Genomic DNA, 57,671 nt, shown 5'->3' with positions numbered 1-57,671 from the left:
GCCGTTTCCTGTTCGAGCTGCTCGTGCCGCCCACGCCCGCGCAGCTCGACGCCGTCGGGGGCGACCTGGGACGGTTCGAGCGGGAACTGCGTCCCGCGCTGGTGCACCGCGCGATGACCGAGCTGCTCGACGAGGTGCCGGTGGACGTCTGGAAGCTGGAGCACCTCGACCGGCAGGAGCACTACCGCACCGCGGCCCGGATCGCGGCCGGGGCCGGCGGCGAGTGCATCCTGCTCGGCGCCAACGCGCCGGCGGCGCGGGTCGAGGGGTGGCTCGCCGACGCCGCCGCCGCCGGATTCACCGGCTTCGCTATCGGGCGTAGCATCTGGTGGGACGCGCTGCGCGGGCTGCTCGCCGGGGACCTGGCCCGCCCTCAGGCGGTGGCGGCGGTCGCCGCGAACTATCGCGGATTCGCCGCCGCGTTCCTCGCCGCGGTGCCGGTCGGGCCCGAGCCGCACGAGTGAGGACACCAGTGACGCCACCTTCCCCGCCCCGGCCCCCCGCCGCGACGCTGCCGGTGCCCGCCACCGCGCCCGCGCAGGAGGCGGACCCGCACACCGGTGAGCGGGTCGGCGAGCTGCTCTACCGGACGCTGCGCGACCGGATCATCTCCGGCGAGCTGCGGCCCGGCACCCGGCTGAGCGTCCCGGCGTTGGCCGAGGAGTTCCGGGTGAGCCGCAGCCCCGTACGCGACGCGGTGATCCGCCTGGTGCAGGACGAGCTGGCGCGCGAGACCCTCAACCGCGGCGCGGTCGTCGCCCGCATCGAGGGCGAGGAGCTGGTCAGCCTCTACGAGGCCCGCGAGGCTCTGGAGTGGGCGGTGGCCCGGCTGGCGGCGCAGCGCTACAGCCCGGCGCTGCGCCGCCGCCTGCTCGCCCTGCTCACCGAGCACCGGCAGGTCGCGGCGGACGGCGACTTCGCCCGCCACATCGAGCTCGACGCCGCGTTCCACCGGGAGATCCGGCAGGCCGCGCAGAGCCCGGTGCTGACCCGGATGCTCGACGGCGTCCAGAGTCGGGTCCTGATCGCGATGCGCTCGACCAGCCTCACCGGCGGCATGGCCCAGGCCGTCGCCGACCACCAGGCCATCTTCGAGGCGCTCTGCTCGGGTGATCCCGACGCCGCGGGTGAGGCCGCCCGGGCGCACATCCGCCGACTCAAGGAGCTGCTTCGTGCCGCTTACTGACGCTCGCACGATCGCCGCCGTCCGGTGCCACGGTCCGGGCGACGTACGCGTCGAGCAGCTGCCCGCGCGTGCCCCGGGCCCCGGCGAGGTGGCCATCGAGCCCCTGGCCGTCGGGGTCTGCGGCACGGACGGCCACATCGTCGGCGGCAGCTTCCCGGCGGCCCGCCCGGTCGTGCTGGGCCACGAGGTCTGCGGACGGGTGCGGGAGGTCGGCCCCCGGGTCGACCGGCTCGCGCCCGGCGACCTCGTGACCGTCGAGCCCCACGACTACTGCACCGCCTGCGCGTACTGCCGACTGGGGCAGGAGCACCTCTGCGACGCCAAGCGCGGCTACGGCGTACGCCTCGACGGCGGGATGACCGAACGCATGGTGGTGCCGGCACGGATCGCCTACCGGCTGCCCCCGGACACCCCACCGTGGATCGGCGCCCTCACCGAGCCGCTCGCGTGCTGCATCCACGGCATGGACCAGCTCGCGCCCCGCTCCGGCCTGCCCGTGCTCGTCTACGGCGCCGGCCCGGCGGGCGCGATGATGGTGGCGCTGGCCCGCTCCCGAGGGCTCGCCCCGGTCGTCGTCATGGATCCCCGCCCGGACCGCCGCGACCTCGCGCTGCGGATGGGAGCCGACGCCGCCCTCGATCCGACCGACCCGGCCAGCGAGGCGGCGGCCCGGGACATGACCGACGGCCTGGGCTTCCCGTACGTGGTCGACGCCGTCGGCTCGGCGCGCCTGCTGGAGTCCGCGATCGGCATGGCCAGCCGCGGCGGCCGGATCCTGGTCTTCGGTGTCGCCCGGCCGGACGAGGAGGCCCGGGTACGCCCCAACGAGGTCTTCGCGCGTGAGCTGACCATCGTGGGGGCGGTCATCAACCCGTACACCCATCACCGGGCTGTGGGCATGCTGCCGACGCTCGGTCTGGACCGGCTGCGGCCGGCGTTCTTCCCGCTGGAGAAGGTCTCGCAGGCGCTCGACGCCCAGGCCGTCGGCCAGGCCGACAAGGTCTTCGTCGCCCCGCAGGGCGTCGACGCCGCCCGCCGGTGACCAGGCGGAAGCGGGCGGGTCCATCCGTGCGGCGTCACCGGGGCCGGCCCCCGGTGACGCCGCACGGCGGTGCCGACTTTTGACCGTCCGGACGAAAGTTCAGACGATCTCGCACAAACATCTAGACATTTAGATTTAAGAATCATAGTGTTGCCCTCACCAGGCAGCGGCGTGCCAGGCCAACCATCAGGACATGACAACGATGTCCGTTCGATGTCCGGGCCCGCCGCTGAGCCCGAGCGCCGCGCGACGACGTACGTCGTTGTCCCGCTCCCCTGGAGGAGAAGAATGCTCGGATCGTCCCGACGAGCACGCGTGCCCCTCGCAAGCGCCTTCACCGCTGTCGTCGCCCTCGCCGGCCTGTGGCTGTCCCCGCCGAGCGCGGGTGCGGCTCCGCCGCCGCAGGAGCCCGGTGTCACCCTGCGCGTCTTCGACCTGCAGGTGCCGCTCAACAACCTCTGCACCCTGAAGGCCGGCCAGACACCGAACGTCGACAAGCTCATGCCGACGGTCGACTGGACGAGCGCGGCCGACTTCGGCATCGAGGACCACTTCCTGGTCCACGTCCTCGGCAACGTCAACATCACCCAGGCCGGCAGCTACACCTTCCGGCTCATCAGCGACGACGGCTCCCGCCTGCTGATCGACGACACGCTGATCGTCGACCACGACGGCGCGCACGGCCCGGAACCGAAGGACGGCGCCGTCGACCTGACCACCGGATACCACTCCCTGCGCATCGAGCACTTCGAGCGTACGGGCGGCCAGCAGCTCACGTTGCAGTGGCGGACGCCGGGCTCCAGCACGTTCGTGACCGTCCCCACCTCGGCGCTGAGCACCGACGCCGGCGTCGTCCGGGTGACCGCGCCCGGCCGCAAGGAGTGCGAGGCCAGCGGCGACTCCCCCGGCGACGGGCTGCCGCTGACGTCGGTGCACCCGAACTACACCCTGACCAACCTGCGCCCGAGCGGCTTCCAGCCGCAGGTCACCGGGTTCGACTGGTTCCCCGACGGCCGGCTGGCCGTGGCCACCTGGGGCGGTTCCCTGACCACCGTGGGCGAGGTGTGGATCCTCGGCAACGTCACCGGCAGCACCAGCCCCGGCCAGGTGACCCGGCAGCGGGTGGCGACGGGGCTCCAGGAGCCGATGGGGCTCAAGATCGTCGACGGGAAGATCTACGTCTCGGAGAAGGCGAAGCTCACCGAGCTCAACGACACCAACGGCGACGGGGTGACCGACCAGTACCGCACGGTGGCCACCTGGCCGTTCGGCAGCAACTTCCACGAGTTCGGGTTCGGCCTGCTCTACCGGGACGGCTACTTCTACCTGAACCTCTCGGTCTCCATCAACTACGGCGGCGCCACGACCGACCCGCAGCCGGCCCCGAACCGGGGCACCACCATCAGGGTGAACCGGAGCACCGGCGCGATCGACTACGTGGCCGGCGGCCTGCGCACCCCGCACGGCATCGGCTGGGGTCCCGAGGGCGGCATCTTCGTCACCGACAACCAGGGCGGCTGGCTGCCGTCGTCGAAGCTCGTGCACGTCAAGCAGGGCCGCTTCTTCAACCACTACATGAACCCGGCCGGCCCGTTCGACAACAACCCGGTCACCCCGCCGGTCCTCTGGCTGCCGCAGAACGAGATCGGCAACTCGCCGAGCACCCCCGTCATGCTCAACCAGGGCCCGTTCGCGGGGCAGATGCTCATCGGCGACGTGACCTACGGCGGGCTCCAGCGCGCGTACCTGGAGAAGGTCAACGGCGAGTACCAGGGCGCGCTGTTCCGGATGACCCAGGGCCTGGAGGCGGGGGTGTCCGAGGTGTCCGTCGGGCCCGACGGCGCCATCTACACCGGCGGCCTGCACGGCGGCGGCAACTGGGGGCAGGAGGGCAAGCTCAGCTACGGCCTGCAGAAGATCAGCCCCAACGGGGGCAACAACTTCGACATGCTCGCGATGCGGGCCACCCCCAACGGCTTCCAGATCGAGTACACCCAGCCCCTGTCGGCGACGACCGCCACCGCGCTGGCCAGCAAGTACCGGGTCAAGCAGTGGCGCTACGTGGCGACGGCCGCGTACGGCGGGCCGAAGATCGACGAGGAGACCCTGTCGGTCTCCTCGGCCACCCTGTCGGCCGACGGGAAGACCGTCACGTTGGCGATCAACGGCCTCAAGCCCGGCCGGGTCGTGCACGTCCGCTCACCCCGGCCGTTCTCGGCCAGCAACGGGCAGTCGCTCTGGAGCACCGAGGTGTGGTACACGCTCAACGCCATCCCCGGTCAGCAGCCGCCCGTCAACCTCGCGCTCGGCAGGGCGGCGACCGCCGACAGCTCGTGCTCGCCCACCGAGGGCCCGGCCAGGGCCGTCAACGGGACGACCACCAGCGGCAACCTCGACAAGTGGTGTTCGACGGGCACGAACAAGTGGCTCCAGGTCGACCTGGGCGCCACCCAGAGCCTGAACCGCTTCGTCGTACGCCACGCGGGCGCCGGCGGCGAGAACACCGCCTGGAACACCCGCGACTTCACCATCCAGACCAGCACCAACAGCACCACCTGGACGACCGCGACAACCGTCACCGCCAACACGGCCAACACCACCACCCACGACATCTCGCCCACCCAGGCCAGATACGTCCGGCTCAACGTCACCAAGGCCACCAGCACCACGGACAACGCGGCCCGGATCTACGAGTTCGAGGCCTACGGCGGGCAGACCGCCGCGACCGGGAACCTCGCGCTGGGCAGGGCGGCGACGGCCGACAGTTCCTGCTCGGCCACCGAGGGCCCGGCCAGGGCCGTGAACGGCAGCGTGTCCGGTGGGAACAGTGACAAGTGGTGTTCGACCGGCACCACCAAGTGGCTCCAGGTCGACCTGGGCACCACCCGCAGCGTGAACCGCTTCGTCGTACGCCACGCCGGTGCCGGCGGCGAGAACACCGCCTGGAACACCCGCGACTTCACCATCCAGACCAGCACCAACGGCACCTCGTGGACGACCACGACGAACGTCACCGCCAACACCGCCAACACCACCACCCACGACATCTCCCCCACCCAGGCCAGATACGTCCGACTGAACATCACCAAGGCCACCAACACCACGGACAACGCGGCCCGGATCTACGAGTTCGAGGCCCACGGCCCCGCGGGCGACACCGGCCGTGTCACGCTCCTCGACGGGTCCCACCTCGACAACTTCGAGAGCGTCAACGGCACCCCGGCCACGTGGCCGCTGGCCAAGGGCGGGGTGGAGGTCCTCGGCGGCGACATCCGCAGCCGGCGCGCCTTCGGTGACTTCCGGCTGCACGTCGAGTTCTGGCTGCCCAACCTTCCGCCGGACGTCACCGGCCAGGCCCGCGCCAACAGCGGCATCTACCTCCAGGACCGCTACGAGCTCCAGGTCCTGGACTCCTTCGGCGACACCACCCCGGCCAACGACGAGGGCGGCGCCATCTACGGAAAGATCGCGCCGTCGGTCAACGCGGCCAGCGCACCGGAGACGTGGCAGACCTACGACGTCACCTTCCGGGCGGCCCGCTTCGACAGCGCCGGGGTCAAGACGGAGAACGCCCGGGTCACGGTCGTGTGGAACGGCGTCACCGTCCACGACAACGCGGTGATCAACGGGCCCACGGGCAACGGCGCCCCGGAGGGACCCTCGGTGGGGCCGATCCGGCTGCAGGACCACGGCGACCCGGGCCTCAACGTCCACTACCGCAACATCTGGGTCGAGCCGACCAGCTGACCGTACGCCCGGGGCAGGGCGACCGCGCGGGTCGCCCTGCCCCGGACCCCGTCCCGCGCAGGCCTGAAGAATCCCCGTCCGTCGCACGGGCCCGTCCCCGCGCCCGCGCGACCCGTCCACATCGGAGACGGCATGACACGTCGCGCCCGCATCCGCACCCTGCCGCTGGCTGCCGCCCTCACCCTGCTGGCCGCCCTGCTCACGCCGGTGTCCCCGGCCCGGGCGGCGCCCGCGAAGACGCCCCCGCTGACCACGCCGTGGACCAGCCAGGCCCTCACGGGCACGCCCCTGCCGGAGTACCCCCGGCCGCAGATGACCCGGCCCGACTGGCTCAACCTCAACGGCGAGTGGCAACTGCGCCAGTCCGCCACCGACGACGCCCCGCAGTTCGGCACGAACCTCCCCGAGCGGGTGAACGTGCCCTTCCCGGTGGAGAGCGCCCTGTCCGGCGTGCGGCGCGCCGCGAACGACAACCGCCACTACCTGTTCTACCGACGCACCTTCACCGTGCCGACCGACTGGTCCGGCCGCCGGACCCTGCTGCACTTCGGAGCGGTCGACTGGCAGAGCACCGTGTGGGTCAACGGCGCCCAGGTCGGCGGGCACACCGGGGGCTACGACGCCTTCACGTTCGACGTCACGCCACACCTCAACGGCGGCACGAACGAGATCGTGGTCAAGGTGTGGGATCCCACGGACAGCCGGCAGAACGGCAGCCTGCCCCCGATCGGCAAGCAGACCAGGACCCCGGGTGGGATCTTCTACACCCCCAGCTCCGGCATCTGGCAGACCGTCTGGTTGGAACCGGTGCCGACCGCGTCGATCAGCACCGTCGACGTCTATCCGAACCTGTCCACCAACACGCTACGGGTGCGGGTGTCCACCCGGGGCAACGTCACCGGTCACAGCGTGCTGGCCGAGGCGCTGAACGGGAGCACGCTGGTCGGCTCGGCCACCGGTGGCTTCACCGACTTCAGCGTGCCGGTGCCGAACGCCCGCCGGTGGTCCCCCGACGATCCGTTCCTCTACGGCCTACGGGTGACGCTGCGCGACCCGGGCGGCGCCCAGGCGGACCGGACGACGCACTACTTCGGCATGCGGGAGATCACCACCGGGATGGTCGGCGGGGTGCTGCGCCCGAAGCTCAACGGCCAGTTCGTGTTCCAGGCCGGCACTCTCGACCAGGGGTACTGGCCGGACGGGCTCCACACCGCCCCCACCGACGCGGCACTCGCCTTCGACCTGCAGAAACACAAGGACCTCGGGTTCAACATGGTCCGCAAGCACATCAAGGTCGAACCGCAGCGGTGGTTCTACCACGCCGACCGCCTCGGCCTGCTGGTGTGGCAGGACGTCCCCTCGATGACCGCGCAGGACATCAACGCCGACAACGCCCAGCAGGCACAGTTCGAGGCCGAGGCGAGGGAGATCGTCGACGAACACCGCAGCTCCCCCTCGGTGGTCGCCTACACCGTCTACAACGAGGGGTGGGGCGAACGCGCGCTCGCCGACACCCGGCGGGTCGGCCAGAACGTGAAGAACCAGGACCCGACCCGGCTGGTGAACGTGCACAGCGGCCACAACTGCTGCCAGTCCCTCGGCGACCCGGGTAACGGGGACATCGACGACTGGCACATGTACCTCGGCCCCGCCTCGCCGAGCCCGTCGGCCTCCCGGGTCGCCGTACTCGGTGAGTTCGGCGGCCTGGGCCTGCGGACGCCGGGGCACGAGTACAGCCCCAACGGCAGCTTCTTCGCCTACGAGTGGCAGCCGAACTCCACCGCCCTCACCGACCGGTACGTCGGGCTGGTGCAGGGCACCCGGAACCTGATGCTCGGCAAGGGCCTCAGCGCCTCGGTCTACACCGAGATCACCGACGTCGAAGGCGAGCTGAACGGCTTCCTCACCTACGACCGTCGGATCGTCAAGATGGTCGAGTCCCGGGTCCGGGCGGCCAACCAGGCGCTCATCGACGCGTCCAGGTCGCTCGGCGGCAACCAACCGGTCGCACTGCCGCTGAACACGCGACGGTCGTTGCAGGTGACCACGCCCGGACACACGCAGCGGTACCTGCGGCACCAGGACAGCCTCGCCTACACCGAGGTCGTCGACCCGGGCAGCACGGCGTTGCTCAAGAACGACGCCACCTACACGATCCGGGCGGGGCTGGCCGACGCCACCTGCTACTCCTTCGAGTCGGTCAACTTCCCGGGGCAGTACCTCCGGCACGCCGCGTCCCGGGTCCGCAACTCGCCGAACGACGGCTCGGCGCTGATGCGCGCCGACGCCACCTGGTGCGCCCGCACGGGGCTGACCGGCGGCGGGGTCTCCCTGGAGTCGTACAACTTCCGGGGCTCGTTCCTGCGCCACTTCAACTCGGAGGTGTGGCTCAGCAACGGCGCCGGCGGCGCGGCGTACGACACGCCCACCCTCTGGAGCGCGGACAGCACCTGGAACGTCGCCGCGCCCTGGGCGCCGTGAGGACCGGACGGCGAGCCGGCGCCCAGGTCGGTCAGCCGTTCAGTCCCGCCACCGCGGCCCCGACCGCCGCGTCGAGCAGCCGCTCGTCCAAGGGCTCCGCGAAGGCGCTGGCGTAGACGGTCACCAGGTTGTGCCCCGCCCGGACGATGACGAAAGCCGACTGCCCGGTGATCCGGGCCCGCCCGCTGCCCGCGCTGAGCCGGTAGTCCACCCGCCAGGACTGCTCGCCCAGCGCGGGTGGCGGCTGCGCGTCGACCGCGAACCGCACCGCCGAGCCGCCCGCGCCCCCGGCCGTGAAGCGGGGGCAGGCTCGGCGCGCCGACTCCGCCTCGGCGAGCACCGAGGCGGGCACCGGATCGGCGTGCGACCTGATCTCGATCACCAGCTCGGTCGACGCGGTGGCGGTGGGCCCGGGCACCGTGGCGTATCGGGCCCGCTCCCGGACCCGTTCGACCGCGCCGAGCCGGTCCAGGTAGGAGTCCTCCGCCAGGGGCCGGCAGGCCGGCGGGTCGATCCGGGAGCCGCCCGCATCCCGGTCGGGCCGGACCCGCCAGCCCCGTGGCAGCACTGCCCTGACCGCACCCGCCGCCCGGCGGGCCTCCGCGCGGGTGAGCGGCCGACCGGGGTCGGGTCGCCCCACAACGGACCGCGTGGGTCCGGGGGTGGCGTCGGGCACCGGCGGGACGCCCGGAGGGGTCGACGGCGCCGTGGCGCGGGACGGCTCCGCCAGCGGAAGCGGGGCGTACGCCCCGGGGATCCCCGGGCCGAGCACCGCCACCGCGAGCAGGGCCGCCAGCACCGCGACCGCCGCGACGGGCGCCCTGGCGCGGGCCGGCCAGGACGGGGGCGGCCCGGCCACGGCCGGCCGGCACAGCAGGAACGGCAGGGTGAACGCGACGAGGTAGCCCAGCCACACCAGCGGGGCCAGCAGGTGGGCCTCGACGGTGTCCCACCCGTCCGCCCGTCCGGTCACCAGGGCGTGCAGGTACTGCAACAGCGCCGCCGCCGCGCCGGCCGCCCAGCCCGCGGTCAGCGCCCGGCCGACGCCGGCACGACGGCCCACCGCGAGCACCACCAGGACCGCCCAGCCGGTGAGCGCGCAGAGCAGCCAGCGCTGTTGGGCCTGCCGGCCCGCCTCGGCCAGGGTGTCCGGCGGGGACAGTTCGGTCCGTAACACGGCGGTGCCCGCACCGACCAGCACGGCGGTCAGGACCGCCGCCACGACCCCCCGGTCCCACCGGCGCGGCGGGCGCCGGTGCCCCTCCCCGGCCCCGCGCAGCAGCAGGCCGACCAGCGCCGGGACCAGCAGCGCGAGCAGCGGCCAACCGCTGCGGGGCAGCGCGAAGACCAGCCAGGCGCGGGCCACGTGGCCGTCGGTCGCCACGGACGCCACCGCCGGCAACGGCCAGAGGACCGCGACACCGGCGGCCGCCGCGACCAGGTACGTGGCCGAGCGCCAGCCGACCGACCCGGGACGGGAGGCGACGACCAGTCGCGCCAACAGCACGCAGAGCCCGGCCACCGACGCGGCCAGGGGCCCCGCCAGCGCGGCGACGATCATCGCGACCGGCACGTCCGCCCGGGCCGGCACGCCCGAGCTGCCCGGAACCGGCAGCACGGTGGCGACGAACGCCGTCGCCGCGAACCCGACGGCCACGCCGACGACGGGCCGCCACCAGCCGCCCGCTCCCGCGGCAGCCCGGCGGAACAGCACCGGCAGCAGCCCGAGGTTCAGCAGGACGGCGCCGACACCGACCGCGACGGGCGGGCCGACGGTCGCGTACGCGGTCAGGAAGAGGTCGCGTACGAGGGCGTCGGCGGAGCCCATCGCCAGCATCGCGACCGCGCCGACCGCCAGCCCGTGGGTCAGGCCGCCCGGCGGGTCCGCCGGCCGACTCAGCGCCGCCGCCCGGGCGGCGGGATCCGGATGTCGGGCGAGCAGCCGACCCCGTCGCGTGGTGCCCACGGTCCTGGCGCGGAGCAACGCGGCCAGGTGCCCGGCGTGGCCGGCGTCGGCGGCGTACCGGTCGGCTTCCCGCTCACGTCGCCGCAACAGTCCGGCCGCCAGCAGCGCGGTCGACACCGCGACGACCGTCGCCCGGCCGAGCGCCGTCAGGTAGGTCGGGTTCAGCCCGAAGAGGGCCACCTCGAGCAGGCCGGCGGCGAGCACCGCGGGCACCGGCAGCCAGATCAGGCCACGGACGGCCGACGCCCAGGCCACGTCCCGGGCGAGGACGTGCGCGAGTTCGTGCGCGACCACGGGGTCGAACCGCGCCGGGTCGGCGTGGGCCACCGCGACGGCCGCCGGGAGCACCACCGTCGGCCGGCCGACCACACCGCCGGTGGTGTACGCCTGCCGTACGGGCGGGGCGGCCACGACCAGCCGGGGCCGGTGACGCGCCGCCAGCCCGCTGCGGTCGCAGAGGTCGACGAAGCGTTCCTGCGCGCCCGGCACGGTGAGCCGGCGGCGAAGCCGACGCCGGTCGGCCAGCGGCAGCACCAGGACGAGCGCCCCCGCCGCGCCCAGCGCGATCCCCGCCCCGGCGAGCATGACCAGTCCACGTCGACCGAACTGCCCGGCCAGGCAGCGGTCGCGGGCGGCCGACTGTTCCGCGGCCTCCGTCGGATGGGCGCGGGTGCAGACGTCGACGGTGGCCGCCCAGGGTCGGGAGAGCGAGCGGTCGGCGAGGAAGTAGAGGCCGCCGGCGCTGATCCCGACGCTGACCAGGGACGCCAGCACGAGTGCGTAGAGCCAGCCGAGCCGGTCCGGCGGGACGGGTGGGCCGGCTCCGGGACCTCGGTCGCCGCCGACCGTGCGGTCCGGGGCCGTACCACCGTCGTGGTGGGCCCCGCCGGCACCGGGCCCCGTCATGCGTCCGGCGGATCGACCATCGCGCCGACCGCGGCGTCGGCGAGCAGTTCCGCCCGGCCGGCGTCCAGGCCCAGCGCCACCGCGTGCCGGTGGCACGCCTCCCGCAGTCGACGCACCTGTTCGGGGTCCAGCCCCGGTCGGGCGTCGGGCGGGGCGGGCAGCTCGCGGCGGCGGCGACGCAGCAGGCCGGCCCGGACGGTCGCGGCGCCTATCACCAGCACCTCGCCCACGGCGGCGGCCACCACCTGGAGCGCGAGCTCGGTGACCAGGGTGACGTCGATGCCGAAGCCGACCCCACCCTGCGGGACGGACCAGCTCACGCGGCCCTTCGACAGCTGCCGTCGCCAGTCGGCGGCGACCTCGTCGAAGACCGGTAGTTCCTCGGGGGCGATGCGACGGACCGCCGCGTGGGCAGCGCCCACGACCAGATCGGCGGCGACGTTCTGCGGCTCGGTCACGATGCCATCGTGCCGCCACGGCGCCAGCCCGCAGACCCGACAGTAAGGTTTCCGGCACCAGGATCCGGTGACCCGCCACGTGCGCGGGGCCGGGCCGAGGGCGCCGTCGCGTCGGCGGGAGGCAGGATGGGCGGGTGACTGCCCCCACCCGCCCGCCGTCGGCCGTCCTGGACGCAGTGCTCGAACGGTTGACCTACGTCAACGAGGAGACCGGCTACACCGTCGCCCGGGTGGCCACCGGCCACGGCAGCGACCTGCTCACGGTGGTCGGCGCGCTGCTGGGGGCCCAGCCGGGGGAAAGCCTGCGCCTGTCCGGTCGGTGGTCGTCGCACCCGCAGTACGGCCGGCAGTTCGAGGTGCACTCGTACACCACCGTCCTACCGGCCACGATCCAGGGCATCCGCCGTTACCTGGGTTCCGGGCTGGTCAAGGGCATCGGTCCGGTGTTCGCCGAGCGGATCGTCGCCCACTTCGGCCTCGACACCCTCCGCGTGATCGAGGAGGAGCCCGCCCGGCTGGTCGAGGTGCCCGGCCTGGGACCGAAGCGCACCGCGAAGATCACCGCGGCGTGGGAGGAGCAGAAGGCCATCAAGGAGGTGATGGTCTTCCTCCAGGGCGTCGGCGTGTCCACCTCCCTGGCCGTGCGGATCTTCAAGCAGTACGGCGACGCCTCCATCACGGTGGTCAGGAACGAGCCGTACCGGCTGGCGGCCGACGTGTGGGGCATCGGCTTCAGGACCGCCGACACCATCGCCCAGGCCGTCGGGATCCCCCACGACAGCCCCCAGCGGGTCAAGGCCGGCCTGCAGTACACGCTCTCCGAGGCCACCGACAACGGGCACTGCTACCTGCCCGACGGTCAGTTGGTCGCCGACGCCACCAAGATCCTCGACGTGCCCGCCGACCTTGTCACCACCTGCCTGGACGGGCTCGTCGACGAGGAGGGGGTGGTCCGCGAGACGCTTCCCGGGCCGGACGGCCAGCCGACGGCGGCGGTCTACCTGGTGCCGTTCCACCGCGCCGAGCAGTCCCTCGCCGGATCCCTGCTGCGGCTGCTGCGCGACCGCGCCGACCGGCTTCCCCACTTCACCGGCGTCGACTGGGGCCGGGCGCTGGCCTGGTTGAAGGCCCGCACCGGCACCGACCTCGCCCCCGAACAGGAACAGGCCGTCCGCCTCGCCCTCACCTCCAGGGTCGCCGTGCTGACCGGTGGCCCCGGCTGCGGCAAGAGCTTCACCGTACGCTCGATCGTCGAACTCGCCGCCGCGAAGAAGGCCAAGGTCACCCTCGTCGCGCCGACGGGCCGCGCCGCCAAGCGGCTGTCGGAGCTGACCGGGCACCCGGCGGCCACCGTGCACCGGCTGTTGCAGCTGCGCCCCGGCGGGGAGGCCAGCCACGACCGGGACAACCCCCTCGACGTCGATCTCCTCGTCGTCGACGAGGCCTCCATGCTCGACCTGATCCTGGCCAACAAGCTCGTCAAGGCCGTCCCGCCCGGCGCGCACCTGCTGCTCGTCGGCGACGTCGACCAGCTCCCCTCCGTCGGCGCCGGCGAGGTCCTGCGGGACCTGCTCGCCGCCCCGGCCGTTCCCCGGGTCCGGCTGACGCAGGTCTTCCGCCAGGCCGCGGAGTCCGGGGTCGTCACCAACGCCCACCGCATCAACGCCGGCAGGCCGCCCCTGCTCCAGGGCCTCAGCGACTTCTTCCTCTTCGCCAGCGACGACACCGACGCCACCGCCGCCCTGACCGTCGACGTCGCCTGCGCCCGGATCCCCGCCCGCTTCGGCCTCGACCCGCGCCGCGACGTCCAGGTCCTCACCCCCATGCACCGCGGCCCGGCCGGCGCGGCGGCCCTGAACACGCTGCTCCAGCAGCGGCTCACCCCGGCACGTGAGGGGCAACCCGAGCGCCGCCTGGGCGGACGGGTGTTCCGCGTCGGCGACAAGGTCACCCAGATCCGCAACAACTACGACAAGGGCCAGGCCGGCGTCTTCAACGGCACCGTCGGCATCGTCACCGCTCTGAGCACGGACGAGCAGACCCTGACGGTACGCACCGACGAGGACGAGAGCATCGACTACGACTTCGACGAACTCGACGAGCTGGCCCACGCGTACGCCATGACGATCCACCGCTCGCAGGGCTCCGAGTATCCCGCCGTGGTCATCCCGCTGACCACCAGCGCCTGGATGATGCTGCAACGCAACCTGCTCTACACCGCCGTCACCCGCGCCAAGAAGCTCGTCGTCCTGGTCGGTTCCCGCCGCGCCCTCGCCGCCGCCGTCCGTACCGTCGGGGCCGGGCGTCGCCACACCGCCCTCGACCACCGCCTCGCCTGAGCGCCGCGCGGCTGCCGCACGCCGGACCGGGGCCGCCGCTCCCCGCCGGGCGGCCCCTACGCCACCGGACGGGGCGCGGTCGGCGTGGGGCGCAGCGCCGCGAGCTGGATCTGCAATGCCAGCCGCGTACGCGGCGAGTCGAGATCCACGGCGACGATCTCGGTGAGGCGACGCAACCGGTAGCGGAGCGTGTTGGGGTGCACGTGCAGCTGCCGGGCGGCCCGCTGCGGGTCGCCCTGCTGGTCGAGCCAGGCGGCGACGGTGGCGACGTAGTCGGTGCCGTGCTCCCGGTCGTGGGCCACGAGACCGGGCAGGGGGCCGCCCAGCAGCAGGTCGACGCCCGGCACGGCGCCGACCACCCGGTGCACGACCAGCTCCGCCCAGTGGTCCTCGAACCGCAGCACCGGGCCCCGCTGCCCGGCCGGACCGCGCAACGCGAGCAGCTCCGCCGCCTCGGCGCGCGAGCGCGGCAGGTCCGCCAGGTTCCGGGCGACGCCGCCGGACGCGGCGTACAGTCCCGGGTCCTGCACGGCGACGTCGTGGATCAGCTTCTCCATCCACCGCCGCGAACCGGGCGAGGCTCCCTCGTCCACCAGGACGGCGAACAGGACGTCTCCGACGTCCGCGAGCAGCGGCTGGCGCCAGCCGTGCCGGCGGGTGATCGACTCCCACAGGGCGAGGTTGTCGACCATCTCCCCCGTCCCGCCGAGGGCGACGACCCGCCACGGCCCCTCGGGCAGGGCCAGCTCCTCCCGACCCAGCCCGCCGGGGCCCCGCAGGACCGCCCGCAGGCGGTCGGCCGACACCCGGCGCGCGACGTCGGCCTGGACGCGCAGGCGGAGCAGGTGCAGGGCCAGCACGGACGCCGTGCCCTGGAGGTCGCGCAGCCGCCCCTGCGGCACCGGGCCCTCGACGACGGCCCAGATCGAGCCGAGCAGCTCGCCGCCGGCGCGGATCGGGACGACGAGGCGGGGCAACGTCCCGTCCGGGCCCTGCGGTACGAAGATCAGCTCGCTGCCCGTCGCGAGCTTGCGGAAGACGCCCCGGGAACGGAAGTGGGCGATCACGTTGCCGGGGGCGCGACGGCCGACGATCGTCGACACGCGCGCCGGGTCGGTGCGGTCCTGGCGCGACGAGTAGGCGAGCACCCGGGACTGGGCGTCCTCGATCGTCACCGGCGCGTCGACGACGGCGGCGGTCGCGTCGGCGAGGGCGAACAGCTCGTCGTAGACGCCGGGTTCCCCGGTCTCCGGCGAGCCGGGCGCGACGGCCCGGTCGATCATCCCGCGCAGCAGCCAGACGAGCTGGGCCCAGGAGCCGTGACGTTGAAGCTCGACCAGGGTGAGGCGCCGTTCGGCGGCAGCCGACGTCACGTCGGGATGCGCGGCCAGCGGAGGCTTGAGCACCAGGCCGGCCGCCCCGGTCTCCTGGCAGCGCGCGACGACGGCGAGGGCCTGTTCCGGGGTCGCGACGCCCGCGCCGAGGACGAGGTCGCCGCTCTGGCCGGTCGTGGCGTCGTCGGCGAGGGTCACGTCGCGTACCTCCGCCTCGTCGGCGGGGACGACGACCTTGAGCAACGCGGCGCCGGCCGCGTCCACCACGCCAGCCACGGTGAGCATGCCGCGATTCTGCCCCGATCTTGTCTGGCAGGGCCAATGACCTGGGCGATCCTTGGCCGGAACGGACAATGACCTGCCGGCCCGGTGGGGACAGGATTGGCCGCGATCCCTGTCGCGCCCGAAGGAGAAGACGCCATGTCCCCCGTCGAGTCAGTGCCCGCCCCCCAGCACGTCGCCGTCGTCGGCGCGGGGATGGTCGGGCTGGCCACCGCCTGGTTCCTGCAGGAGCGGGGGGTCCGGGTCACCGTGCTCGACCGTACGGGGGTCGCGGCGGGCGCGTCGTGGGGCAACGCGGGCTGGCTGACCCCCGGCATCACCACTCCCCTGCCGGAGCCGGCGGTGCTGCGGTACGGGGTGCGCGCCGTGCTGAGCCCGTCCTCGCCGGTCTACGTGCCGCCGCGCGCGGACGCCCGGTTGCTGCGGTTCCTGGCCGGCTTCGCGCGGCACAGCACGGCGTCGAAGTGGCAGAGCGCGATGCGGGCCCTCATCCCGATGAACCGGCGGGCGCTGGAGGCGTTCGACGCGCTGACCGCCGGTGGGGTCGCGGCGCCGACGCACGAGGCGAAGTCGTTCCTCGCCGCGTACCGAACCGAGGCCGAGCGGTCGGTCCTGCTCGACGAACTGGCGCACATCCACGCCGCGGGCCAGGGGATCGAGTTCGACGTCCTCACCGGGGCCGAGGCCCGCGAGGTGGAGCCCTCGCTGTCGGACACGATCGGCGCCGCCATCCGCCTGCACGACCAGCGCTACGTCAACCCGGGCCAGTACGTGCACGCCCTGGCCGACTCGGTCCGCGCGCGGGGCGCAGCGGTCAGGGCCGGCGTGGACGTCCTGGACGTCCGCGACGAGGCCACCGGTGTCCGGGTGGTGACCTCCGCGGGCACCGACGAGCGCTACGACGCGGTGGTGCTGGCGACCGGCACCTGGCTCGGCCAGTTGGCCCGGCGATTCGGCGTCCGCACCGTCGTGCAGGCCGGCCGCGGCTACAGCTTCAGCGTCGCCATCGAGCACCTGCCGGCCGGCCCGGTCTACTTCCCTGCGCAGCGCGTGGCCTGCACGCCGCTGGGCGACCGGCTGCGCGTCGCCGGCATGATGGAGTTCCGCAGCGCCGAGGCGCCGCTGGACCGGCGCCGCGTCTCGGCCATCGCCGAGGCCGCCCGACCGCTGCTGCGGGGCGCCGACCTGGACACCCGCACCGACGAGTGGGTCGGCTCGCGGCCCTGCACCCCGGACGGCCTGCCCCTGATCGGCCGGACCAGGTCACCGCGCGTCTTCGCCGCCGGCGGCCACGGCATGTGGGGCATCACCCTCGGCCCGCTCACCGGCGAGCTGCTCGCCGAGCAGATCACCGGCGGTGGGCAGCCCGTCGAGCTGCGGCCGTTCGACCCGCTGCGCTGACGGGCGTCCGCCCGGGGTCGAGGAGCGGCCGGCGCGGCGTGCGGCGGATGACGCCGATGACGTTTCGTACCCAGCTCCATGACAGTTGTATGAAGAAGCTGTGGAAGTGACCGGAAGTGGTTTCGCCGCCCTTCCGGCGGGGGCAACACCGCAGCTCGACGACAACTCTCCCGGAAGGACGGCTCCACGTGGAAGTCACCGGTTTCTTCACTGCCATCATCATCGGCCTGATCATCGGGGCGTTGGGCCGCCTGGTCGTTCCGGGAAAGCAGAACATCCCGATCTGGCTCACGCTGCTCATCGGTGTGGTGGCGGCGATCCTCGGCACCCTCGTCGCCGGTGCCCTGGGCGTCGACGACACCAGGGGGATCGACTGGATCGAGCTGGCCCTCCAGGTCGTCTTCGCCGCGATCGGTGTCGCCGTCGCCGCCGGCGCCTACGGTCGCCGTCGCATCCGCTGACCTGCACGTCCCACGGCGCCGGCCCGCCCTCGTGGCGGGCCGGCGCCGTCCTGTCCGCCGAGGCGCCGGAAACCCGCCGCGCCGCCCGTGTCCCTCGACGGAACGCGCCTCCGCCGACAGGTGGCGGCCCTACCGGCGACAGTCGCAGCCGTCGCCGGTACGCCGACGAGGCTCGGGCTGGCAGGTGGCGCAGAGCCGGGTCGACGGGCGATGCGCCAGTTCCTCGATCGGGATGTCGCGGTCGCACCCTCCACAGGTGCCGTAGCGGCCCTGTTCCAGGTAGTGCAGTGCGCGGGCGATGTCGCCCAGGGCCCGTCGCGTGGCGGCGGTCAACGCGGCGGCCGCCTCGCCGTCGGAGCGCATCCGTCGGGCCTGCCGGTCCAGCAGCACCAACTGGATGCTGTGCCGCTCGTACTGCTCCTCCAGCACGATCCGGAGCACTCCCAGCTCGGCCTGCCTGTTCACGACGTACACGATCGGTCCTTCTCCCTGCTCGCAACGAAAAGAAAGGGCGGAGCGCTGATGCGCTCCGCCCGCCGGTGCCGGTCCTGTGGATCTCGCACGGGTGGCGGCGGGCGGCGCTGACGAGGCGCCCGCCGGGTCGGCGGCGCGACGATCGGCGCGACGGCGCCCCGGCGGACGCGGGCGACCGACGGCACGACGAGGCGACGGGTGATCGCACCCGCGACGAGGTGGGCCCGCGGCCCCGTCGTCGCGGTCGTCCGCGACGGGGCGGGAAACTCCTGGTACGCCGCGGTGCGGGGCTGCCGGGAGGGGGCGGGGACGGTCACGGCGCCACCATAGACCGGACGCCCGCGTACCGGCCAGCGCCCGGCGCCCCGGGGCCCTGTCGTGGGGTTGCCGGGTCGGTCCGGGCGGCCGCGACCCGCCGCACAGGCCGCGAAATCGACGTGCGCGTGACGACCCGGCGCTCTAGGTTTCCGCCGTGACCCTCGACATCGTGCGCCTGGCGGACCGCCCCGGCCTCGGCCCTTCGCTCGACGAGGACTTCGACGGGGCGTGGCCGCCGTTCATGCTGTGGGACCCGATGGGCACGGTGTACTACGGCGTCGCCCACGATCTGTATCCCGAGTTCGTGTTCGCCGCGGTCGACCCCGCCGACCCCGCCCGCGTGGTCGCCCGGGCGTACGCGGTGCCGTTGCGCTGGACCGAGTCCGAGCTTCCCGACGGCGGCTGGGACCGGGTGATCCAGCGGGCCACCGTCAACCGCATGACCGGCGCCGACACGAACATGGTCTCGGCGTTGGAGATCTGCATCCGCCCCGACCGGCGCGGCACCGGGTTGTCCGCCGTGATGCTGGCCGCCATGCGGAAGGCCGCCGCGGAACTGGGCTACGACACGCTCGTCGCGCCGGTCCGGCCGAGCGGCAAGCACACCCGGCCCGAACTGCCGATGGCGCAGTACGCGGCGCAGGTCCGCGAGGACGGCCTGCCGGTCGACCCCTGGCTACGGGTGCACGTCCGGGCTGGGGGACGCATCGAGCGCGTCGCCACCCGGTCCATGACGATCGCCGGGACCCTCGCCGACTGGCGTCGCTGGACGGGCCTGCCGTTCGACGCCAGTGGGCCGGTCCACGTGCCGGGGGCCCTCGTGCCGGTGCACTGCGACGTGGCGCACGACCACGCCGTCTACGTCGAGCCCAACGTCTGGGTCAGGCACCGGCTCTAGGCGGGTCGCGCGGCGTCCGGGCGCGGGTCGGTCGCGGGCCGCCCGGGGAGACGTGCACGCACGCGTCACCCGGTCGCGGGCGCGGCTCGCCGCGTGGGCAGGCCAGCCACGGCACCGGTGGCACCAGCGCTGCGGCCCCCGGCGTCGCCGCGCCTGTCCTGCGCGCCACCGGCCCGCCGGGGACGGCCGGGGCGGTCGCGCCGGTGGGGGTCGGCGGCGCGGCGGTGGGCAGGCCGCCCCGTGCGCCCTCGTCCGCCCGGTACGGCGGGCCGACGCGCTCCGGCGCGGCCGTGCCGACGGCGGTCAGCGTCACGAACACCACCGCGACGACGACGGCGGCGAGGGCCGCGCGAGGGCCGGCGCGCAGCCCGCTCGACGGGGCCTGATCCGGGTGGACCGGCAGCGGTGGCACCGGCCGCGCCCGCCGGTGGGCGGCCAGGACCGCTTCGAGCTGCGCGGCGACGGCGGCCCGTTCGCCGGTGGCGGCGGCGTGGGCGAGGGTGAGGTAGAAGCGGAAGTTCACGGTCGCGGCGGCGGGCACCCGCAGCCCGGCGAGCCGCCGTCCGTCGGTGGCGTGCAGCAGGGTCAGCGGGAGCGCCGGATGGTGCGCCGGCCCCACCAGGTCCGTGTACCTCCACTCGTGCCGCCGCCCACGCCGGGATGCGAAGGCGACGCGGCGGCTGGTCACGACGGCCATCCCCGTGTCGAGGGCCCGCACGCCCCTCGGCAGCGCGCACCCGGCGGCGGCGTCCGTGGCGACGGTCAGGCCCGGGGCGGGCAGCCCGGCGCCGTGCCGCGCGTCCACCTCGACCAGGTCCGCGACCGGCAACACCCGGTAGACGACCTCGTCGTCGTCGAGGATCACCGGCAGGCCGGCACGCGGCTGCGTGCAGCCGAGGAACCCGGCCGCCTCGATCCGCAGCCGGACCAGGTGGTCGTGGTGCCGCTGCCAGGCCGCGAACCGCGCGTCGTACGCGCGCCGCCGCCGGTCGTTCTCGCGTTCGGCCCACCTGATCCGCCAGCCGGGCTGCGCCGACGCCGGGATCGCCATGATGGAGTACGAGGCTGCCGTCACGCCTCGTACAACCACCGGCCGGTCGATCAGGAAACTGGTGCCGGTCGATACTTCCCATTGCTACCCGTAGGGGCGGTTCGGCCCTCGCCCCGGACCACCGGACGCCCTTCCGGACCCGGCGACCCTGGACTCAGGCCCCTCCGAGGGTCCGGGCGAACCGGCGGATGTCGTCGACCAGGAGCCCGGGCTGCTCCAGCCCCGGGAAGTGCCCCCCGCGGTCGTGCTCGGTCCACTGCACGATGTTCGGGAAGGCCTGGTCGGCCCAGGCCCGGACGGGCTGCGAGGGGTCGTGCGGGAAGACCGCCACCCCGAGCGGCACCGGCACCGGGGGCTGCTGTCGCGGCGCGGCGCTGACCGGGAGCATGTCCGCCGTCTCGTGGTAGAGCTGGGCGGAGGAGCCCGCGGTACGGGTGAACCAGTAGAGCGACACGTTGGTGAGCAGGCGGTCCCGGTCCACGGCGTCCTCGGGGCTCTTGCCGGAGTCGGTCCACTCCTTGAACTTCTCCACGATCCACGCGAGCTGCCCGACCGGGGAGTCGGTCAGGGCGTACGAGAGCGTCACCGGGCGGGTGGCCTGGATCTTCATGTAGCCGGACTCGTCGTCGACGAAGCGGGCCAGCCGGGCGAGCCGCCGGCCGGTGTCCTCGTCGAGCGCGCCCAGCTCGCGCGGGTCGCCGGGGGGCGGCGTGATGAGGAAGTTGACGTGCGCCCCGATCGCGTGCCCGGCGTCCGCCGCCGCGAGCGCGACCGTCACCCAGGAGCCGAAGTCGGTGCCCTGCGCCAGGTAGCGGTCGTAACCGAGCCGGTCCATCAGCTCGGCCCACGCCCCGGCGATGCGCGGCACGCCCCAGCCGGTCCCGGTGAGCGGGCCGGAGAAGCCGTACCCGGGCAAAGACGGGACCACCACGTGGAAGGCGTCCGCGGGGTCGCCCCCGTGGGCGCGCGGATCGGTCAGCGGCCCGACGAGGTCGACGTACTCCAGGAAGCTGCCCGGCCAGCCGTGGGTGAGCACGAGCGGCGTCGCGTCCGGCTCCGGGGACCGTACGTGCAGGAAGTGCACCGTGGCGCCGTCGATCTCCGTGACGAACTGGGGGTACTCGTTCAGCCGCGCTTCGGCCGCCCGCCAGTCGTACCCGCTGCCCCAGTAGTCGGCCAGCTCCCGCAGGTAGGACTGCGGCACGCCGCGTTCCCAGCCGTCCGCGCCCGGCTCGTGCGGCCACCGGGTGTCGGCCAGTCGTCGGCGCAGGTCGTCGATGTCGGACTGCGGTATCTCGATGCGGAACGGCTTCATCCCAGCGCCCTCCAGGGTCACGACTCGCGCGAGATTCACATCCTTGACGGCGTACGCGGGGGCGCGCACCTTCCGCCGTGCGCTCTGCCGCGCGGGCACCCGGCAGGCTCGGTCGCGGTGGGCCGCCGCGTCGGAGCTCTACGGGGTCACGCCGGGACCCCGCAGTATCGTCGTCCGATGCGGACGAGGGCGGAAGATGCGGCGAACCCCAGCAGTACCTCCGGTGGCTGTGGAGTCGCCACGGGTCCCTCCTCGTCGGCGCCCCGGGCTGACCCGCCCGACACGCCCCCGGCCGCCCACGAGGCGCAGGGGCCCCGCCGAGGTGGCGGGGCCCCTGCGTCGACGCTCGGGTGAGTGCCGGTCAGCACCAGCCGTTGATCGGGCCGTTCACCCCGCTCGCCAGGTAGGCGTCGGAGATCCAGGTGCCGTCGCTCAGCCGGTTCCACAGCGCGGTGGTGCCGTACCGCCCGGTGTGGGAGGTGCCGTTGGCGGAGCAGGAGACGGTGACCGTGGCGCCGTCGCCGACCGATCCCCGCACGGCGTAACCGGTGCCGGGCCCGGACCGCTTGTTCACCGAGCCTCCGCCGTTGGCGTCGACCACCGCCTGGTTGAAGCCCAACGCCCCGTAGTTGTAGAGGCCGGCGCCGGCGCCGGCCCAGACCGAGCCGTGCCGCGCGCCGCCCTGGTAGGCGGCGGCGCCGTTGGCGAACTCCCACTTGCCGATGCCGTGGCCGGCGATGGAGACGTAGGCGCTGTTCTGCCGCAGCCCGAAGTGGACGTGCCGGCCGTACGCCGCCCCGCCGCAGGTCACGTCGGTGCCCGTGTAGCCCAGGTACGCGCCCTGGCCGACGGCGGCCCCGTTGACCGAGATGCTGCTCCACAGGTGGTAGTAGTCGGTGGAGTAGCCCCGGTCGTGGATCACCCGGATCCACCCCGTGCACATCGTGTAGGCCGTGCCGGCCCGCGCCGCGCGGACCACCTGGTCACCCCCGGCCAGGTCGATCGAGCTGTACGGCGTCTCGTAGCCGCCCCAGCCGTGCGGGCCGCTGGTCAGCGTCCACGTCTGGCCGACCGCGAAGGGCAGGGCCATCCCGGTCCGGTAGTCGCCGCCCGCCTGCATGGTGCTCGGGGTGCGCTGGAAGACCTGCTTCTCCTGCTTGTTCACCAGGGGCGACTCGGCGGCCAGCTCGCTGAACCCGGCCTCGCCGTCGAAGTTCACCCGCCACGTGCCGGCCTCGGCACGGGCGATGAAGATCGCCCCGGTCGGGTGGACGTCCTTCTCGTGGGAGGTGACGGCCACGGCCGTGCCGAAGGCCCACTGGCCGTTGCGGCGGGTGACGGTCACGCGGGTCTCGCCGCTTCCGGCGTGCTCCGCCGCGGGGCTGTCGGTGTGCTCCCCCTCGTGGCTGTCGGCGTGCTCCGCCTCGGTGGCGCGGACCTGCGCGCGCAGCTTGGCGGTGACGGCGTCCTCGACGCTGACGTGGGCCGGGTCCGGGGTGGGCGCGGCGTGCGCGGCGGTGCCCGAGACCAGGAGTTCCGTCGCCAGCAGGGCGGTGGCGATGCCTGCCCATCGTCTGAGTTGGACCATTGACGACCTCTTTCAAATCGAAGGACATCGCTAAGTGGTGCTGACGATAGACAGAACGAGGAAGATTGTCTACATGTTGACCCGCCGGCAATGAAGGTATGTTTCGGCGCGCGGGGCCGGTGGGCGGTGCGGTCCCGTTTCAGAACAGCGTCGACGGCCCGACCGGCTCCGGCTCGGGCAGCGGCTCGACCTCGGGCAGGCGCGCCCGCACCTCGTCGTGGAACCGGCGGGCGAGCTCCGGTGCGTCGGCGTTGTCCGGGGTGTGCACGAAGATCGTCGGCGACCGGCCCTCGCGCAGCCACCCGGTCACCACGTCGAGCCACGGTTGCCAGCCCTCGACCGTACGTGCGGGGTCGTCCCGGCCGAGGTACCGGACGATCGGCCGGTCGGTCAGCGCGCGGGTGCGCGGCGGGGTGCGCGGCTTCCTGGTCCACGCCTCGCGTTCGGCGTCGCTGGTCGGCGGGGTGCGGAAGAACGCGGTCGTGTCGAAGGGCACCCACTCGGCGTCGACGGTGGCGAGCGCCTCCTCCAGCGTCCGCGCCGCCCGGGGGTCGTCGAAGAACGCGGGGTGCCGGACCTCCACGGCGTACCGGTGGGCAGTGGGCAGCACGCGCAGGAAACGGGCCAGCGCGGGCACGTCGGCCGGGCCGAACGAGCCCGGCAGCTGGATCCAGAGGGCGTGGGCCCGTGGGCCGAGGGGTTCGACGGCGTGCAGGAAGGCCCGGAGTTCCTCGTCGGCGCCGGTGAGCCGGCGCTCATGCGTGACGACCTTCGGCAGCTTGGGCACGAACCGGAAGTCGGGGCCGGTCTGCTCCGCCCAGGAGGCGACCGTCTCCCGCGCCGGGGTGGCGTAGAAGGTGGTGTTCCCCTCGACCGCCGTGCACCAGCCGGCGTACGCGCGCAGCCGCTCGTGGGCCGGCAGCGGATGCGCCAGGAAGCGCCCCTGCCACGACTTGTGCGTCCACATCGCGCACCCCACGTGCAGGCGCATCGGATCCTCCCACCGCTCGACGGCCCGACGCGGGGTGACCCGCGCCGCGGGTACGGTATCCGGCCGCGCCGCCGGCGGCGAGCCCAGGCACGGGCGCCGGCCGTGCCCGTGCGGCACGGCCGGCGCCCAGCGGTCCCGGTCCGGTCAGTCGCGGCCCTGGTCGTGCGGCACGGTGACCGTCACGGTGCAGCCGACCGGGCGGCCGATCTCGTCGTGGCCCGCGTACGTCAGGGAGTAGACCCTGTCCCCGCCGGCGCCGTCGCGTTCGGCCCGCAGCCGGCCGCTGGTGACCGGGGTGCCGACGGTGAAGCCGCTGACGTCCGCGGCGTCGCCGCCGGTGACCGCCGTCAGGTTGAGCGCGTACGGGCCGAGGACCCCGTCGCGCAGGTCCGCCGTCACGGTGACGTCGACCATCTGGTGGTTCGGCGGCCACAGCACCGGCCGGTCCACCACGCAGTCCACCGCGCGGGTGGGCACCGGCCGGTCCAGGGTGGCGACGGCATGGCCGATCGTCGCGGTGAGCCGCCCGCCGGCCTCGTAGTACATGTGCGCGGTCCGGCCGTCGAAGTAGAACGTCGGCGCGGCCGAGCGCCCCAGGTCGGGCGCGGCCACCATCGAGTCGTGCACGACGCCGAGGTGGACCTCCCGGTCGAAGTTCTCGCCGACGTCCACGGCGTGCATGTTGCCGTCGGCCGCGTGGAAGATCACCAGGTTGCGGCCGTTCCAGCGCAGGAAGAACGGGCCGGAGGCGTTCGGGCCCTGGATGCCCTGCGGGGTCACGATCGGGTCGGGCTGGATCGTCCAGGTGCGCGCGTCCGGGGAGACCGCCCAGCGGATCCGCCGGGACACCGGCCCGGTCGGCCCGGGCGGCGCGGCGGTCGGGTTGTCCATGAAGAGCATCAGGTACCGGCCGCCCAGCCGCGGCACGGCGTGCTCGAACACCCGGGCGTAGGAGGTCTCCCCGCCGGTGCTGTCGTCGCGGCTGATCGCCGTCCCGCCGTAGTCGAAGTGGATGCCGTCCTCGGAGGTGGCGTACCGGGTGATCGAGTTCTCGCCGTGGAAGTAGAGGAGCAACTTGCGCTCCCCCTCCACCCAGATGGCGTGCGGGGAGGAGATGTGGCTGACCGTGGAGTAGTGGGGCAGCCAGGTGTTGCCGATCAGCGGGTTGGCCCGGTACTCGGTCCACGGACCGTTGATCGAGTCCGCGTACGCCAGGGCGATCCCGCCGGGCCGCTCGTGGGGCGCGTAGTACAGGTAGTAGGTGCCCAGCGGGTTGGGGAAGTAGTCGGCGGCCCGGATGACGCTCGGGAAGATGAACTCGTTGGTCGGGTTGTAGGTCAGGGCGCTCTTGTCGAACGCGGTGCCCGCGTAGGTGAAGCGCGGGAAGTCGAAGGCCGGATCGGCGGCGGCCGGAGCCGCACCGGCCAGCGCGGTCACCAGCATGCCCGCGCCGGCTGCCGCCACGGCGGCGCGACCGGGCACTCGGACGGATGCTCTCGTCATCGCTGTTCCTGCTCTGTCGGGGGATGGTGGGGCTCCCCCACCGCCCGGGCGGGCCGTCGGCGTACGGGGCCGTCGACGGAGGGGTCCAGGAGGTGGGGACGGGTACGCCGGTGACGACTGTGGACGCCGCGCAGCACGCCGCAGGGCGGCACGAAGTCACGCTGCGTGAGACGGCCGGCCACCGCAAGGGTGAGCAGGCCGCCCGGTTCGCGTGCTAATACGTATTACCATCAATTCTTCTCGAATGTTGCTCGACCCGGGCGGGTCTTGTCAAGGGGCCGGCCGCCGGCCTCGGCGGGGCGGCCCACCGGCTCGGGCGGGAGCCACCCGGCCCGGCGGGCGGCGCGGGCCGCTCGGAGCTAATCCGCATTACTCCAGGGACTTCATCTCCAAGAAATCTCTCCGCCCACCCCTTGACACAAACCCGGTCGGCCCGCCAGGCTCCTCCCCAACGCCGAGCGCTAATACGCATTAGCCGCACCGGAAGGACCTGTGGTGCCCTCTACACCCCGACGCGTCACGCAGCGTGACATCGCGCGGCTGGCTGGCGTCAGCCAGGCGACCGTGTCGCTGGTGCTCAACAACCGGGCCGACGCCGACGTCCGCATCGCGCCGGAGACCCGCGACCGCGTGCTGCGGACCATCGCGGAGACCGGGTACGCCGCCGATCCCGTCGCCCGCCGGCTCGCCGCACGGTTCAACCGGATCATCGGCGTCTTCACCTACGAGCCCGCCTTCCCCAGCGGCAGCCGCGACTTCTTCCACCCCTTCCTGCTGGGCATCGAGGAGTACGCGGAACGGGCCGGCTGCGACCTGCTGCTGTTCACCAGCGCCCCGGTGGTCGACGGTCGGCGCCGTATCTTCCACCAGGACAACCGGCTCCGCCTCGCCGACGGCTGCATCCTGCTCGGGCAGGAGATCGACGCCGCGGAGCTGCACCGGCTCAACCGCGACGGCTTCCCGTACGTCGCCGTCGGCCGTCGCGACGACGCCGGCGGCCCGGTGCCGTACGTCGGCGCCGACTACGCCACGGCGGTGCGCGAGCTGGTCGGCCTGGCCCTCGCCCGGGGCCACCGGCGCCTGGCCTACCTGCGCACCGACATCACCGCGGAGTCCTCGGCCGACCGGCGGCGCGGGTTCGCCGAGGCCGCGACGGCGGCGGAGAACGCCCGCCACCTGAGCTCGGTCGCCCAGGACGCCGACACGATCCTCGACGACCTGCTGGCCGACGGCACCACCGTCGCCTTCGTGGAGGACTTCGCCTTCGCCGTGGCGCTGGAGCTGGCCACCCGCCGACGCGGGCTGACCGTGCCCGGCGCCCTGTCGATCCTGACCCTCGGCGATCCGACGGTCCCGGTCCCCACCGACCTCGCGTTCACCGGGTTCCTGATTCCGCGCGAGGAGATGGGCCGGCAGTCCGTCGAGGTGCTGACCGGCGTCATCGACGGCAGCGCCGACGGCGTGCAGCAACGGCTGCTCCCCTGCGAACTCGTCGAGGGCGACACCCTCGGCGCCCCCTGATCGGCGGTCGACCGCGGCTTCGCGGTGACCGTGCAACCGGAAGGAAGCAAGTGGTACAGATGCGTGCGGACGTCCTCGTCGTCGGGGGCGGGCTGGGCGGGGTGGCGGCGGCGCTCGCCGCGGCCCGGGCCGGCCGGTCGGTCATCCTGACCGAGGAGTTCGACTGGCTCGGCGGGCAGCTCACCAGCCAGGCCGTCCCGCCGGACGAGCACTCCTGGATCGAACAGTTCGGCGCCACCGCGAGCTACCGGGCCCTGCGCACCGGGATCCGCGACTACTACCGCCGGCACTACCCGCTCACCGAGCGGTCGCGGGCCTGGACCGACCTCAACCCGGGAGCCGGCTGGGTGAGCCGGGTCTGCCACGAGCCCCGGGTGGCCGTCGCCGTCATCGAGCAGATGCTGGCGCCCTTCCTCGGCTCCGGCCGGCTGACCGTGCTCCAGCCGTACCGGCCGGTCGCCGCGGAGACCGACGGGGACCGGGTGGTCGGGGTGACCGTCGCGCACCGCGACCGGGACGAGCGGATCGACCTCGTCGCGCCGTACATCCTGGACGCGACGGAGACCGGCGAGCTGCTGCCGCTGACCGGCACCGAGTACGTCACCGGCTTCGAGTCGCAGGCCGACACCGGCGAGCCCAGCGCGCCGGCCGAGGCACAGCCGATGAACATGCAGGCCGTCTCCGTCTGCTTCGCGCTCGACCACGTCGACGGCGACCACACCATCGAGCGGCCGGCGAACTACGACTTCTGGCGCGACTACAAGCCCGACTTCTGGGGCGACCGGCTGCTGTCCTGGCGGTCGCCGCACCCGCGCACCCTGGAGATCGTGGAGCGCAGCTTCACGCCCAACCCGGACGACGACCCGCTGGCCGTCAACGCCGACCAGCGGCTCAACCCCGGCGACGGCAACCTCTGGACGTTCCGGCGCATCGCCGCCCGGCGCAACTTCACCGACGGCGCGTACGACAGCGACATCACGCTGGTGAACTGGCCGATGATCGACTACTTCGAGGGACCGGTCATCGACGTGCCGAACGCGTCGTGGCACCTGAGCAAGGCCCGCGAGCTGTCGTACTCGGTGCTCTACTGGATGCAGACCGAGGCGCCCCGGCCGGACGGCGGGACCGGCTTCCCCGGCCTGCGCCTGCGCGGCGACGTGACCGGCAGCCGCGACGGCCTGGCGCAGGCGCCCTACATCCGGGAGTCGCGCCGCATCCGGGCCGAGTACACGGTCGTCGAGCAGGACCTGTCGCTGGCCGTGCGCGGCGAGCACGGCGCGGTCGCCTACCCGGACTCGATCGGCGTCGGCATGTACCGCATCGACCTGCACCCCTCCACCGGCGGCGACAACTACATCGACGTCGGGTCGTGCCCGTTCGAGATCCCGTTGGGCGCGCTGATCCCGCAGCGGGTCGAGAACCTGCTCCCGGCCGGCAAGAACATCGGCACCACCCACATCACCAACGGCAGCTACCGGCTGCACCCGGTCGAGTGGAACGTCGGCGAGGTCGCCGGCCTGCTCGCCGACTTCTGTCTGGCCCGGGGCGAGTCCCCGCGCGCGGTCCGCGGCACCCCCCGCCTGCTGGCCGACTTCCAGGACCGCCTCTCGGCGGCCGGCGTGGAACTGCGCTGGCCCCAGGTCGCGGGCTACTGAACACCCCCGAAGAGGAGAAGATCATGAGATTGGGAAAGGCTGTGCGCGGTGTCGCGGCGACACTGGCCGGCGTCCTCGCGCTGTCCGCCTGCGGCGGCGGTGACGACGCCGCGGACAAGGGTCCGGCCAACCTGCGGATGACCGTCTGGTCGGCCAACGAGGCGCACCTCAAGCTGTTCAACGAGATCGCCGACGAGTACCGCAAGAGCCACCCGGACGTCGCGTCCATCAAGTTCGACCCGCTGCCGTTCGAGAACTACACCACGACGCTGACGACCCAGATCGCCGGCGGCAACGCGCCCGACCTGGCCTGGGTGTTCGAGAACTCGGCCCCCGACTTCGTCGCCTCCGGCGCGCTGCTGCCGCTGGACGAGAAGCTCAAGAAGACCGAGGGCTACCAGTACGACGACATCTCCCCCGCCACCCTCAAGCTCTGGCAGGACGGGGGCAAGCTGTACGCGTACCCGTTCTCCACCTCGCCGTTCGGCGTCTTCGTCAACACCGACATGCTCAAGAAGGCCGGGCAGAAGACCCCGGCCGAGCTGATCGCGGCCGGGCAGTGGAACTGGGACACCGCGCTGACCGTCGCCGGCGCCACCGCCGCGTCGAGCGGTAAGGCCGGGCTGGTCATCCGCGACTTCGACTACAAGGGCTGGGACAACCTGTCGACCCTCTGGACGGGGTGGGGCGCCCAGGCGTGGAGCGAGGACGGCAAGTCCTGCGGCTTCGCCGCCCCGGAGATGGTCGAGGCGATGACCACCCTGCACAAGGCGATCTTCACCGGCAAGGCGCTGCCCGGCCCGGGTACGACCGCCGACTTCTTCGCCGGTGACGCCGCCATGACGGTCACCCAGATCTCCCGCGCCTCGCTGCTGAAGCCGGACGGCTTCGGCTGGGACCTGGTGCCGCTGCCGGCCGGGCCGAAGGGCAACTACTCGGTGGTCGGCCAGGCCGGCGTCGGCGTGATGAAGAAGAGCAAGCACGCGGATGCGGCGGCGGACTTCCTCGCCTTCCTGACGAACCCCACCAACTCGGCCAAGCTGGCCCAGTTCTTCCCGCCGCCGCGCCAGTCGCAGCTCACCGCGGAGACGCTGGCCAAGACGAACCCGACGCTCAAGCCCGAGCAGTTGCAGAAGGTCGTCATCGACGGCATCACCAACGGCGTGGTCAAGCCCAGTCACGCCGGGCAGGCCGAGCTGAGCCAGCAGGTGCGCGCCGGGCTCGACCCGCTCTGGAAGGCCGACGCGGACGTCAAGGCCGTCCTCGAGGGTGTCTGCACCAAGATCCAGCCGCTGCTGGCGAAGTAGGGCAGCCTGACCATGTCCCAGACGGACACGACGGTGGGCGGGGTCGAGGCCCCGCCCACCCGGGACCGGTCGCGGCCGTACTGGACCAGCCGCCGCCGCGACCAGCTCACCGGTTACCTGTTCATCGCTCCCCAACTGCTCGGCAGCGTCATCTTCGTGATCCTGCCGCTGATCCTGGTGGTCTGGTACAGCCTGCACGAGTGGAACGTGCTGGCCGGCACGTTCGAGTTCGTCGGCACCGAGAACTACGCGAACCTCGCCGACGACACCAACCTCGGCTCGGTGCTGCGGGCCACCGGTCTGTTCTCGGTCGGGCTGGTGGTGTTCAACCTCGGCCTGGCCCTGCTGCTCGCCGTACTGCTCAACCAGAAGCTGCGCGGGACCATCGTGTTCCGCACCCTGTTCTTCTCCCCCGTGGTCGTCTCGCTGGTCGCCTGGACCATCGTGTGGGGATTCCTGCTGCAGGACAACGGCGGCGTGAACGGCCTGCTCGACACCGTCGGCGTGGACGGGCCGAACTGGCTGCGCGGTGAGGGCACCGCCATGTTCTCGGTCGTCGTGGTGCAGGTGTTCAAGAACGTCGGCCTGAACATGGTGCTCTTCCTGGCCGCGCTCCAGGGCGTGCCGGCCGAGCTGTACGAGGCCGCCGAGGTGGACGGGGCGAGCCGGCTGCGCCAGTTCTGGCGGATCACCGTACCGATGATCAGCCCGACCATCCTGCTCACGTCGATCATCACGGTGGTCGGCTCGTTGCAGGTCTTCGCGCAGATCGCGGTGCTCACCCAGGGCGGCCCCGGCACCTCGACCACGGTGCTCGTCTACTACCTGTACCAGCAGGCGTTCCAGTTCCACCACTTCGGTTACGGCGCCACCCTGTCGATCGTCCTGTTCGTCATCGTGCTCGCGCTCACCGTGCTCCAGTGGCAGATGCGTAAGAGGTGGGTCCACCATGAGTCGTGAGCTGTCGCGCCGGACCAAGCTGGTGCTCTACGGGGTGCTGATGGTCCTGGCGGTCCCGTTCGTCTTCCCGACCTGGTGGATGGTCACCTCGTCGCTGAAGCCGGTGGCGGACATCTTCGCCTTCCCGCCGAAGCTGCTGCCGGTCGACGCGGAGCTGGACGCGTACCGGCGGGTGTTCGAGTTGCAGCCGTTCGGCCAGCAGTACCTGAACAGCCTCTACATCGCGCTGGTGGTCACCGTCGGCACCCTGGCGGTGGCGGCGCTAGCCGGGTACGCCTTCGCCCGGATCCGCTTCCGCGGCCAGAACGTGCTCTTCCTGGTGATCCTCGCCGGCCTGCTCATCCCGAGCGAGGTGACGATCGTGCCGCTGTTCCAGATGTTCTTCAAGCTGGGCCTGGTCGACACCCACTGGCCGCTGATCCTGGTGCCGATCCTCGGCGCGCCGAGCGTGCTGGCGACCTTCATCATGCGGCAGTTCTTCATCAGCCTCCCCGGCGAGTTGGAGGAGGCGGCCCGGGTGGACGGGCTGGGGCGGTTCGCCACCTTCTGGAAGATCGCCCTGCCGCTGTCCCGGCCCGCGCTGGGCGCGGTCGCCATCTTCACCTTCCTGCACAGCTGGAACCTCTACCTGGAACCGATCGTGTTCCTCTCCTCGCCGGAGAAGTTCACCCTGCCGCAGGCGCTCACCCAGTTCGTCGACGCCTACGGCGGTCCGATGTGGAACGTCCAGCTCGCCGCGGCGTCGATGACCGCGCTACCGGTCCTGGTGGTCTTCGTCATCGCGCAAAAGCAGTTCGTCGAGGGCCTGGCGCACACCGGGCTCAAGGGATGACGGTGCCGGCGGCCCTGGTGGGCCTCGACATCGGCGGCACCAAGACGGCGGCGGCGCTGGTCGGAGGAGACGGGCGGGTGCTCGGGCGTCGCCTGGCGCCCACCCCTGCCGGGTCGGGGCCGGCGGCGGTGCTGGACACCGCCGCGCGGCTCGTCCGGGAACTGCTCGACGCGGGCGGCGCCGGCCCGGTCGGCGTGGGCACCGCCGGCACGGTCGATCCGACCACCGGCACCATCCGGTACGCCACCGACAGCCTGCCCGGCTGGGCCGGCACGCCGGTCGCCGACGAGTTGGCCGCGCGGCTGGCCCGGCCGGTCCGGGTCACCAACGACGTGAACGCCGCCGCGCTCGGCGAGAGCTGGGTCGGCGCGGGCCGGGACCGGCGGGACCTGGTGCTGGTCGCGGTCGGCACGGGCCTGGGGGGCGCGATGCTCCAGCACGGCCGGATCTCCACCGGCGCCCGGGGCGGCGCCGGCGAGGTGGGGCACCTCCCGGCTCCCGGCGCCGAGCGGCTGCGCTGCGGGTGCGGCCGGTACGGGCACCTGGAGGGCATCGCCTCGGGCACGGGACTGTCCGGCGCGTACGCCCTCGAGACCGGTGAGCGGATCACCGGGCGGGCCGTGGCCGAGCGGGCGGCGGCCGGTGAACCGGTCGCCCGGGAGGTGGTGGACCGCGCCGCCACGGCCCTCGGCCGGGCGCTCGCGGGGCTGGTCGCCCTGCTCGATCCGCAGGCGGTGGTGCTCGCGGGCGGGGCGGCCGACGCCCTGTTCCCCGGCGCCCGCGCCGCCTTCACCGCCGAACTGCCCGCGGCCTGGGCGGATGTGGCCCTGCTCCCGGCGGCGCTCGGCGCGGACGCGGTCGTCGTGGGCGCCGCCCGGCTGGCGGGCCTCCCGGGCCCCGGCCGACAGGCGGCTGGCAGCTCCGCCGTGGTCACCGACGAGAGGACGAGAACGTGAGCGTGTTCGACGAGCTGGCCGGCGGCCTCGTGGTCTCCTGCCAGCCGGTGCTCGACGACCCGGACGACCCGATGCGCGACCCGTACGTGCAGGCCCGGGTGGCCGCGGCGGTGGTACGGGGCGGCGCGGTCGCCGTCCGGGCCAACGGCACCGCCGACGTCCGGGCCATCCGCGCCGCCGTCGACGTGCCGGTCATCGGGCTGCACAAGCAGGGCGTCGAAGGGGTCTTCATCACCCCGACGGCGGCGCACGCGCTCGACGTGGCCGCGGCCGGGGCGCACATCGTCGCGGTCGACGCCACCGACCGTCCCCGTCCGGACGGGCGCAGCTTCGCCGACACGGTCCGGGCGGTCCACGAGCGGAGCGACGCGCTGGTCCTCGCCGACGTTTCCACCGTCGAGGAGGGCGTGGCCGCCGTGCGGGCCGGTGCGGACGCCGTCGCGACCACCCTCTCCGGCTACACCCCGGCCAGCCCGCCGACCGACGGGCCGGACCTGACGCTGGTGGCCCGGCTCGCCGACCTGCTGCCGGTCCCCGTGATCGCCGAGGGCCGCTACCGCAGCGCCGAGCAGATCGGGCAGGCGTTCGCGGCGGGCGCCCACTCGGTGGTGATGGGCAACGCGGTCACCTCGCCGCTGTGGCTCACCCGTCGCCTGGCGCCGGCCACCCCGGCGGGCGCCCGGCTCACCTGACGGCGCGGGGGCGGGTGCGCCGCGGCGCCGCGGCGGTGGTCCCGGGCACGACGGCGCAGGGCAGGCTGCGTTGCAGGGCGTCGGCGCTCGGCGCGGGACCGACCAGCTGTTCGAAGAGCAGCCGCACCGCCCCCGCGCCCATCTGCTCCCGGGGGATCCGGAAACCGGTCCAGTCGATGTCACCGGGACTGCCGTCCTCGGCGTCGCCGAGCTGGGCCAGCGACAGGTCCCCGGGAACGGACATCCCCCGGGCCAGCGCCGCCGCCCGGATCCGCGGGGCCAGCCCGGACGGCCAGACGACCGCCGCGGTGAGCCCGTTGTCGTCGAGCAGGTCGAGTGCCTCGCCGCCGGTCAACCCGGCGCCGTCCAGCACGACCGGGCGGCTGCGGGCGGCGCGTACCGCCTGCTGGTAGCCCTGCGCGCGGTCGGCCGACGGCTCGTCCCGGCGGAGGTCGCCGAGGAAGCCGACGCGTTCGTGGCCGAGGGCGAAGAGCCGCTCGACCACCTCGCGGGTGGCGGTCACGTAGTCGGCTCCGACGTACGGCACGATGCCGGCGTCGGACTCCCGTCGGCCGATGAAGGCGAACGGGAAGTCGCGGCCGAGCAGGTCCGCCAGGTCACGCTTGTCGTCGTGGCGTCCGAGCAGGACGCAGCCGTCGGCGACGCCGAGCCGGCGGGAACCGTCGCCGAGCAGGCGCCGCCCCTGCCGGGACGGGGTGCTGGTGAAGAAGAGCAGGTCGCAGTCGAGCTCCTCGGCCTGCGCCTCGACCCCCACCAGGAACGGGTGGTAGAAGTCCCGGCTGTCGCGCGGAAAGACCGGCTCGTAGGTGAAGACGCCGATGATCCGGGTGCGTCCCCCGGCCAGGCGTTGGGCGGCCGGGTTCGCGACGTACCCGGTCATCCGGATGGCGTCGAGCACGCGTTGACGGGTCTGCTCACCGACGCGGCGGCGACCCGTGTCGCTTCCCTTGAGGATCAGTGACACGGTCGCCTGGCTGACCCCGGCGAGCCGGGCGACGTCGGCCTGGGTGGCCCGTCCGTTGGTGCCTGGCATCCTTGTCACCTCCGTGTCCCGGCCGCTCGCCGGGGGCCCGCTCCCGCGCCGTCGCCCCGGCTGGTCATGCGCATGACCACACGATCGCACACGGCGACGTCCCGGGAGCGGGCTGCCGTGAATGATCAACCCACCGGCCGCCGCAAGTCAATGTTACGCGGGGGTTCCATATTCTGGCGGCCCGGCTCTTGACAGCTCGGGCCTGCGGAAACATTCTGGTTATGCGCATGACCACATGGTCGCCGACCGGTCCCGACAGGGGCAGGAAAGGCGTACCGATGATCCAAGCTCCACCCCGGCGGGCAGCCGGCCGCCGACCCTCAGCGGGCCGGGCACGGGTCGGCATGCTGGCTGGTTCCCTCCTCCTGGCCGCCACGGCCGTGGCGCCGGCGGTCGCCGCCCCGCCGGCGGCAGCCCCCACCCCACCGACCGCCTCGACCTCCGCCTATCGGAGCATGCCGACCGACCCGACCGCGGTCGTCCTCGGCAGCGCACAGTTCCCGGTGCACGGCGACGGCGTCGGCGACGACACCGCCTCGGTGCAGGCCGCCATCGACGAGGCCTCCCGCCGGGGCGGCGAGAACTGGCTGGGCAACATCGTCGGCGGGGCACGCAACGTCACCGTCGGCGACGGCGGCGGCGTGGTCTTCGTGCCGGAGGGGCGCTACCGCCTCTCCCGGCAGGTGGACCTGCACGCCTCGGTACGCCTGATCGGGTTCGGCGCCGCGCGGCCCGAGTTCGTCCTCGGCGAGTCCACCCCCGGCTTCCAGGACGGCAACCAGTCCTTCCTCTTCGCCGCGCTGCGCCGGCCCTTCCAGCCCGGCGCGGCCCGCAGCTTCGGCAACAACGACACCTTCGGCACCGGCCTGGTCAACCTGGACATCCGGATCGGGCCCGGCAACCCCGCCGCGGTGGCCGTACGCTTCAGCGGCGCCCAGATGTTCGTCCTCCAGGACCTCGACATCCACGTGGGCACGGGATACGCCGGGATCGACCACAACGCCAACCTGATCCAACGGGTCAACGTGTACGGCGGCACGGTCGGCATGCTGGCCTTCGCCGCCTCGCCCGGCTGGCAGACCACGCTGCTGGACACCACCTTCACCGGTCAACGCGAGGCGGCCGTCAAGCTGCACACGGACAGCAAGCTGAGCCTGATCCGCAACCGCTTCGCCGACTCGCCGGCCGGCATCGTCGCCACCGGCAACCAGACCCAGCGCCTCTACGTGCAGGACTCGGTCTTCGAGAACATCAGCGGGGCGGCGATCACCCTCAACGACAACGAATCCGTCGCGGGCGGCGGCGAGCCCGAACTCATCCGCGCCCAGAACCAGCTCAACGTGGTCGACACCGGGGTCACCGGCACCGGTGCGCTGCTGACCACCGTGCCCAGCGGACGCACCTGGGTCGGTCCCGGCCCGTCGTACCTGGTGCGCGACGCCACGCTCGGGCTCCGGGTCGACGACGCGCTCGGCGACACCGAGCGGCGTACCGACGGCGTCCTGGTCTCCGCGACACCGGCCGCGCCGCCGAGCTTCGCCCGGCTGCTGCGCACCGACGCGCCCCTGCCACCGGCCACCGGCGGCTGGGTCAACGTGGTCGAGTACGCCGCCGCCAGGGGCGTCACGGTCGGCAGCGGCACCAGCGACGACCACGCCATCTTCCAGCGGGCCCTCGACGAGCACGACACCGTCTACGTGCCGATGGGGCGGTACCTGATCGGGAACACCCTGCGGCTGCGGCCCCAGAACAACCTGATCGGCCTGCACCCCCGCCAGACCTGGCTGAAGCTGCCGGAGAGCGCCGCCGGATTCACCGACCCGCAGCGGCCCAAGGCGATGGTCCAGACCCCGCTCGGCGGACGGAACCAGGTCACCGGCCTCGGCCTGGACTCCGCGCAGCAGACCGCGGGCTCGGTGCACGTGCACTGGCGCTCCGGTGAGCGCAGCTACCTCGCCGACATCGCCACCCAGTTCGTGAAGTGGCACCCGGAGCAGACCGCGCCCGGCGACCCCGGCGCCGGTGATCCCGGCTACCAGTACCGGGGCCGGCACAAGTACAGCTTCTGGGTGCAGGGCGGCGGCGGGACCTTCGCCAACATCTGGAGCGTCGCCGGCTGGGCCGACAACGGGTTCCTCGTCGAGGACACCTCGGTGCGCGGCCGGATGTACGAGGTCTCCGTCGAGCACCACGAGCACCGCGAGGTCGTGCTGCGCCGCGTCCGCAACTGGCAGTTGCACGCGCTGCAGACCGAGGACCACATCTACGGCTGGCGGTCCCAGGCCGTCGAGCTGGACGACGTGCACGACGTCCTGTTCGGCAACACGGTCTTCTTCCGGGTGGCCACCGTGCAGGGCCCGTACCCGTACGCGGTGGGACTGCGCGACAGCAGCGGCATCGTGATCCGGGGCACCCGGGGCTACCGGCCGGACAACGTGGCGAACACCCGGTGGGGCGCCACCGTCGCCGACGTGGCGACCGGCCGGAGGGTGCCCGAGATCGAGGTGGCGTACCTGGGGGTCGGGGTGACCGGCAGGAAGGCCGACCCGGCCGGCGCCCACGTCGCGCTGGACACGACGGTGATCCGGGTGCTGCCCGGCCGGGCCGGAAGCGCCGTGCTGCGGGTACGCAACGACGGCCCCGGCCCGCTCGCCGCCCTGACGGTCGGCGTCGACGCGCCGCCCGGCTGGCAGGTGCGGGCGCGGCCGGAGACCACCCGGCTGCCCGCGGGCGCCAGCACGCCGGTCGCGGTGAGCGTGCAGGTCCCCGCCGACGCGGTGGCCGACGGCACGGTCCGGTTGACCGTCGCGTTCACCCGGGCCAACCATCGGCAGGAGATCACGCAGACGCTGCGGGTGGGCGTGGCCGGGGAGAACCTCGCCCGGGGCGCCGCGGTGCAGGCGAGTTCGGTGCTCTCCGGCAATGTCGCCGCCAACGCGGTGGACGGTGACCGGACGGGCGCCCGCTGGATCTCCGGCTCGGCCGACCCGGCACCGTCGCTCACCCTGGATCTCGGTGGGCCGGCGGAGCTCCAGCGGCTCGACCTCTACAGCGGGGTGGCCGGCTCGGAGAGCCTGCGGGTGCGGGCGTTCCGGGTGGAGGCACTGGTCGACGGGGCCTGGACGACCATCGGTTCGGCCGGGGCGAACACCGCCAACCCGGCCCGGGTCGACCTCGCCGGCGCGCCGACCGGGATCCGACAGGTCCGGCTCGTGTTCACCGAGCCCAGCCCGACCGACGGGCTGGCCCGGGTCTTCGAGGTGGAGATCCACGGCCTCCGCTGACGCTCAGGGAACGGGCCCGGGGCAGCAGACCGTCAGCGCCCCGGGCACCACCCGCACCTTGAGCTTGGTGACCTCCCCCCGGGCGCCGCCGTCCAGCTCGTACGTGCGGGCCGCGGCGAGCCGGACCTTGATCCTGCGGCCCCGGGTGATCCGCACGAACGGCGACTCCTCCGAGCGGCCGGCGGCCATCCGGCCGAGGGTACGCGCCCAGTCCACCGCCCCGTCGGCGGTCGACACGCCGACCTCCAGGCAGCCGTCGTCGGGGCGGGCGTCGTCGAACGCCGGGATGCCGCCGGTGATCGTGCCGACGTTGCCGAACAGCACGCAGCTCGCGTCGCCGTCGAACCACTCCGTGCCGTCGACGGTGATCCGGGTGCCGACCAGTTCGCCCCGGACGTGCCGCAGCCCCGTCCACAGGTAGGCGAGGCGACCGAGCTTGCCCTTCAACGTGCGGTCCGCCTCGCGGATCAGGTCACCGTCGAAGCCGGCACCGGCCATCACGGCGAAGTGCTCGCCGTTGAGCCGGCCCAGGTCGAGGGAGCGGCGCCGGCCGTGCAGGCCGATGCGGACGGCCTCGGGGAGGTCCTCCGGTACGCCCAGGTTGGCGGCGAAGAGGTTGGCGGTGCCGGCGGGCAGGATCGCCATCGGGACGCCGGAGCCGGCGAGGGTGTCGGCGCAGCGCTGCACCATGCCGTCGCCGCCCCACACGAAGACCAGCTCGGCGCCCTTCTTCAGCGCCTTACGGACCTTCTTCGGCGCCTTGCGGCTCTTCGGCACCTCGTACCAGAGGAGGTCCTCGACGCCCGCACCCGCCAGCTCCGCGCGCAGCTCGTCGAGGCCGCCGCCGAGGGTCTTCTTCCGGTGGGCGACGACCGCGACCGCGCCCACCCGGACGACGGTCGCCGGCTCGCCGCCGACCGTGCTGCTCGTGCCCATGACCGCCGTGGTACCCGGCCGGCGCGGTTTCCACGCCCCGACCGGCACCGCCTCACCGCCGGGCCGGACGCCGCCCCCGGGTCGACACGAACTGGTACGACATCACGACGAACCCGGGGTCGCGCAGGAGCCGACGGAACGCCTCCAACTGGCCGGGCGACACACCCGCCTCGATCAGCTCCGGCTCCAACTGCCGGGAGTTCGTCGCGTACAGCGACGCGCCGAGCGAGCCACCGGGCCAGCTCTCGGAGTGGGTGACCGTGTCGACCTCGACCAGTCCCGCCGACGCGAGGTGGGCGTGCACGTCCTGCGCCCAGGCCAGGTCCGCGCCGTGGCTCTGCAGGACGCCGAGCATCGCGTCCGTCACGTGGGTGAAGAGCTTCGCCGCGTCGTCGCTCGGCGCGGTCAGCACGCGCAGCGGGGCCGTGCAGTCGAACTCCTCGACCACCAGCCACCCGCCCGGGGCCAGCGCGCCGGCCAGCGCGGCCAGCACGCGCCGCCGCTCCGGCAGGTGGAGCAGCACCAGCCGGGCGTGGATGAGGTCGAAGGCGTCGCCGGGCGGCGGCTCGCTGCGCACGTCGTGCCGACGGACGTCGAGGTTGCCCGCGGGGGCGAGGTGGGCGACGTCGATGTCGGTCGCCAGCACGCGTCCCGCCGGGCCGACCGCCCCGGCCATGCTGCGGGCGACCGAACCCCCGCCGGCGCCGATCTCCCAGCACACGCCGCCCGGGGCGAGCACCGGGGCGCCGATCCGGGCCGCGGTGATCGGGTCCAGGAAGGACTCCAGCGCCCGCAGCTGGGGCACCGACTCGGGGGATCCGTTGTCGAAGGTGTACTCGGTGTCACGGATGTCTGTCGGCATCGTCGCTCGTTCCTGTCGTAGGCGGTCGGGTCAGGTGCGCGGGACCGGCCCGGCACCGGGCACCGGTCGGGGAGCCGGCAGCTCCGCGACGGCGGCGACGCTGAGCATCGCCGCCAGGCGGCCCGGCTCGGCCCGGGCCTCGTCCGCCGGGCGGTCGTAGACCACCCGGCCGTACTCGAGCACCGCGATCCGGTCCGCGATCTCGACGGCGTGCTGGAGCTGCTGCTCGACGAGGAGCACGGCCAGCCCGGTCCTGGCCAGGGTGCCGACGAGGTCGCGTACCCGGGCGGCCAGGCCGGGGGCCAGCCCTTCGCACGGCTCGTCGAGCAGCAGCACCCGGGGCTGGCCGAGCAGGGCCCGGGCGATCGCCAGCATCTGCTGCTCGCCGCCGGAGAGCTGGTCGCCGCGATGGCGCAGCCGGGCCGCCAGCCGGGGCAGCAGCTCCAGGACCCGCGCGACGGTCCACCCCTCGCCCCCCGGCGTCGCGGCGCGCCACGGCACCGCCGCCAGGGCGAGGTGCTCGGCCACGGTCAACCGGGAGAAGACCCGCCGACCCTGCGGGACGAGGCCGACCCCGCACCGGGCGATCCGGTGCGGCTGCCGGCCGGCGACCGGCACGCCGTCGACCTCGATGCGCCCCCCGCAGGGCCGCACCAGCCCGGCGACGGCGTGCACGAGGGTGCTCTTGCCGGCGCCGTTGCGGCCCACCACCGCCTGCACGGCACCGGCCGCCACGTCGAGGGTGACCTCGTGCAGCACGATCCCGCCGGCGTAGCCGGCGCAGAGCCGCTCCGTCCGCAGCATCACGACACCCCCTCCGCGTAGGCCTGCCGGACCGGGCCGGAGGCGCGGATCTCGGCCGGCGTCCCGGTGGCGACCGTCCGGCCGTCCCCGAGCACGGTCACCTGGTCGCAGAGCGCGTACACCAGGTCCAGCCGGTGCTCGACCAGCAGCACCGCCACGGCGCGCGGCAGGGCCCGCAGGAACTCCACCAGCCGACCGACCTCGACGGCGGACAGCCCGGCGGCCGGCTCGTCGAGCAGCAGCAGCCGCGGGCGACCGGCCAGGGCCATGGCGATCTCGAGTTGCCGCCGCTGCCCGTGGGCGAGCTGACCGGCGGGAGTCGCGCCGACGTCGCGCAGGCCCAGCCGGTCCAGCCACGCACCCGCCGTACGCTCGGCGGCACACCGTCTCGCGCCGGGCCGCCACCGGCCGGGCCGCACCGCGTGGGGCAGCGCGGCGACCACCACGTTCTCGGCGGCGGTCAGACTCGACCACACGGCGGGGCGCTGGTGGATCCGGCCGATGCCCCGCCGGGCCCGGGCGGCGGGGCCGAGCCGGGTGACGTCGCGGCCGGCGAGGAGCACCCGGCCGCCGCCCGCCGGGGTCGCCCCGCCGAGCACGTCGAGCAGCGTGCTCTTGCCGGCGCCGTTGGGCCCGATCAGGGCGTGCCGCTGGCCGTGGTCGATCCGCAGGTCGACCCCGTCCAGCGCGGCCAGGGAGCCGTAGCGGACCGTGACGCCCCGGGCGGACAGCAGCGGCGTCATGCGCGTGCCCCCGTCGGCGCCGGCCGTTCCTCGGCCGCGGGACCCGCCGGCAGTCCCGGCAGGAGCCGGCCGCGCACGCCCGCCGGCCGCCGCCCGTCACCGGGCAGCAGGTGGACGGTGACGACGAACGCCACCCCCAGCACCAGGGGCGCGTGCCCGGGGAGCACGCCGAACAGCCAGTCCCGGCCGGCGATCACGATCGCGGCGCCGACCAGGGCGCCGCCCACGGACGCGACGCCGCCGACCACCACCCCGAGCAGCAGCAGGGCGGAGGTGTCGAAGCCGAAGTCGGCCGGCGAGATGAACTGCTGGGCGACCACGAGCAGGGAGCCCGCGGCGCCCGCGACCGCCCCCGCGGCCACGTGCACGGCCGCCACGTGGGCCGCCACCCGGTGGCCGCTGGCCCGCAGCCGCGCCTCGTCGTCCCGGCCGGCGCGCAGCAGCAGGCCGGCCCGGGTGCGCAGGACCAGCAGCACCGCGCCGACCAGCACGGCGACGACCACCAGGGCGTACAGGTAGCGGGCCCGGTCGGTGGCCAGCACCGGCAGCCCCCACAGGGGACGCACCGGCGGCACCCCGGCGAGCCCGTCGGTGCCGCCGGTCACCGACCGCCAGCGCCCGACGACGGTCACCACGAGCTCGCCGATCGCCAGGGTGATCATCAGGACGATCACGCCGCGCGCGTACACCACGAGCGGGACGGTCGCCGCGGCCAGCGCGGCCCCGGCCGCCGCCGCGACGACCAGGTGCACCACCGCCACGTCGGAGAGCCGGCTGCCGACCACCGCGCTGGCGTACGCGCCCGCCGCGTAGGGCGCGGTCTGCCCCAGGGTGGGCAGCCCCGCGACGCCGGTGAGCAGGGCGACGCTCACCCCCACCAGGCCCAGCGCGAGGGTACGGGCCAGCAGCGCCACGGTGTAGTCGTCGACCGCCCACGGCGCCAGTACCAGGCCGGCCAGGACGAGCACGGCGACGCCGCGCCGCAGCGCGCTCACCACCTCGTCCCTCACGACGTCCGCCGGGTCGTGGCCAGGCCCCGCGCCCGCACCGCGAGCACGGCGGCCATGGCGGCGAAGAGCAGGAACGGGGCGGCCGACGGGGCGAGCGCCACCCCGAGGGTCTGGATCTGCCCGACCGCCAGGGCCGCGAGCAGCGTGCCGGTCATCGACCCGAGCCCGCCGAGGACGACGACCACCAGCGACAGCAGCAGCACCGCGTCGGCGGTGTCCGGCCCAGGACCGATGATCGGTGCACCGAGCACGCCCGCGGCGCCGGCCAGCGCCCCGGCGGCGGCGAGCACGCCGACGCGGATCCACGCCGGGTTCACGCCGAGCACGGCGACCATCTCGGCGTCGTCTACGGCCGCGCGGACCAGCATCCCGGCCCGGGTGCGGCGCACCGCGACGTGGAGCAGGCCGGCGAGCACGGCGGCGACGACGATGAAGACCAGCCGGTACGCCGCGTAGCGGTGCCCGGCCACGACCACCGACCCGTCCAGCGCCGCCGGCACGCGTACCGGCGGGTCGTCCGGCCCGAACGCGCCCGCGAGCAGGCTGCCCCCGGCCAGCGCCACCCCGAAGGTCAGCAGCGCCTGGGTGAGATGGCTGCGCGCGGCGACGCGGGTGAGCAGGCCGGCGACCAGCGCGCCGGCGGCGGTGGCGGCGACGGTCCCGACGGCCAGCGCCAGCACCAGGCTCGGCCAGCCGCCGTCCAGCAGCGCGGCGGCGGTGTACCCGCCGATCGCGTAGAGGGTGCCGTGCGCCAGGTTCAGGATGCCGGCGACGCCGAAGCAGAGCACCAGTCCCGCCGCGGCGACGAAGACCAGCAGCCCGTAGGCCACCCCGTCCAGGGCCGGGACCAGGTACGGGTCGATCCGGATGTCGACCGCCACGCCGTTCACCCGCCGACGGTGGCGAGGTCACCCACGACGGTGTTGGACAGCGCCCGGCCGTCCTGGCGCACCTGGCGCAGGTACCACTTCTGCACCGGCGCGTGCGTGCTCGGCGAGAACTGCCAGGTGCCGCGCGGGCTGGCGATCTGGCCCAGCTGGCCGATGGCCGCGTTGATGCGCTCCGGGCTCGGGTCGTCCCCGGCCGCCTCGATGGCCCGGTCCAGGACGGCCGCGGCGTCGTAGGAGGCCATGGCGTACGTGGTCGGGGAGCCGTCGTTCTTCGCCTTCCAGGCGGCCACGAAGGCGCGGTTCTCGGCGTTGTCCAGGTCCGGCGAGTAGTTCAGCACCGAGTAGACGTCGCGGGCGGCCTCGCCCTGGGCGTCGAGCACCCCGCCTTCGGTGAGGAACCCGGCGGCGTAGAGCGGCAGGTCGCTGATCTCCGACTGCGCGTACTGCTTGACGAAGTCGACGGCCGCGCTACCGGCGTAGAACGTGTAGACGGCGTCCGCGCCGGAGGCCTTGATCCGGGCGAAGTACGGGGTGAAGTTGGTGGTCGTCGGGAACGGGGTGAAGGTGGTCTTGCCGTCGGGGTTGGCGAGCCTGCCGCCCTCCTTGACGAACGCGTCGGTGAAGCCGCGCAGCTCGTCCCAGCCGCCCTGGTAGTCGGGGCCGATGGCGTAGACGCTGCCCTCGACGTTGTCGCGCACGTGCCGGGCGATCGCCTCCCCCGGCTCGTCGGAGAGGTACGAGGTGTGCCAGATCCGGGACACGTCCTTCAACTCCGGGCGACCGTTCGAGCCGACGAACGGCACCTTCGTCTCGTTGAGCAACGGATAGACGGCGGCCACCGAGCCACCGCCGACGATCCCGGTGAGCGCGGCCACCCGGTCCTGCTTGAGCAGCTTCGTCGCGGCGGGCACCGCGGTCGCGGCGCCGTTGCCCTCGTCGGCGACGACGAGTTCCACCTGTCGCCCGCCGAGCCTGCCGTCGTGGGTGGCCAGGTAGAGCTCGAAGCCGGCGCGGATCTCCTTGCCGACCGCCTGGTAGGTGCCGGACAGCGACGCCAGCAGGCCGATCTTGATCGATCCGGCGGCGCCGGCGCCCCGCCCGCCGTCGGCACAGGCGGTCGCGGCGAACAGGACGAGGGCGAGCAGGGCCGCGGTGCGGGCACGGCTGCGCCGGGGGATGGTCAGCGACATGTCTTCTCCAGGAGGGATGGGGGTTCCGGCGTGGAGTGCCGGGGTGTCAGCGGCTGCGGCTCAGTGCCGCCCGTGCCGCCGGGGTCAGCGCGTCGCCGATGCGGTTCGCCAGCTCGGTCATCTCGTAGGAGACCTTGCCGACGTCGCACTGCGGGTCGGCGAGCACGAGCAGGGACGCGCCGTCGTTGAAGGCCATCGAGAACATGAAGCCGCCCTCGAGCTGGGTCACGTTGGAGATCACGGCGCCGGCGTCGAAGAAGGCCGCCGCGCCGCGGAGCAGGCTCACCAGCCCGCTGCCGGTCGCCGCGAGCTGGTCCGCCCGGTCCGGCGGGAGGCCCCTCGTGGCGGCCACCATCAGGCCGTCGCTCGAGATCGCGATCGCATGGCTGACCTCGGTGGCGCGCTCGGCGAAGGCGTCCAGCAGCCAGCCGAGATCCTGTTGGTCGGTCACGTGCTCTCCCTGTCGGGTCAGTTGGTGATCAGGTTGGTCCGGCGGCCCGCGACGCCCCGCGCGTACGCGGCCATCGCGGTGGCCACCTGGGTCGGGTCGCGGTGCGCGGAGCGCTGCTGCGGCACGGTGACGCCGCCCGGGACGAGGTGCTGTCGCGGCTGACGCCGCGGCAGGCCGGACGTGGTGGTGGCGACGACCTCCGGCGCGTCGGCCCGGGCGGCGGTCCGCCATGCCTCGTCGGCGGGGCTGGCCCACGGCCCCGCGTTCGTGGCGTCGTCGTGGCCGGCCTGGAACCAGTGGTTGACCTCCTCGAAGATGACGAGTTCCTGGGTGGGCTCGTCACCTGCTCCGGCCGGCGCCGGCGCGGGCCGGAACACCGGCGCCACCGGCAGTGCCCGCTCGGGCGCCGGCCCGCCCGCCGACGGCTGCGCCGGGCTCCCGGCCCACGGCTGCGGGGCCGTGGCGTACGCCGGCGGCGCGAGGGTGGTCCGCGCCGCGCGCCGCGACGGCCTGCCCGGCGTGAGCAGGAACTCCTCCGGGGGCAGCGGTCGGATGATCGCCCCCGGGAACGCCGCCTCGGCGATGGTGCCGCGCCGGGGGCCCGGACGGAGCTGGACGGCCGCGCCCAGCCGGGCGGCGAGCTGTCCCACGACGACCAGCCCCATCGCCCGTACGGCCGCGACGTCGATGGCGGGCGGGCGGGCCAGCAGGTCGTTGAGCTGTTGCCGACGCTGCGGGGACAACCCCACGCCCTCGTCGCTGACCTGGACGATCACCCGGTCGCCGAGGCTGCGGCCGGTCACCCACGCCTCGGTACCCGGGGCGGAGTAGCCGGTGGCGTTGTCCATCAGCTCGGCCAGCAGGTGCACGACCTCGTCGACGGCGTCGGCCGCGACGGCGACGTCGCCGTCGACCAGGCCGAGGCGGATCCTGGCGTAGTGCTCGATCTGGCTCTGCGCGGCCTGGAGCACCTGTTGCAGGGGTACGTCGTGCTGGCGTACCCGCCCGACCCCCACCCCGCCCAGCACCAGCAGGCTGGCGTTGATCCGTCCCATCCGGGTGGCCAGGTTGTCCAGCGTGTAGAGCTGGTCCAGCCGTTCGGGGTCGGTCTCGTCCCGTTCGACCTTGTCGACCTGCGCCAGCACCGCGTCGACCAGCCGCTGCTCCCGGCGGCTGAGGTGGATGAAGATGTCGGCCGTGTTGGCCCGCATGACCGCCTGCTCGGCCGCGGTACGCACGGCCGCCCGGTGCACGGCCGCGAACGCCTCCCCCAGCTCGCCGATCTCGTCGCCGCGCGACGGCTCCAGGGCCTCCGCGGACTGCTGGCGGGCCAGCTCGTCCGGGTCCACCGACGAGCTGTCCGGTTGCTGGAGCCGGGCCACCACCTGCGGCAGCCGTTCGAAGGCGACGGCGTTCGCGGCGTCGCGCAGCCGGCGCAGGCGCCGCGTGATCTGCCGGGCCACCGCCCAGGTGACCAGCGCGGTGAGCAGCAGGGCCACCGCCACGGCAGCCGCCTCGACGGCCGTGCGCCGCCGCTGGTCGGCGTGGGCGGACCGGATGTCGTCGAGCACCGCCGCGTCGACCCGTTGACGCAGCTCGGCCAGGCGGACGGACCACTGCTGGGTCGCGGCGACCCAGGCGCCGGGGTCCAGCCGCAACCGGCTGCCCGCCCGGGTCCTCGACACCTCGTCCTGCAGCCGTTGCAGCAGCAGGGCGTCCTGGCCGCTGCCCGCCTGCTCCCACCAGCCCCGCCAGGCGGGCCGGGCGAGGGCCAGGAAGGACAGGCTGGACTCGGTGAAGCCGGACCGGGCGGCGGTGATGTCCTGCTGCATGGCGGGGGTCAACTGGTCGGCCGCCACCGCGCGCAGGACGGCGACCTGCTGCTGGCCGGCCGCCTCGGCCGCCTTGGACAGCGCCGCCGAGGCCCGCATGCCGTCCGTGATCCGGGCGTTGACCGCGCCGAGGGTGACGCTCTCCCGGAGGCTGAGCAGGTCGGCGATCACGATCCGGTAGCTGAAGGTCATCGCCGACACCGAGGCGTGCGCCGCCGTACGCACCTGCGCGCGCAGCGGCGCCAGGCCCTCCAGCGCCAGGTCGATCCGCTGGAGCGCGGTCTGCCCGGCCGCGGGTCCGGGAGGCACCAGCGCCCGCTGCCGGCGGTAGCGGGCGACGGCGTCGTCGGTGCTCCCGGTGGCGTCCGCGAAGGCTTCCTGCTGCTCGGCCGCGCCCCGGCTGAGCAGGTCGGCGGCGACGACGCGCTCGCGTTGCAGCCGGTGGGCCAGGTCGCCCGCGTCGGCACCGAGGTGCGCCAGGAGTCCGAGGTCGCTCGCGCGGGTCGTCTGGCGGACGCTCTCGGTCAGGGCGAGGCCGGCGAACCCCATCACGGCGACCAGCGGAGCCGCCACGATGAGGCGCATCCGGGTGCCGATCTTCCAGCCGCGGCGGCCGGTCGGGTAGGGTCGGGCCGCGTGGGACCTCGTGCTCGACGCCAAGACTGACTCCCGCGACTCATCCAAGACGGCCAATGCGCACCTTGCCGTTTGCACGTCTCATTCCGCCGGACCAAGCGCCCGCAGAGAAGACCTGACGGTGGTACAAACGGCCCGTACCGGCATCTGTACCCAGCGTCAGCAGCGCCCGTCCCGCCGCGCGACTCCGAAACCGCGCAGGTCAGGAGCGCCCGGGCCGGCCGCCTGACGGGTGCGGCGGGAGGTCCGCCTCCGGCGGCCCGCCGAGCACCTGGCCGATCAGCTCCCGCAGCTCGTCGATCGCCGCCACGACCGCCTCCGGGTCGCGCGCGTCCCGCCGCGCGGCCGGCGGCGCGGGGGCCAGGTCGGGCCCCGCCACCGCTGCGAACCGGGGGCCGCGGCGGCCGTCCGCCGCCAACTGCTCCGCCGCGACCTGCGGCCACAACGCCGCCAGGCAACCGCCGGTGCCGAGCACCTCGTCGCAGCGGACGGCGAACTCGTGACTGCCGTACCGGCGACCGGACTCGACCGCGGCGACCGTCTCGCGGCTGAACCGCACCCGCTCCGCGAGCGCCCGCTGGGTCAACCCCTGACGGGTGCGCCAGGTGCGCAGTTCGGAGCGGAACCGGTGGATGGCACCGGAGCGCTGGGCGCTCGACGGGGGCGTGCGATCCATGTGTTCACCTTCGCGACGCCGACCGGCCGGCATCGGCATCGGCATCAATAGACATTGGGCGATGAATGGGTATTCGCAGGGGACAATTCTTAACCCATCGGCCGACGGGTGTGAAGACGTGACTTCGGAGCGTAGTCGCCCGCCGGGGGCCGCCGGCCGGGCCTCGGCGACCCCACGGGTCCGCGCGCAGCCGGTCTGGCGCCGCACGGCACGGTCCGACGCACCCGCCCGCAGAACAGGACCGGCGCCGCCACGAGACGGCTGGTCACCCGGCGACGGGCGCCGCCGGAGCACCGGACGGCACCGTCGTGTCGAGGACCACCGGCAGGCTCCGGTGCGCGCGGAAGGCGATGTTGACCTTGTACGAGCGGCGATGGCCGGGGGCCAGCCGCAGTCCGGGAACCGCTCGGCAGAGCCGGGTCAGCGCCATTTCCGCCTCCAGCCGGGCCAGCGCCGCGCCGATACAGAAGTGCGGCCCGTGCCCGAACGAGAGGTGCCCGTCCGCGTCGGACCGGTGCGGATCGAATTGTTCCGGCCGGGCGAACACCGCCGGATCCCGGTTGGCGGCGCCGATCAGCAGCAGGCAGCGCGCACCCGCCGGAATGGTGACGCCGTCCAGGGTGACGGGTCGGCGGGTCACCCGCAGCCAACCGTCGATGGCGGGTGCGAAACGCAGCGTCTCGGTCAGGAAGGCGGGTATCCGGCGCGGGTCCTCGCCGAGCTCCCGCCACCGGCCCGGGACCGACAGCGCCTGGTCGAGCGCGTGGGCGAGCAGCCCGGCCGTGGTCTCGTGCCCGGCGACCAGGAGGTTGAACACGATGCTCGACACCTCGGCCACCGTGAGCACCTCGTCGTCGCCGTCGCGGTACGCCAGCAGCTGGCTGACGTAGTCGTCGCCGTACCGGCCACCGCCGAGCCGGGCGGCGACCAACCGCTCGCAGTAGCGCCAGAACTCCCACAGGTCCCGGGCCAGCCGGACCTGCTCGGCCGGGTCCGGCTGCCCCCAGAGCAACGCGATCTGGCCGTCCCCCCAGGCCCTGACCCGCCCGACGTCCTCCTCCGGCACGCCGAGGATGTCGAGCAGGACCAGCAGGGGCAGTTCGGTGGTGAACTCGCCGACGAGGTCCGCCCGCCCGTCGGCGCGGTCGACGAGCCGGGACACCAGTTCGTCGACCCGGCGCTCGACGATCGCGCCGTACCGGCGCTCGACGCGTTCGGCGGTGTTGGCGAAGGTCGCCCGCAGGGCCCGGCGGGTCCGGGGGTGCACCGGGGGGTCTGCGGCGGCGGTGGTGGGCGGCGCGTCGATGCGGGCGATGAACTCCATCGCCTCGGGGCAGACGTCGTAGATCGGGGCGAGGGTGAGGGTGTTGCCGAAGGACTCCGCGTCACCCAGCGCGCGGCGCACGTCGGCGTGCCGAGTGATCAGCCACAGCCCCAGATCCGGGTCGTGGCGCACCCCCTCGGGCTCGTCGAGCAGCCGCCGCCACACCTGCGCCGGGTCGGTCAGATACGCCCCCGCGAACGGATCCAATCGCATGACCGCCTCCTCGAGCGCCATGGCCACGAACGGAATTACCGAACGACTCCCGGGGCTCCGGTTACCGCCGTACGCTTCACGGTGCGCTCATTCCGGGAGCAAGTCAATATCGGCGTTCTTCAATGTGCCGGTGCGCAATTTCCACACCTTCGGTCGCGCGCGCACCACGTCGTCCTGCAAGTTGCGGGATGTTCCTTGCCCGCTGGTCGCGACGTTGAACACGGTAGACGACGCAACGGCCGGCAGCCGGGCACCGCGTCGCGGCACGGCCCCGCGTGTCCCGCACGGCCGGGCGGAAAGGCGGTGTGGATCGACCGAGGATCGGGCCGCGAAAGGCCGACCGTACGCGCACCGCAAACACGATTCACGACACGTTCCGTGAACGGCCGGCCGATTACCCGAAGATGTTTCCCGGCAGGGGCGGCGGCAGATTCCGGCCGACGGCTCGGTCCTACGCGGGCGGCACGGGTCCAAGCGGGCGGCGGGTGGGGTCGTCGAGCAGGACGACGCGCGGGGCGGCCCGTCCCGGCGATCCCGGGGCCGGCCCGGGGTGGGAGTCGACCGGTCACGGGCCGGCCGGCGGCACCCGCCGGCCGGCCCGTGCGTGCGGCTAGAGGGTCCGGGCGAGCCGGTCGGCGAGCATGCGGGTGAACCGGGACGGGTCGGCCAGTTCCCCGCCCTCGGCGAGCAGCGCCAGACCGTAAAGCAGCTCGGCGGTCTCCTTCAGCGACTCCTCCGTGCCGCCCTGCTCGTGCGCCTTGCGCAGGCCGGTGACCAGCGGGTGCCCGGGGTTGAGCTCCAGGATCCGCTTCACCGTCGGCACCTCGTGCCCCATCGCCCGGTACATCTTCTCCAGCGTCGGGGTGATGTCGTGGGCGTCGCCGACGACGCAGGCGGGCGAGGTGGTCAGCCGGGAGGAGAGGCGGACCTCCTTGACGAAGTCGGCGAGGGTGGCGCCCATCCAGGTGAGCAGGTCGGCGAAGTCCTTGCGCTGCTGCTCGCGCTCGGCCTCGGCCTCCTTCTTCTCCTCCTCGGTGTCCAGGTCCACCTGGCCCTTGGCGATGGAGCGCAGCGTCCGGCCGTCGTACTGGCCGACGCGCTCGATCCACACCTCGTCGACCGGGTCGGTGAGCAGCAGCACCTCGTAGCCCTTGGCGCGGAACGCCTCCATGTGCGGCGAGTTCTCGATCATCGTGCGCGAGTCGCCGGTGGCGTAGTAGATGTCGCTCTGCCCGTCCTTCATCCGGCCGACGTAGCCGGCGAGGTCCGTGGGCTCGGCCGGATCGTGGGTGGAGGCGACCGACAGGATCTCCAGGAGCGTGTCCCGGTTCTCCGTGTCGTCGATCAGGCCCTCCTTGACGGCGGCCCCGAACTCCGTCCAGAAGGTCCGGTAACGCTCGGCGTGGTTGGCCTTCATGTCCTTGACGGTGGACAGGATCTTCTTGACCAGCCGACGGCGGACGACCTGGATCTGCCGGTCCTGCTGGAGGATCTCCCGGGAGATGTTCAGCGACAGGTCGTGCGCGTCCACGACGCCCTTGACGAAACGCAGGTAGTTCGGCATGAGCGCTTCGCAGTCGTCCATGATGAAGACGCGCTTGACGTAGAGCTGCACGCCGCGGCGGCCCTGCGGGGCGAACAGGTCCAGCGGCGCGTGCGACGGGATGAACAGCAGGGCCTCGTACTCGAAGGTGCCCTCGCCCCGCATGTGCACGATGTCCAGCGGGTCCGCCCAGTCGTGGCTGACGTGCTTGTAGAACTCCTTGTACTCGGCCTCGTCGACCTCGTCGCGGGAGCGGGCCCAGAGCGCCTTCATCGAGTTGAGCGTCTGGGTCTCGGTGCTGGTCTCGTCGCCCTCGCCGGGGCGCTCGACGGTCATCCGGATCGGCCAGGCGATGAAGTCCGAGTAGCGCTTGACGATCTCCCGGATCGTCCAGTCGGCGGTGTAGTCGTGCAGATTGTCCTCGTCGTCGGCCGGCTTGAGGTGCAGGGTCACCGACGTGCCCTGCGGCGCCTCCTCCACCGACTCGACGGAGTACGTGCCCTCACCGGCCGACTCCCATCGGGTGCCGCCGCTCTCCCCCGCCCGGCGGGTCACCAGCTCCACCCGGTCGGCGACCATGAACGCCGCGTAGAAGCCCACGCCGAACTGGCCGATCAGCTCCTGCCGCGCCCCGGCGTCGGAGGACTCGCGCAGCTTGCGCAGCAGCTCGGCGGTCCCGGACTTGGCGATCGTGCCGATCACCTGCACGACCTCGTCGCGGGACATGCCGATGCCGTTGTCCCGGACGGTCAGCGTGCGCGCCGCCTTGTCGACCTCGATCTCGATGTGCAGGTCGGAGGTGTCGGCCTCCAGCTCCTTGTCGACCATCGACGCCAGGCGCAGCTTGTCCAGCGCGTCCGAGGCGTTCGAGATCAGTTCACGCAGGAAGACGTCCTTGTTCGAATAGATCGAGTGGACCATCAGCTGGAGCAGCTGACGCGCCTCGGCCTGGAACTCCAACGTCTCGGCCCGGTTGCTCACACCGTGTCCTTTCATCCTCGAAAGCCCACCGAAGGTTCGCGGAAAGGATACGAGCCGTCGCCGACGGCGAGACGACGGGACCGCGGAACGTCGGCTGGCGTCGCGTTGCCCCCGCGTCCTACCGTCGCGGGTGGCGTCGACGTGGCCGCCGCAGAAGCCGAGGGCTGGTGCGACCGCCGCGGCGGGCGGTCAGTACGGTAGGGATGTGTCTCTATGGATGGCCGCGATGTGGGGACTGGTCGGCAGCGCGGTGGCCGAGGCGCTGAACCTCTCCGGGATGATGCGCCCGACCAGCGAGTCCGGGGGCCGGTGGCAGTGGCCGTGGCGGGACCGGCGGGACGCCCCGATCGTCGTGTTCGCGGTGCTGCTCAGGACCGTGGCCGGCACCGGCCTCGCCGCCGCGGCCGGGGCGGGTGGCCTGGCCACCACGGCCTTCGCCAGCTTCACCTTCGGGGTCGCGGCGCCGCTGGTGATCGCCAAGATGTTCGACCAGGTCCGGGTGACGGAACGACCGGCCGACAGCGGCCGGGACGGCACGGGCGGCGAGCACGATGACGCCGCGTGAGGACCTGCTGGGCAGGCTCGTCGCCGCGCTGGCCGCCCGCCCGGCCACCACCACCACGGCCGTTCCCGTGCCGGCCCGGACGCGGCTCGCCGCCGCGCTGGCCGCACGGCCGGTCGCCGCCCGCAGCACCGGCCCGCTCCCCCGTCCCGACGCCGAGGACGGCGACGGCGGGAAGCTGACCCACCAGGTCCGGGCCGTGCTCGCCGGCCTCCTCGGCGTCACCACGGACCAGTTGCGCGTCGACGCCGACGGCGACGTCGGCATCCGCGCCGGCTCGGCCATGATCTTCGTACGGGCGCAGGACGACCCGCCGCTGGTCGACGTGTTCTCTCCGCTGCTGACCGGCGTCGAGGAGACCGAGTCCCTGTACCGGCGGCTCTCCGACCTCACCAACGGGCTCGTGGTCGGGCGCGTCTACTGCACCGGCGACACGGTCTGGGCGTCCATCCCCGTCTTCGGGCAGGACTTCGCGCCCACCCATCTGCTGTTGGCCCTGCGGGCCATGATCGCGCTCGCCGACGACCTCGACGACCAGCTCCGGCGGGAGTTCGGCGGCAGCCGCTTCTTCGGCCCGGAGTCCACCGGGCTGGTGGCGGTGCCCGACCCGACCGGCTACCTGCGCGATCTCGACCGTGCCGGCGCGAACGGAGCGGGCAGCGTCCTGGTCGACCTGCTGGCGGACCGGGGGCGGACGGAGGAGCTGCGGATCCGTGCCGAGCACGGCGACTGGCACGCCGCCGCCCGGCTCGCCGCGCTGCTCGCCGGGGAGGGCCGCACCGACGAGGCCGAACGGTACTGGCGGATCGCCGCCGAGCAGGGCGATCCGCGCGCCCGCGACGAACTGGCCGCGCTGCTGGCCGCCCGGGGCCGGCACGACGAGGCGGTCGGCCTGCTGCGGCAGGCGGTCGACGGCGGCGACTGGCGGCACCTGCCGCTGCTGCTCACGCTGCTCACCGAGGGCGGCCTCGTCGACGAGGCGGTCGAGCTGTTGCGCCGCCGGGCGGCCGAGGGCTGACACCGCCCGCTCCTGGTCGATGACCAAGCTGACCGTGCTGCCGGTGCCGGGGCAGCCGCTCCGGCGACCCGATCTGGCGGGTCGAGGTGTGGAGACGCGCAGGCCTGGGTACAGAAACGCGCTGGGGTGCCGGCGGACGTGCAGCTGAAGCTGGGTGCCAGGATGTGCGGGTAAGACCAGCAAGGGTCGTCGGGCCCGGAAGTGAGGGCTGCGATGAGGTGCGACCGAGGGTGACACGGCCCACGGGGGACCCGTTCGCCGACGGCGGTGGCACCGGGCGGCTGATGGCGCGCCTCGACTGGGCCGCCACCCCGCTCGGCCCGGTCGACGGCTGGCCGCAGAGCCTGCGCGCCGCCGTCCGGATGGTCCTCTCCTCCCGCTACCCGATGCTGCTGCTGTGGGGGGACCGCTTCACCCAGCTCTACAACGACGCGTACTCCGCCCTGATCGGCGACAAACACCCCGACGCGCTCGGCGGCGACGTGCGGGTCACCCTGGCCGAGGGCTGGGACGTGCTGGGCCCGCTGATCGACGAGGCGATGGCGACCGGGGTCGCCAGCTGGGTACCGGCCCTGCGACTGCTGCTCGACCGCGCCGGCTACCGCGAGGAGGCGTACTTCAGCGTCTCGCACGCCCCCGCCCGCGACGACGAGGGACGCACGGTGGGGGTGCTCACCGTGTGCAGCGAGGTCACCGAGCAGGTCGTCGGTGAGCGCCGGCTGCGCCTGCTGCGCGACCTGTCCGTCGGCGGCGACGGGCGGACCGTCGACGTGGAGAGCACCTGCGCCCGGCTCGCCGAGGCCATCGGCGGGCACCCGCTGGACGTCCCCTTCGCCGCGATCTACCTGCGCGAGGGCGCGCTGCTGCGCCGCACCGCCCACGTCGGCGGAGAGTCCGTGGCCGCGGCCCTGCCCGCCACGCTGCCGGCGGGCGAGGAGCACGAGTGGGGGCTGGCAGCCGCCGCCGGCGGCGCGACGACCGACGTGGCCGGCGTCGAGCGGCGACTCACCCTGCCCGGCGGGCCGTGGGGTGACCCGGTCGGCACCGCCCGCGCCCTGCCACTGCCGTCCGCCGAGGCGGGCCAGCCCCTCGGGGTGCTGCTGCTCGGGGTCAACCCGAGCCGGGAGCTGGACGAGGCGTACCGGTCGTTCCACGCGCTGTTGGCCCAGCAGGTGGCCGTCGCCGTACGCAACGCGCAGGCGTACGAGGAGGAGCGTCGGCGGGCCGAGGCGCTCGCCGAACTGGACCGGGTCAAGACCGGCTTCTTCACCAACGTCAGCCACGAGTTCCGGACCCCGCTGACGCTGATGCTCGGCCCGCTGGCCGACGCCCTCAGCGACAACGAGCATCCCCTGCCGGCGACGCAGCGGGAACGGGTCGACACCGCCTGGCGCAACGCCACCCGGCTGCTCACCCTCGTCAACAGCCTGCTCACCTTCTCCAGCCTGGAGGCCGGGCAGGCACACAGCCAGGCTCGCGAGGTCGACCTGGCCGGGCTCACCACCGAGCTGGCGAGCGTCTTCCGGGCAGCCGTCGAACGCGCCGGGCTGCGCCTGGAGGTCGACTGCCCGCCGCTGCCCCGCGCGGTCTCCGTCGACCCGGTCAACTGGGAACGCATCGTCACCAACCTGTTGTCGAACGCGCTGAAGTACACCTTCGTCGGCCGGATCCGGGTCGGGCTGACCGCCGACGACGACGAGGTACGGCTGACCGTCGCCGACACGGGCATCGGTATCGCCGAGGAGGATCTGCCCCGGCTCTTCGAACGCTTCCACCGGGTGCAGGGCACCCGGTCGCGCAGTCACGAGGGCACCGGCATCGGGCTCGCCCTGGTCCGCGAGCTGGCCCGCCTCGAAGGCGGCGAGGTGCGGGTGGAGAGCCGGATCGGGACGGGAACGACGTTCATCGTGGCGCTGTCCTGGTCCGCCGCGGGGCGGCGCGCCGGGCCGGCCGCGGACCTGGCCGGGGCCGGGGACGCGGCCCGGGCCGCCGTCCAGGAGGCGGTCGGCTGGCTGGCCGACCCGGCGCAGGCGGGGGCGTCCGCGCCGGCCGGGCCGTCGGTGCCGGCGTACGGTGCCACGGACGCGCTGCGGCACGCGCGGATCCTCGTCGCCGACGACAACGCCGACATGCGCGCGTACCTGGCCCGGTTGCTGGGCGAGCAGGGCTGGCGGGTGGAGACGGCCGGCGACGGCCGGCAGGCCCTGGAGGCGATCCGCCGGGAACAGCCCGACCTGGTGCTCACCGACGTGATGATGCCCGGGATCGACGGCTTCGAGCTGGTCCGTCGGCTGCGCGGGCAGGCCGGCACCCGCACGCTGCCGGTGGTGGTGCTCTCGGCGCGTGCCGGCGGCGACGCCAGCGTGGAAGGGCTCGACCTGGGCGCCGACGACTACGTCGTCAAGCCCTTCGCCGCCGCCGAACTGATCGCCCGGGTCCGGTCCGCCCTGCACGGCGCCCGCACCCGGCGGCACCACCGGGACGACGCGGTCGACCCCGGCGACACCGCACGCGGGGCGGACGGCCCCGCCCCGGCCAGGTCGCCGGCCTCGGGTGGCGGTCCCGTGGACGTGGGTGGCCCTCCGGTGAGCGGCCGGCCTGCCGCGCCGAGCGTCGATCCGTCGGTCGGCGGGAACGGAGAGTACGCCCACGACGGGGGCCGGCGGCCGGCTCCCGAGCAGCCGGCCGCGCTGGACACGGGCTGGACGTACCCCTCACAGCCCACCTCCGCCGCCGCGATGCGCCGGGACGTGCGGGCCTCGCTGGAGGACCTGGACGTCGATCCGGACACCGTGGCCGATCTCCTGCTGGCCGCCTCCGAGGCCGTCAACAACGCCGTCGAGCACGCCCAACGCCCCACCCGCCCCGAGGTGCGGGTGCGACTGCGGGTGGCCGATGGCACGGTAGAGATCTCGGTGCGCGACTTCGGCACCTGGCGGGACCGCCGTCCGGCCATGGACCGGGGGCGGGGTGCCACGCTGATGAACGCGTACGGCGACGTGCGACTGGTCTCCACCGCCGAAGGCACCACCGTCACCATCGAACGCCGCCTGCCGCCCAGCGCCTGACCCCGCCACAGGCGGGACCTCTCGCGTCGCCGATCCTGGTTGGGCTCGAATGCGTCCGCGGACAGGTGGTCACTTCCACAGCGAGGTCGAGCGGATCTGCACCTTCCGCCGGCCACTGACCGATCTTGGAAGGAACGGGCCCCGCCAGGGGCCCGACTCTGCCAAGGTCTCCGCAGCCGCCGATGAAGCGCCGGCGCGGGACGTCCGGTTCACGCCCCGCGTCCGGATGGGGCTCCGTCGCAGGCGCGCAAACGGGACATACGCCACATGTGGCCGACATGGTGACGGCAGGGTAGCCGGCCGGAGGCGCAGCGGACGAATCCGAGAGTAGGGGACGCCAGCGACCCGGCCACCGGTGGAACGCCATGGGTGTCTCGCGGCCCCGGTGACACCCATGGTGTTCCACCGGTGCCCCCGGGACGGCGGCTGTGGTGGGCGTCACGGGTCGGGTGGGCATGGCCCGGGGTGCCGGGTCGTTGTCACCATCGCGGCCGCGTGACCAGGCCCGTCCGCCGGCCCGATGGTCGTTCGCTCGCCCGGTGGTCGGCGGAATGCGGGCCGGGCCGGCGTGGTTACATCCCCCGGACCACCGAGTACCGCCGCCTGATTTCGGGCGCCGGGCCGCCGGAATGACCGGCCGCCCACGGTGGTTACATCCCCGGAACCACCGAGCGGGGCGCCCCAGGCGGGGCCCGCGAGACGGTGGAATGTGTGGCCGGCCCGGCCGGTTGCATCCCCCGGGACGAGCCCGGCCGGCCCCGCCGGCCGCAGGCCCCCGAACATCTCGACCTTTCCTCAACCGTGGCGCACCCACCCCCCTCTGGTGTGTCGCGTGCCCCCGATCGAAAGGTGCTGCCATCATGCGTACCGACATCCTGCGTAAGACCGCTCTGACCGCTGCCGGGCTCGCCTTCACCGGCGGCGCCATCG

General features: G+C 73.8%; 43 protein-coding genes (1 of these 43 running past the window's edge). 20 read left to right on the top strand and 23 right to left on the bottom strand.

Annotated features, from left to right (window positions below; translation table 11 throughout):
* The 5 genes from EV374_RS26140 to EV374_RS26120 all read left to right on the top strand — a co-directional run.
* On the top strand, positions 1–464 hold the 3' portion of the coding sequence (locus EV374_RS26140; protein WP_165947913.1) for a 2-deoxy-5-keto-D-gluconate 6-phosphate aldolase domain-containing protein. 448 nt of this gene lie to the left of the window's left edge; 464 of the gene's 912 nt are visible here — the last part of the coding sequence; the start codon falls outside the window, past its left edge; its stop codon occupies positions 462–464.
* 8 nt (positions 465–472) lie between these two features.
* Entirely contained in the window at positions 473–1,186 is a 714-nt protein-coding gene (locus tag EV374_RS26135; RefSeq protein ID WP_132239810.1) for a GntR family transcriptional regulator, read from the top strand.
* A complete protein-coding gene (locus tag EV374_RS26130; protein ID WP_165947915.1) occupies positions 1,173–2,228 on the top strand; it encodes an alcohol dehydrogenase catalytic domain-containing protein in 1,056 nt (351 codons plus the stop codon). The genes EV374_RS26135 and EV374_RS26130 overlap by 14 nt, the downstream gene beginning before the upstream one ends.
* Positions 2,229–2,543: 315 nt before the next feature.
* On the top strand, positions 2,544–5,975 hold the full coding sequence (locus EV374_RS26125) for a discoidin domain-containing protein (RefSeq protein ID WP_486485970.1): 3,432 nt from the start codon (positions 2,544–2,546) through the stop codon (positions 5,973–5,975).
* Positions 5,976–6,107: 132 nt separating this feature from the next.
* Positions 6,108–8,456: an AbfB domain-containing protein gene (locus EV374_RS26120; RefSeq protein ID WP_132239807.1), complete on the top strand. Its 2,349-nt coding sequence runs from the start codon at positions 6,108–6,110 to the stop codon at positions 8,454–8,456.
* Between the two features lie 31 nt (positions 8,457–8,487).
* Here EV374_RS26120 and EV374_RS26115 read toward each other — a convergent pair whose 3' ends face one another.
* Positions 8,488–11,328 (bottom strand): M48 family metalloprotease, encoded by a 2,841-nt coding sequence (locus tag EV374_RS26115; RefSeq protein ID WP_132239806.1) that lies wholly within the window; start codon positions 11,326–11,328, stop codon positions 8,488–8,490.
* Positions 11,325–11,786, bottom strand: coding sequence for a hypothetical protein (locus EV374_RS26110; RefSeq protein ID WP_132239805.1), 462 nt, complete (start codon positions 11,784–11,786; stop codon positions 11,325–11,327). The genes EV374_RS26115 and EV374_RS26110 overlap by 4 nt, the downstream gene beginning before the upstream one ends.
* 134 nt (positions 11,787–11,920) lie before the next feature.
* Between EV374_RS26110 and recD2 the strand changes: the two genes are divergently transcribed.
* Positions 11,921–14,125 (top strand): SF1B family DNA helicase RecD2, encoded by a 2,205-nt coding sequence (gene recD2 / locus EV374_RS26105; protein WP_132239804.1) that lies wholly within the window; start codon positions 11,921–11,923, stop codon positions 14,123–14,125.
* A 56-nt stretch (positions 14,126–14,181) separates the two neighbouring features.
* Here recD2 and EV374_RS26100 read toward each other — a convergent pair whose 3' ends face one another.
* Complete coding sequence (locus EV374_RS26100; RefSeq protein ID WP_132239803.1) at positions 14,182–15,744, bottom strand: PucR family transcriptional regulator; 1,563 nt, start codon at positions 15,742–15,744, stop codon at positions 14,182–14,184.
* Positions 15,745–15,879: 135 nt separating this feature from the next.
* Here EV374_RS26100 and EV374_RS26095 point away from each other — a divergent pair, with 135 nt between their 5' ends.
* A complete protein-coding gene (locus tag EV374_RS26095; protein ID WP_132239802.1) occupies positions 15,880–17,142 on the top strand; it encodes an FAD-dependent oxidoreductase in 1,263 nt (420 codons plus the stop codon).
* Between the two features lie 188 nt (positions 17,143–17,330).
* Positions 17,331–17,603 (top strand): GlsB/YeaQ/YmgE family stress response membrane protein, encoded by a 273-nt coding sequence (locus tag EV374_RS26090; RefSeq protein ID WP_132239801.1) that lies wholly within the window; start codon positions 17,331–17,333, stop codon positions 17,601–17,603.
* 129 nt (positions 17,604–17,732) lie between these two features.
* Here the strand turns inward: EV374_RS26090 and EV374_RS26085 are convergent, their stop codons facing one another.
* Complete coding sequence (locus EV374_RS26085; protein ID WP_207914571.1) at positions 17,733–18,068, bottom strand: TraR/DksA C4-type zinc finger protein; 336 nt, start codon at positions 18,066–18,068, stop codon at positions 17,733–17,735.
* 481 nt (positions 18,069–18,549) lie between these two features.
* On the opposite strand from EV374_RS26085, the gene EV374_RS26080 reads away from it, so the two are divergent.
* Positions 18,550–19,293 carry an N-acetyltransferase gene (locus EV374_RS26080; RefSeq protein WP_132239799.1) on the top strand — a complete coding sequence of 248 codons (744 nt, stop codon included), beginning with the start codon at positions 18,550–18,552 and terminating at the stop codon, positions 19,291–19,293.
* Here EV374_RS26080 and EV374_RS26075 read toward each other — a convergent pair.
* From EV374_RS26075 to EV374_RS26055, 5 genes are all read right to left on the bottom strand, one after another.
* Positions 19,277–20,368: a hypothetical protein gene (locus tag EV374_RS26075; RefSeq protein WP_132239798.1), complete on the bottom strand. Its 1,092-nt coding sequence runs from the start codon at positions 20,366–20,368 to the stop codon at positions 19,277–19,279. The two genes, EV374_RS26080 and EV374_RS26075, sit on opposite strands and share 17 nt — an antisense overlap.
* A gap of 130 nt (positions 20,369–20,498) precedes the next feature.
* The gene (locus tag EV374_RS26070; protein WP_132239797.1) at positions 20,499–21,659 is read right to left on the bottom strand and encodes an epoxide hydrolase family protein; all 1,161 of its coding nucleotides are present in this window, start codon (positions 21,657–21,659) and stop codon (positions 20,499–20,501) included.
* Between the two features lie 361 nt (positions 21,660–22,020).
* Positions 22,021–23,247 (bottom strand): peptidoglycan DD-metalloendopeptidase family protein, encoded by a 1,227-nt coding sequence (locus EV374_RS26065; RefSeq protein ID WP_132239796.1) that lies wholly within the window; start codon positions 23,245–23,247, stop codon positions 22,021–22,023.
* A gap of 139 nt (positions 23,248–23,386) precedes the next feature.
* The gene (locus tag EV374_RS26060; protein ID WP_207914575.1) at positions 23,387–24,214 is read right to left on the bottom strand and encodes a DUF72 domain-containing protein; all 828 of its coding nucleotides are present in this window, start codon (positions 24,212–24,214) and stop codon (positions 23,387–23,389) included.
* 168 nt (positions 24,215–24,382) lie between these two features.
* Positions 24,383–25,741 carry a glycoside hydrolase family protein gene (locus EV374_RS26055; protein ID WP_207914569.1) on the bottom strand — a complete coding sequence of 453 codons (1,359 nt, stop codon included), beginning with the start codon at positions 25,739–25,741 and terminating at the stop codon, positions 24,383–24,385.
* A 495-nt stretch (positions 25,742–26,236) separates the two neighbouring features.
* Between EV374_RS26055 and EV374_RS26050 the strand changes: the two genes are divergently transcribed.
* From EV374_RS26050 to EV374_RS26020, 7 genes are read left to right on the top strand one after another with little or no spacing between them, the layout of a single operon-like run.
* Positions 26,237–27,262, top strand: a complete 1,026-nt coding sequence (locus EV374_RS26050) for a LacI family DNA-binding transcriptional regulator (protein WP_132239794.1) — start codon at positions 26,237–26,239, stop codon at positions 27,260–27,262.
* Positions 27,263–27,321: 59 nt separating this feature from the next.
* A complete protein-coding gene (locus EV374_RS26045) occupies positions 27,322–28,917 on the top strand; it encodes an FAD-dependent oxidoreductase (RefSeq protein ID WP_132239793.1) in 1,596 nt (531 codons plus the stop codon).
* A gap of 23 nt (positions 28,918–28,940) precedes the next feature.
* Complete coding sequence (locus tag EV374_RS26040; protein WP_132239792.1) at positions 28,941–30,224, top strand: ABC transporter substrate-binding protein; 1,284 nt, start codon at positions 28,941–28,943, stop codon at positions 30,222–30,224.
* Between the two features lie 12 nt (positions 30,225–30,236).
* A complete protein-coding gene (locus tag EV374_RS26035) occupies positions 30,237–31,184 on the top strand; it encodes a carbohydrate ABC transporter permease (protein WP_132239791.1) in 948 nt (315 codons plus the stop codon).
* Complete coding sequence (locus tag EV374_RS26030) at positions 31,174–32,016, top strand: carbohydrate ABC transporter permease (protein WP_132239790.1); 843 nt, start codon at positions 31,174–31,176, stop codon at positions 32,014–32,016. Before EV374_RS26035 ends, EV374_RS26030 begins: the two co-directional genes overlap by 11 nt.
* Positions 32,013–32,972, top strand: a complete 960-nt coding sequence (locus EV374_RS26025; protein ID WP_132239789.1) for an ROK family protein — start codon at positions 32,013–32,015, stop codon at positions 32,970–32,972. The genes EV374_RS26030 and EV374_RS26025 overlap by 4 nt, the downstream gene beginning before the upstream one ends.
* Complete coding sequence (locus tag EV374_RS26020) at positions 32,969–33,664, top strand: putative N-acetylmannosamine-6-phosphate 2-epimerase (RefSeq protein ID WP_132239788.1); 696 nt, start codon at positions 32,969–32,971, stop codon at positions 33,662–33,664. The genes EV374_RS26025 and EV374_RS26020 overlap by 4 nt, the downstream gene beginning before the upstream one ends.
* On the opposite strand, the gene EV374_RS26015 is transcribed toward EV374_RS26020, so the two are convergent.
* Positions 33,657–34,718, bottom strand: a complete 1,062-nt coding sequence (locus EV374_RS26015) for a LacI family DNA-binding transcriptional regulator (protein WP_132239787.1) — start codon at positions 34,716–34,718, stop codon at positions 33,657–33,659. The genes EV374_RS26020 and EV374_RS26015 overlap by 8 nt on opposite strands.
* Before the next feature lie 344 nt (positions 34,719–35,062).
* Between EV374_RS26015 and EV374_RS26010 the strand changes: the two genes are divergently transcribed.
* Positions 35,063–38,002 (top strand): glycosyl hydrolase family 28-related protein, encoded by a 2,940-nt coding sequence (locus EV374_RS26010; protein WP_132239786.1) that lies wholly within the window; start codon positions 35,063–35,065, stop codon positions 38,000–38,002.
* A gap of 3 nt (positions 38,003–38,005) precedes the next feature.
* Here the strand turns inward: EV374_RS26010 and EV374_RS26005 are convergent, their stop codons facing one another.
* From EV374_RS26005 to htpG, 13 genes are all read right to left on the bottom strand, one after another.
* Entirely contained in the window at positions 38,006–38,938 is a 933-nt protein-coding gene (locus EV374_RS26005) for a diacylglycerol kinase family protein (protein ID WP_132239784.1), read from the bottom strand.
* Positions 38,939–38,990: 52 nt separating this feature from the next.
* Positions 38,991–39,800, bottom strand: a complete 810-nt coding sequence (locus tag EV374_RS26000; RefSeq protein ID WP_132239782.1) for a methyltransferase domain-containing protein — start codon at positions 39,798–39,800, stop codon at positions 38,991–38,993.
* 30 nt (positions 39,801–39,830) lie between these two features.
* Positions 39,831–40,604, bottom strand: coding sequence for a branched-chain amino acid ABC transporter ATP-binding protein (locus tag EV374_RS25995; protein WP_132239875.1), 774 nt, complete (start codon positions 40,602–40,604; stop codon positions 39,831–39,833).
* On the bottom strand, positions 40,604–41,347 hold the full coding sequence (locus EV374_RS25990) for an ABC transporter ATP-binding protein (RefSeq protein ID WP_132239780.1): 744 nt from the start codon (positions 41,345–41,347) through the stop codon (positions 40,604–40,606). Before EV374_RS25990 ends, EV374_RS25995 begins: the two co-directional genes overlap by 1 nt.
* A complete protein-coding gene (locus EV374_RS33025; protein ID WP_207914567.1) occupies positions 41,344–42,357 on the bottom strand; it encodes a branched-chain amino acid ABC transporter permease in 1,014 nt (337 codons plus the stop codon). The genes EV374_RS25990 and EV374_RS33025 overlap by 4 nt, the downstream gene beginning before the upstream one ends.
* Positions 42,354–43,247, bottom strand: coding sequence for a branched-chain amino acid ABC transporter permease (locus EV374_RS33020; RefSeq protein WP_207914565.1), 894 nt, complete (start codon positions 43,245–43,247; stop codon positions 42,354–42,356). Before EV374_RS33020 ends, EV374_RS33025 begins: the two co-directional genes overlap by 4 nt.
* Positions 43,244–44,437, bottom strand: coding sequence for an ABC transporter substrate-binding protein (locus tag EV374_RS25980; protein ID WP_132239778.1), 1,194 nt, complete (start codon positions 44,435–44,437; stop codon positions 43,244–43,246). Before EV374_RS25980 ends, EV374_RS33020 begins: the two co-directional genes overlap by 4 nt.
* Positions 44,438–44,483: 46 nt before the next feature.
* Positions 44,484–44,888, bottom strand: a complete 405-nt coding sequence (locus EV374_RS25975) for a roadblock/LC7 domain-containing protein (RefSeq protein WP_091094994.1) — start codon at positions 44,886–44,888, stop codon at positions 44,484–44,486.
* Between the two features lie 17 nt (positions 44,889–44,905).
* Positions 44,906–47,380: a nitrate- and nitrite sensing domain-containing protein gene (locus EV374_RS25970; protein ID WP_132239776.1), complete on the bottom strand. Its 2,475-nt coding sequence runs from the start codon at positions 47,378–47,380 to the stop codon at positions 44,906–44,908.
* 178 nt (positions 47,381–47,558) lie between these two features.
* Positions 47,559–48,032 (bottom strand): helix-turn-helix domain-containing protein, encoded by a 474-nt coding sequence (locus EV374_RS25965; protein WP_132239774.1) that lies wholly within the window; start codon positions 48,030–48,032, stop codon positions 47,559–47,561.
* Positions 48,033–48,297: 265 nt separating this feature from the next.
* Positions 48,298–49,569: a cytochrome P450 gene (locus EV374_RS25960; protein ID WP_165947914.1), complete on the bottom strand. Its 1,272-nt coding sequence runs from the start codon at positions 49,567–49,569 to the stop codon at positions 48,298–48,300.
* Positions 49,570–49,656: 87 nt separating this feature from the next.
* Entirely contained in the window at positions 49,657–49,791 is a 135-nt protein-coding gene (locus EV374_RS33615; RefSeq protein WP_486485969.1) for a hypothetical protein, read from the bottom strand.
* Between the two features lie 388 nt (positions 49,792–50,179).
* Positions 50,180–52,108, bottom strand: coding sequence for a molecular chaperone HtpG (htpG, locus tag EV374_RS25955; RefSeq protein WP_132239770.1), 1,929 nt, complete (start codon positions 52,106–52,108; stop codon positions 50,180–50,182).
* 190 nt (positions 52,109–52,298) lie between these two features.
* On the opposite strand from htpG, the gene EV374_RS25950 reads away from it, so the two are divergent.
* From EV374_RS25950 to EV374_RS25940, 3 genes are all read left to right on the top strand, one after another.
* Complete coding sequence (locus EV374_RS25950; RefSeq protein ID WP_132239768.1) at positions 52,299–52,658, top strand: hypothetical protein; 360 nt, start codon at positions 52,299–52,301, stop codon at positions 52,656–52,658.
* Entirely contained in the window at positions 52,645–53,673 is a 1,029-nt protein-coding gene (locus EV374_RS25945; protein WP_132239766.1) for a T3SS (YopN, CesT) and YbjN peptide-binding chaperone 1, read from the top strand. The genes EV374_RS25950 and EV374_RS25945 overlap by 14 nt, the downstream gene beginning before the upstream one ends.
* A gap of 230 nt (positions 53,674–53,903) precedes the next feature.
* Positions 53,904–56,741: an ATP-binding protein gene (locus EV374_RS25940; protein ID WP_486485968.1), complete on the top strand. Its 2,838-nt coding sequence runs from the start codon at positions 53,904–53,906 to the stop codon at positions 56,739–56,741.
* Positions 56,742–57,671: the final 930 nt, after the last annotated feature.

The sequence above is a fragment of the Micromonospora sp. CNZ303 genome, assembly GCF_004345505.1.
The sequence above is the reverse complement of the archived record's forward strand: the minus strand, read 5'-3'. Positions and strand labels throughout refer to the sequence as shown.

Coding starts and splice junctions, on each gene's coding strand:
- EV374_RS26120 (WP_132239807.1), top strand. CDS start 6,108: ATGACACGTCGCGCCCGCATCCGCACCCTGCCGCTGGCTGCCGCCCTC.
- EV374_RS26115 (WP_132239806.1), bottom strand. CDS start 11,328: ATGACGGGGCCCGGTGCCGGCGGGGCCCACCACGACGGTGGTACGGCC.
- EV374_RS26100 (WP_132239803.1), bottom strand. CDS start 15,744: ATGCTCACCGTGGCTGGCGTGGTGGACGCGGCCGGCGCCGCGTTGCTC.
- EV374_RS26095 (WP_132239802.1), top strand. CDS start 15,880: ATGTCCCCCGTCGAGTCAGTGCCCGCCCCCCAGCACGTCGCCGTCGTC.
- EV374_RS26070 (WP_132239797.1), bottom strand. CDS start 21,659: ATGAAGCCGTTCCGCATCGAGATACCGCAGTCCGACATCGACGACCTG.
- EV374_RS26065 (WP_132239796.1), bottom strand. CDS start 23,247: ATGGTCCAACTCAGACGATGGGCAGGCATCGCCACCGCCCTGCTGGCG.
- EV374_RS26060 (WP_207914575.1), bottom strand. CDS start 24,214: ATGTGGACGCACAAGTCGTGGCAGGGGCGCTTCCTGGCGCATCCGCTG.
- EV374_RS26055 (WP_207914569.1), bottom strand. CDS start 25,741: ATGACGAGAGCATCCGTCCGAGTGCCCGGTCGCGCCGCCGTGGCGGCA.
- EV374_RS26045 (WP_132239793.1), top strand. CDS start 27,322: ATGCGTGCGGACGTCCTCGTCGTCGGGGGCGGGCTGGGCGGGGTGGCG.
- EV374_RS26040 (WP_132239792.1), top strand. CDS start 28,941: ATGAGATTGGGAAAGGCTGTGCGCGGTGTCGCGGCGACACTGGCCGGC.
- EV374_RS26035 (WP_132239791.1), top strand. CDS start 30,237: ATGTCCCAGACGGACACGACGGTGGGCGGGGTCGAGGCCCCGCCCACC.
- EV374_RS26030 (WP_132239790.1), top strand. CDS start 31,174: ATGAGTCGTGAGCTGTCGCGCCGGACCAAGCTGGTGCTCTACGGGGTG.
- EV374_RS26025 (WP_132239789.1), top strand. CDS start 32,013: ATGACGGTGCCGGCGGCCCTGGTGGGCCTCGACATCGGCGGCACCAAG.
- EV374_RS26015 (WP_132239787.1), bottom strand. CDS start 34,718: ATGCCAGGCACCAACGGACGGGCCACCCAGGCCGACGTCGCCCGGCTC.
- EV374_RS26010 (WP_132239786.1), top strand. CDS start 35,063: ATGCTGGCTGGTTCCCTCCTCCTGGCCGCCACGGCCGTGGCGCCGGCG.
- EV374_RS26005 (WP_132239784.1), bottom strand. CDS start 38,938: ATGGGCACGAGCAGCACGGTCGGCGGCGAGCCGGCGACCGTCGTCCGG.
- EV374_RS26000 (WP_132239782.1), bottom strand. CDS start 39,800: ATGCCGACAGACATCCGTGACACCGAGTACACCTTCGACAACGGATCC.
- EV374_RS25995 (WP_132239875.1), bottom strand. CDS start 40,604: ATGCTGCGGACGGAGCGGCTCTGCGCCGGCTACGCCGGCGGGATCGTG.
- EV374_RS25990 (WP_132239780.1), bottom strand. CDS start 41,347: ATGACGCCGCTGCTGTCCGCCCGGGGCGTCACGGTCCGCTACGGCTCC.
- EV374_RS25980 (WP_132239778.1), bottom strand. CDS start 44,437: ATGTCGCTGACCATCCCCCGGCGCAGCCGTGCCCGCACCGCGGCCCTG.
- EV374_RS25965 (WP_132239774.1), bottom strand. CDS start 48,032: ATGGATCGCACGCCCCCGTCGAGCGCCCAGCGCTCCGGTGCCATCCAC.
- EV374_RS25960 (WP_165947914.1), bottom strand. CDS start 49,569: ATGCGATTGGATCCGTTCGCGGGGGCGTATCTGACCGACCCGGCGCAG.
- htpG (WP_132239770.1), bottom strand. CDS start 52,108: ATGAAAGGACACGGTGTGAGCAACCGGGCCGAGACGTTGGAGTTCCAG.
- EV374_RS25945 (WP_132239766.1), top strand. CDS start 52,645: ATGACGCCGCGTGAGGACCTGCTGGGCAGGCTCGTCGCCGCGCTGGCC.